This is a genomic window from Nesterenkonia cremea, from assembly GCF_014642675.1.
Lineage (GTDB): Bacteria > Actinomycetota > Actinomycetes > Actinomycetales > Micrococcaceae > Nesterenkonia > Nesterenkonia cremea.
Window position 1 is genome coordinate 170,909 of record NZ_BMIS01000004.1, and the last position, 55,438, is coordinate 226,346.

Sequence of the window (55,438 nt, forward strand, 5' to 3'; positions counted from 1 at the left end):
CGGCTTCTTGCGGGAGGGCTCGAAGAGGCCCTCGGCGCTGAGCTGGCGCTTGAGCTGCTCCACCCGGGCGAGCAGATCGCCCAGGCCCACCGGGCGCATCTGCTGGGTCACCAGTGAGAGCCGCCCGGTCTTCTCATACAGATTGGGCTTGACCTGGGCCACCACGCGGGCGCCGGGCTGGACCACGCCGTCGAGCCCGGAGGCCACATGCCGCCAGGCCACACAGGAGAAGGAGACCTCCTGTTCGAGGTCGCGAAGGGTCATCCAGGCGTTGCCGTTGCGCAGGTTGAACTCCACCAGCTGCCCCTCCACCCAGGTGGGGGCCACCCGGTCGATATGGGCTTTGAGCTTTCCGGAGAAATGAGACAGAGGCCACGGAGTTTCCGCCGAGGTCTCTTGGCTGGAGCCGGGTAGGGTTGCCATGGTTACAGCCTATTGCAGGTCAGAGACATGGGCCTGCGCCCTGTGGACAACACTGGAGGTCCTACGCCGATGCGAAATGTCCTCGCCGCCCTGTGTCTGATCCTCAGCGGTGTCCTGGCGACCGGGGCGATGGGGGCCCACCAGATCGACCAGCTGCTCCGCGACGACGAGCCGCTGCGTGAGATCGCCGGGGACCTTCCCCATGATGAGCAGTTCGGTGAGGCCGTCACCCAGATGATGGTCTCCGAGATCACCGACCAGGTGCCCGAGCAGGCCAGCAGCTTCATCGGTGGGGGAGTCGAAGACTTCGTCAGCGGTGCCGTGGAGGACCTGCTCGACGATGAGCGCATGCACGAGGCCTGGGAAGAGACGCTGCAGACCACCCGCGCCGACTATGTCGAGCGGCTGGAGGCTCTCTTCGAGGAGGGCAGCAGCGGAGACACCTCCGAGCTGGACATCCGGGTGGATATGGAGCCGCTGGCCGGGGCCGCGATCAGTTCCATCGTGGACAGCATCCCGATGGTCGACGCCGACAGCTTCGACATCCCCACCCCGCAGGTGGAGGTGGACATCGCCGCGGCAGCCACCGACAGCGATGCGGACCCCTACACCTGGGCCACCGCCGTGGTGGTCAGCCAGTACTGGGTGTGGATCGGTGTCGCCTCCGGTGTGATGCTGCTGCTGGGGCTGGCGCTCGGACAGGGCCGCGGCCGCGGAGTCGCCCTGGCCCTGGGTGGCATCACCGCCGCGCTGGGCGGGCTCTGGGTGGCGCTGAACGTGGTGGCCCCGGACTTCGACATGCCCGATGAGCTGCCCCAGGAGAACGCGGCCATCCTCGACTTCGTCCAGACCCAGTTCACCGACTGGGCCCAGCCGGTCTGGTGGTTCTTCGTGGCCGGCGCGGTCGGCGTCGTGGTGCTCGGGATCCTGGGCGCGCTGGTGGCCCGGCCTGTACAGCGCCGGTAGACTTTGACCATGACCACCACCGCAGCGCCTGACCATGCCAAGCGCGAGCACATCTCGGTCCCCACTCCGATGGTTCCGCGGAAGCGTCGCAGCCCGGAGGAGGTCGCGGCGGCATCGAGCTTCGACGGCCCCCGCAAGATTCTGCTCGCCGCCCCGCGCGGCTACTGCGCCGGTGTGGACCGTGCCGTCATCGCCGTGGAGAAGGCACTGGAGACCCACGGCGCACCGGTCTACGTGCGCAAGGAGATCGTGCACAACCGTCACGTGGTGGACACGCTCACGGAGAAGGGCGTCATCTTCGTCGAGGAGGCCAGCGAGGTTCCCGAGGGCGAGCTGTTGGTCTTCTCCGCCCACGGCGTCTCCCCGGCGGTGAAGCAGGCTGCCGCGGACCGCAACCTGGAGACCATCGACGCCACCTGCCCGCTGGTGACCAAGGTCCACCGCGAGGCTGTGCGCTTCACCACCAAGGACGACTTCCACATCCTGCTCATCGGACATGACGGCCATGAGGAGGTCGAGGGGACCTTCGGCCACGCACCGGAGGCCACCACCATCGTCAACGGCCCGTGGGAGGTGGACCAGATCGAGGTCCCGGACCCGGACCGGCTGATCTGGCTGAGCCAGACCACGCTCTCGGTGGACGAGACCATGGAGACCGTGGCCAAGCTGCGTGAGCGGTTCCCCAACCTGCAGGACCCGCCGAGCGACGACATCTGCTACGCCACCTCCAACCGCCAGGCCGCGATCAAGAAGGTCTCTCCGGAGGTGGACCTGGTGATCGTGGTCGGCTCCGCCAACTCCTCGAACTCTGTGCGCCTGAAGGAGGTCGCCAAGGAGTACGGCGCCAAGCGTGCCGAGCGGGTGGACTTCGCCAACCAGGTGGACGAGGCCTGGTTCGAGGACGCCCAGACCATCGGCGTGACCTCGGGTGCTTCCGTGCCGGAGGTGCTGGTCCAGGAGGTCCTGCGCCTGCTGGAGGAGTACGGCTACGACGACGTCGAAGAGGTCGTCACCGCGGAGGAGGACATCATCTTCTCCCTGCCCAAGGAGGTCCGGAAGGCCCTCAAGGAGGCAGGAGCCGACGACGTCGGACGCGGCGGTCGGCGCCGTAACGCATGCAGCGAGAACTAGTCCGGGCAGGTGCCTCCTGCGCTCGCCTTTCGGCGGGCGCGGCGTTGATCGTCACGCCTGACGTCAGTTCCCGACCTCGCTGACCTGGGGCGTAAGGTGTGCGTGTGGGAGAAGACACGTACGGTGGCCGAAGCCCGGGGCATGAGCCTGGATCCTCGGCCTATCGTCGGCTCCTGGTGGCCCTGTTCTTCATCGGGATGGCGACCTTTGCCCAGCTCTATTCGCCCCAGGGCCTGCTGCCCCTGATCGCCACTGATCAGGGCGTGAGCGCCGACCGGGCCGCCCTCATGGTCTCTGCGGCCACGCTGGGCCTGGCGCTGGGCGTGATCCCCTGGTCCTATATCGGCGATGCTGTGGGCCGGAAGCCCGCCATGCTTTGGGCCATCAGCCTGGCCTGCCTCTTTGCCGTGCTGTCCGCGGTGACCCCTATGCTCTTCGACGCCTGGGGCTTCCCGCTGGCGCTGATCATGCGACTGATCGAGGGCTTCATGCTCGGGGGAGTGCCGGCCCTGGCCGTGGCCTACCTCAACGAGGAGGTCAGCAGCCGTGCCGCCGCAGTGGCCGCCGGGACCTACGTCTCCGGAACCACTCTGGGTGGGCTCTCCGGGCGCATCATCGCCGCACCGGTGGGCGAGCAGATCGGCTGGAAGCTGGGCATGCTCACTGTCACCGCGGTGGCGGTGGCCTGCGTGGTGATCTTCCTGAAGTTGGCGCCCGCCGCACAGAACTTCACCCCGCGGAGGACCCGCGTGGGGGAGGCGGTGCGCGCGCTGACGGGAAACCTGCGCTCCGGGGCGCTGTGGGTGATCTACCTGCAGGGCTTCCTGACCATGGGCGGCTTCGTGGCCATGTACAACTACCTCGGCTTCCAGCTGACCGGGCCGGAGTTCGGGATGCCGCTGTGGCTGAGCTCCTTCATCTTCCTGGCCTACCTGGCCGGCACCTTCTCCTCGCCGCGGGCGGGGCAGCTGGCCTCTCGGTTCTCCCGCAAGCAGGTGCTGATCTGGGGCAATGTGATCATGATGGCCGGCGTCGGGCTCACTTTGATCGGCAGCATCTGGGTGATCATCCTGGGCATGGTGGTGCTCACCGGCGGGTTCTTCGCCTCCCACGCAGTGGCCTCCGGCTGGGCCGGATCCTCGGCGGTGGCAGGGCGGGCGCAGTCGGCCTCGCTGTACAACCTGGGCTACTACGCCGGCTCCTCCGTGCTGGGCTTCCTGGGCGGCACCTTCCTGCACCTGGCCGGCTGGCCCGGGACGGTGGGGATGGTGCTGGGCCTGGCCGCGCTGGCCACAGTGCTGGTGGCCACGGTGCTGCCGCGCAACTGAGGCGGGCAGGGCTCCGCTCCCAGGACCTCTCCACCGGCGCCAGCTACGGCAACACCATCATCTTCCTGTTCATGGGCGGGTTCACGCTCGCCCTGGCCATGCAGCGCTGGAACCTGCGAGCCTGCTGATGAGGAGGAGGCCGCTGAGGAGAAGAAGGAGGCCATCCGCTCCACCTTCGGCACGGCGGCCAAGCTTCCCTGGGGAGTGCTGCTGCTCTTCGGCGGCGGCTTGGCCCTCTCCGGCCAGTTCGGTGCCTCGGGTCTCTCCGACTGGCTGGGCACTCAGATGGAGGGCCTGGCCGGCATCCCGGTCTGGGTGTTGGTGCTCATCGCTGCAGGCGGCGTGCTCTTCCTGACCGAGATGACCTTGAACACTGCGACGGCGGCCACCTTCCTCCCCGTGGCCGCCGGTGTGGCCATGGGCACCGGCGTGGACCCGCTGGTGCTGGCGGCTCCGGTGGCCACCCCGCCCCATGCCATCGCCTACGGCTCGGGCTATGTGGCGATCGGCCAGATGGTGAAGGGCGGGTTCTGGCTGAGCATCCTGTCCCTGGTGACCATCACCCTGGTCAGCATGAGGGTGCTGGTGTGGGTCTTCGGGCTCTCGATGTCAGCCGTCAGAGCAGGCGGTCCGTCTCAGCGGACTGCTCAGCCGACAGGCGGGGGCCGGGGTGATTCACCTCGGCCTCCACCGGTTTCACCCGCAGAGTCTCGCCGAGGTCGTCCAGCTGGGCCTCTGAGGCGCCGTTGTGCTCCTCCTGGCCGCTGAGCTGTAGGCGGCTGATGCTCTCCACCTTGGGCATGACCTGGCGCTCAATGTTGCCCAGCAGCCCGTTATAGGCGTGGACCGCCTGACGCAGCCGGTCTCCGGTGCGGCCGAGGTGCTCACTCATCTTCTCCAGCCGGCGGTACAGCTCGCGGGAATGGGTGATGATCTCGTTCATATTGCTGGCCAGGCGCTCCTGGCGCCAGGCCGTCTCCACTGCCTTCAAGCTGGCCAGCAGGGAGGCGGGGGAGACCAGGGTGACTCCGCGGCTCAGCGCATAGTCCAGCAGTGTGTAGTCAGCCTCCAGGGCGGCCGAGAGCAGGGACTCTGCGGGCAGGAAGCAGAAGACCACATCGGCGGAATGCTCCACGGCGTCGGAGTAGCTCTTCGACGAGAGCGCGTTGATGTGCTGGCGCAGAGCTTTGGACTGGGCGGCTGAGTCGGAGGCGTCCAGAGGTGCCTTGGCATCGATGATCAGATGCCGCTGACCCGGCAGGTGGACCACCATATCGGGGCGCAGTGCGGCGCCGTCGGCGTCGGTGACCGAGTGCTGCTCGGTGTAGTCCACATGCGGGAGCATGCCCGAGGCCTCCACGATCCGGCGCAGCTGGACCTCACCCCAGTGGCCGCGGGCCGTGGTGGAGTGCAGGCTGCCCAGCAGGGCCTGGGTGGATTCGATGATCTTCTGATCCGACTGTGCGGCGGTCTGCAGCTGCTCGCTGAGCTTGGACTGCTGGGCGGCACGCTCGGTCTCCAGCTCCTGGATGCGGCGCTGCATCTCGGTCACGCCCTGGCGCACCGGATGCAGCATCTCCACCAGGGATTCCCGCTCACGGGAGTCGGCGGCGTCCTCGGCACGTTGGCGCTCCATCTCCTGGAGCCTTCCCTGGGTGGCGGCGAGCTCCTGGCCGACCACCCCCAGCCTCTCCTGGGCGGAGTCCAGGGCGGCGCGCAGCTCATCACGCTCCCGGGCCAGCTCGGCAGTGCGGCCAGCCTCCTCTGAGTTCTCGGCGTTCAGCCGGCGCAGCAGGGTGAGGCCCAGGGCTGCGCCCAGGATGACTCCGGCCAGCAGGCCGATCAGCAGTGACATCGGATCCATGGCACCAGCATCTCAGCACCCGGTGACATGAACCGGTGACATTCGCCCCCGGGGCTAGGTTGTGTCGCTAGCTAGTAAGGCATACTATCTAGTCATGGATGTTCACCAGGAGTGGCCGGCGGAATGGCTGCGCGGAGTCTTGGAGCTGTGCGTGCTGCGAGCGGTCGCCGACGGACCGACCTACGGCTATCAGATCTCCGCCCGCCTGGAGCAGGGCGGACTGGGCAAGGTCAAAGGTGGAACCCTCTACCCACTGCTGAAGCGGTTCGAGGCCAAGGAATGGGTGGATGTCGACTGGCGCCCCGGCGAGGGCGGGCCGGGCCGTAAGTACTACGTGCTGACAGCCCGGGGCAGTCAGCGGTTGCAGCAGATGAGCGCACTGTGGACGGAATTCACCGCCACCACCGCCGCACTGCTGCAGGATGCAGGGCCTGCACAGGTTGGTCCTGATGAGATCGAGGCCGAACCCGTGGAGGAGCCACAGACATGAGCAAGCGGGAGCAGAAACGATACGCGCTGGTCCGGGAGCTGGCCCCGGGCATCAGCCCCGAATGGGCAGAAGAGTTTGTCGGCGAGCTGGGGACGCGTGGAGTCTCCGGCGAGACCGTCGGAGCCTCCCTGGCCGAGGTGGAGTCCCACTGCGCGGAATCCGGAGAGCCGGTGGAGGAGGCCTTCGGGCCGGCGGATGAGTATGCACGGAGCCTGGAGCTGCCGGTCTCCGCGCAGCAGTCCACCGGTGGGCTGCTGAGAGTCGTGGTGCCACAGGCCATCCAGGTGATCGGCCTCTTCGCCCTCATCTCCTCGGCCGTTCCGCTCAGCGACGGCGAACCGATGGGTGTGACGCTGGGGGTCGGGCTCAACGCCGCGATCGTGGTGCTGCTGATCCTGCTGCTGGCGTGGAAGGCCGGGGCGGCCGTGCGGACCGTCGCGCGGAAGCCCGCGGTCGGCGTCGCGGTGGGTGTCGGCTTCTTCGCTGTGATGGTGGCCTCCGCCGTCGCGCTGCGGGAGGAGGTCCTCACAGTGAGCCCTTGGTGGGGGCTGGTGCTCGGCGTCGGGTGCCTGGTGCTGGGCACTGTGCTGAGCGTGCTGCGGGTGCGCGGCAGCAGGGAGTCTGAGGCTGTGCTGACGGTGCCTTTCGAAGAACAGCAGAGGCAGAGGGAGCGGCGTCGTCAGATGCGCCGGGCCGAAATGTTGCCTGTGGTGCTGATCCCGGCCTTCGCCGTGCTGAACTTTCTGGTGCTCTTCCTGCTGACATGAGGGATGGACGCGGTGTCTGTGTCACTGCGATGGCATAGGCTGAGGGCTGATCTCATCCGAAGGACACTATGAGGAGTATGCATGATTCGGGTTCTGCTGGTGCGCCACGGGGAGACCGAGTGGAACAAGGACCACCGACTGCAGGGGCACTCGGACATCTGGCTGGCCGAATCCGGTCAGAAGCAGGCGGCCACGACCGGTGCATTCGTCCGGGCGCAGAACCCTCGGCAGGCCCATGTCTCCTCACTGGTGCGAACCCAGCAGACCTTCGAGCAGTTTGGGCTGGACCTGCAGCCGAGCATCTGGGATGACCTGCGCGAGCAGAACTTGGGGGAGTGGGAAGGCGCCTACGCCGCAGAGATCCGCGACAGCTTCCCCGAGGAGTTCCAGGGCTGGCGTGCCGGCACCTACACCCCGGCCGGAGGGGAGTCCTATGAGGCGCTGGTCTCCCGGATGAAGGGTGCCTTCTTCGACATCATTCGGGCCACGGCTCAGATCGCCCCCACACCTTCTGCCGACCTGAGCTTCGAGCTGCGTACGGCCGTGATGGTCTCCCACGGTGCGGCCCTGCGGGTGCTCCTCGAAGGGTTGGGGCTGCTCGACCGGGCCCAGTTCATCCCGCTGACTCCGGCCTCGACGACGGTGATCGACATCCCGCTGCACCACGGGCCGGTCTCCAGCTCCCTGCCACAGGGCGGGCTGGAGGATGAGACCGGTGAGGAGGCCGAGCGCCGGCGCATCGCAGCGCTCACCGACGCCGAGATCGAAGATCTGTGCCGGCTGCGCCTGATCAACCTCTCGCCAGAGCTCCTGAACCCTGCTGCCACAGAGTCCGCCGCGATCTGAGAGCGCAGCGATGGACTACGTGCTGATCATCGCCGCGGTCTCGACGCTGCACGGTGCAGTCATCATGGTGGCGGTCTGTGTGGGCGCACGCGGCGGCGGGATGGAGCGTAACCACACCATCGGCATTCGGATCTGGTCCACCATGTCCTCCCATCGCGCGTGGGCGGCCGGGCATGGAGCGGCTGCGCCCTGGTGCTGGGCCGGCGTCGTGCTCTCAGTGCTCTTCCTGATCACAGCCGTTGTGCTTCACCAAGACGATGAGCGCCTCAGCGAGGGACTCCAGAATTCTGTCCTCGGGGCCGGCATCGGCTCCGTGATCTTGGTCCTTCTGCTGGCGATCTGGGCTGCGGACCGAGCGGCCAAGCGAGTCCTGGTGGAGGAGCACCTGGAGGAGGAGTACGGCGCCGACGCCGAACTGCGCTGACCCCACCCAAAGGTGCCGATCGACGTGGGTCCCAGCCGCCCCATGACAGTTGTCATGCGGGATTCGTGACAGCTGCTCTACGTGCTCCGGCCTCCACCGGCGAAGACTGGAGGCATGAGCACAGCACAGGAACCCATCATCGGCATCCGCCACCTGCGGCGCAGCTATCCCGACGGCGCCGGCGGGACCTTCGACGCCGTGGACGGCGTCAGCCTGGACTTCGCAGCGGGCGAGGTCACCGCAGTCCTGGGCCCCAACGGCGCAGGCAAGACCACCCTCATGGACATGATCCTGGGGCTCAACACTCCCAGCGGCGGTGACATCCGGGTCTTCGGCGGCTCCCCGCGCCAGGCCGTGCGCGACGGGCGCATCGGAGCGCTGCTGCAGACCGGCGGCCTGCTGCCCGACCTCACGGTCAAGGAGACCGTCCAGATCATCGCCGCCCTGCACGAACAGGCCCTCCCCGTGGATGAGGTCCTGCAGACTGCCGGCATCAGCGAGATCGCTGGCCGGGCGGTCGGGAAATGCTCCGGAGGACAGCAGCAGCGGCTGAAATTTGCCCTGGCTCTGCTGCCGCGCCCAGACCTGATCATCCTGGACGAACCCACTGCCGGCATGGACCCCAGCGCTCGGCACGAGTTCTGGAGTCGGATGCGCACTCAGGCCGCCGCGGGCAGCACGGTCCTCTTCGCCACCCATTACCTCGAGGAAGCCGAGCAGTTCGCACGCCGCACGGTGCTGATGCACCAGGGGCGTGTCATCGCCGACGGCCCCACCGCAGAAGTTCAGCGGCGCGCCGGTGCTGCCCATGTGGCGGTGACCTGGTCGGCCTCGGAGGCCGACCTGGCGGCGCTGCCGCATCTGCTCTCCCACAGCAGCCACGGCGAGCGCATCACTTTCCGCACCGACGACGCCGATCGCTTGGCCCGGCACCTGCTCACCGCGACGCCGGCGGCTCACCTGACCGTCCGCCCGGCAAGCCTGGAGGAAGCCTTCGTGCTGCTGACCGGGGACCAGGAGACCGACCCGAAGGAGGGCGCCCGATGAGTCTGACCACCTACATCCTCATGGACTTCTGGAGGAACCTTCGGAACTTCGCGAACTCCTTCTTCATCATCGTGCTCCCCACGGTGCTGTTCCTGATCTTCGGCGTCAGCGCCGACTGGAACGACTTCATGCTCCCCAGCGGCGCCGGCAACGTCAGCGCCTACACGCTGGTCGGCATCGCCGTCTACGGCGCAGCGATGGCGACCACCTCCCTGGCCGGCTCGGCCGCCGTCGAACTCCAACAGGGGTGGGGCCGCCAGCTGGCGCTGACTGGGATGCCGCACGGGCTGTTCGTCCTCGCCAAGTCCATCATCGCTCTGGTGATGGCTGTCTTCCCCGTGCTGCTGATCAACGTGGTCGGCTACTTCACCGCCACACAGATGGACACCGGCCGCTGGTTCGCCACAGCCGCACTCACAGTCATCGCCTCGCTGCCCTTCGCGCTCTACGGTCTGTTGGCCGGCCTCGCCTTCCGCTCCGATGCGGCTGTAGGGGCGGCGTCGGGCTTGCTGGTGGTCCTCGGTTTCCTGGGCAACAACTTCTTCCCGCTGGACGGGGTCCTGCTGGACATCGGCCGGTTCACCCCGATGTACGGGGTGACGGCTCTTGCCCGCTATCCCCTCACCGATGGGGAGATCATGGGGGCCGGTGAGGCAGGGTTGGGCACTGACCCGCTGTGGGGGATCCTGCTGAGCATCGCCGCCTGGAGCGTGGTCTTCGCCCTCGGCTGCCTGCTGCTGCAGCGCCGCAGCACCGCCCGCCGGTAGAGCGTCGAGTCGGCGCCGGGGCACGGTCTCAGGCTCGCCCAGCTGCTGAGACGAGGTCTCCCAGCGTGCGCATAAGTGGGAGAGGATAGGACTATGAGCAGCACCACGATGCCGCGGAGTTCGACGCCGAGCACGCTGCCGGGCCCGGCCCAGCGTGTCGAGCGCATCGGAGGCGAGCAGCTGGCCGGCTTCATCTACGCCGCGGTCTGGCTGGTCTTCCTCGCTGTCCCTGTGCTGGGGGTGTTGGCCAGCGATGCCGGGCTCGTCGGCCAGGTCTATGTCTGCGCCGTCGTCGTCGTCTTCGCCGGCATCTACTGCTGGCTGGGGTGGAGCTGGTTCACCTGTGCTGAGGAGGATCGGCCCGGCTGGGCTGCCCTGGCCTCAGCCGTCGGCTCCCTGGGGCTGATCGGCCTGAGCACGGTGCCGTTCATCAGTGCTTGGGCGGTGGCGTTCGCTCCCTATATGACGGCGCTGGTGGTCTTTGTCCGCAGGCCTTCCCAAGGCATCCCTCTGGGGATTCTGATCTGGGCGCTGCCTGCGGCCGTCGGCGCTCTCTTCACAGACCTGGAGAGCCCATGGGTGGTGCTGGGCCCGGGGATCGGCACAGTGTTCATCATCGCCATACGAATCTCTGAGTTCTACGAGGACCGGGGCCGTCGCTATGCCGAGCAGCTGCGGGCCGCCGAGGAACGCAGCAGCATCGCCCGCGATGTCCACGACGTCCTGGGCCATTCGCTCACGGTTCTGCATGTGAAGGCCCAGGTGGCCCGCCGCATGATGCATGCGGACCCGGAGCGAGCCCGGGCCGAGCTGGACCAGATCGAATCCCTCTCCCGGGAGGCCCTGAGCGAGGTCCGCACCACGGTCACCCGGCTGCGCGCCCCGGAGCTGCCCGGCGAGCTGGAGGTCTCTCGCACCACGCTGGAGTCGGCCGGGATCGCCACCCGGATCAGCGACCAGCTGAGGGAGGGGAACACCGCCCCTGCCGCCTTGGCCTGGGCGTTGCGCGAGGGGATCACCAATGTGGTCCGTCACTCCGGGGCATCCCGCTGTGACATCGAGATCAGCCCGCAGCATCTGCGCATCGCCGACGACGGCGCCGGCCTGGGCTCCTCCGCCGAGGGAAACGGGCTGCGCGGCCTGCGCGAGCGGGCCGCCGCGGAGGGGGCGGACGTCGTCGTCGGGCGTGCCTATCCCGAGCTGGAGGGCACCCAGCCGGAGCGTCCCGGCACTGTGCTGGAGGTGAGCCTGCGATGACCCATCCACCGAGGTCAGAGGCGCCCATCCGCCTGCTGCTCGCCGATGATCAGGACCTGGTCCGCGGCGGACTCTCCGCACTGCTGAACCTGGAGCCGGACCTGGAGGTGGTGGCCGAGGTCGGCCGAGGGGATCAGATCCTCGACGCTGTCCGCGAGCATTGTCCTCAGGTGGCCCTGGTGGACATCGAGATGCCCGGCGGCCCAGAGACCGCTGACGGGATCGAGGCGGTGCGTCAGGTGGTCGCCGCCCAGCTGGAGGTGCGCTGCCTGATCGTCACCACCTTCGGACGTCCCGGCTATCTGCGTCGCGCCATGGACGCCGGTGCCGCGGGGTTCGTGGTCAAGGACACCCCGGCCGATCAGCTGGCCCAGATGGTCCGCAAAGTTGCCGCAGGTCAGCGCGTGGTGGACCCAGCGCTGGCCGCCGATTCGCTGGCCGGTGCCGCCAATCCGCTCACCCTCCGCGAGCAGGAGGTGCTCCGCGCCGCCGCAGAGGGAGGGGCCGTGCGGGCAGTGGCCGCCGCACTGCACCTCTCACAGGGCACCGTGCGCAATCACCTGTCCTCAGCCATCGGCAAGACCCAGGCCCAGAACCGGCACGACGCCGTCCGGATCGCCCGCGCCCAGGGATGGATCTAGCGACTCGGACCGCCGCGCTGGGAACCTGCATCACTGCAGAGTCAGCGCTTCTGTGGTTAGTATGTGTGACCGTGCCTATGAATGATCAGCCCCAGCGACCCATGTGCGGGGAGACCTCCCGCCCACATGGTGTGCTGCGCGCTGTCTTCGGACTGGACACGCCCACCGCTGCACCCCGGCGCACCGCCGGCTACGCCAACGACTCCTGGGAAGGTGCAGCGATCGGATGGTGCGGCCGTGAGCCGTAGCGCCTCCCTCTTCCACCACTGCTGAACCATGAAGAGGATCGGTGGATCCCCTGTATGACGCCGCGCCCACGTGATGGGTGCGGCATGTCCTGCGGGATCCCCACAACTGAACTGAGGTGCACACACGTATGGCTGATGATCAGCCGCAGTCCCGCAGCAAGATCACCGAAGAGGCGCGGAAGAAGAGCCGCCAGGCCGGGCGCACGCTCCGGGCCCTGGATTACCGCCGGCCCGACTACCCGCACAACATCCACCCGGCCCTGGTGCCGGGCATCGGCATCGACGAGCAGCGCCGCCGCTACAGCATCGACAAGTTCGTGCTGGCCGTGGCCGGTCTGCTGACCGTCGGCTTCGTCATCTGGGGCCTGACCGCCCCCGCACAGGTCGCCTCCGTGGCCGACCAGGCCTTCACCTGGGTGACCTTCAACATCTCCTGGCTGTTCAACATCACCGCGGCCGTCATCCTGGTGGTCATGCTGGTGCTGGCCTTCTCCTCCTACGGGCAGATCCCGCTGGGCAAGGACGACGAGGGCCCCGAGTTCTCCACCTTCGCCTGGATCTCCATGCTCTTCGCGGCAGGCCTGGGCATCGGTGTGCTGTTCTTCGGCCCCTCGGAGCCGCTGGACTACTACACCTCCCCGCCGCCGATGACCACTGAGGCGGAGACCACGGAGGCCCTGCACTACTCGCTGGGCCAGACCTTCTACCACTGGGGCTTCCACGCCTGGGCGATCTACGCCCTGGTGGGCGGCGCCGTGGCCTATGCGGCCTACCGCCGCGGCCGCGTGCTGCTGATGTCCTCGATCTTCCGGACCCTGTTCGGCAAGCGTCACTCCGAGGGCTTCGCCGGCCAGATGGTGGACATCTTCGCGATCATCGCCACCCTCTTCGGCACTGCGGCCACTGTGGGCATCGCCGCCATGCAGGTCCAGCAGGGCGTCACGATCGTCTCCGGCTGGAGCGACACCGGCAACACCCTGCTGATCGCGATCATCGCGGTGCTGACCATCGGCTTCATCCTCTCAGCGGTCTCCGGCGTCTCCCGCGGCATCCGCTACCTGTCCAACATCAACATCGTGATGACCCTGGGTGTGGTGGGACTGGTGTTCATCGCCGGGCCCACCCTGTTCCTGGCCAACCTGCTGCCCTCGGGCCTGGTGGCCTACCTGGGCAACATGTTCGACATGATGAGCCGCTCGGCCTCCTGGGGAGAGGACACTCAGGAGTTCCAGTCCTGGTGGACCGTCTACTACTGGGCCTGGTGGATCTCCTGGTCCCCGTTCGTGGGCATCTTCATCGCCCGCATCTCCCGCGGCCGGACCATCCGCCAGTTCATCTTGGGCGTCATCACCATCCCGACTCTGCTGCTGGTGCTCTCCTACGGCGTGCTCGGCGGTACGGCCATGTGGATGCGCAGCGAGGGCTACCCGGGCTTCGAGGATGACGCGGACGGCAACCTGGCCCTGGCTCCGCCGGAGGTCTTCTACACCGTCATCGACAACCTGCCCTGGCTCTCCACCTGGGTCCCGGTGGTCAGCATCGCCGTGCTGCTGGTCTTCGCGATCACCGCACTGGACTCGGCCTCCACGGTCATGGGCATGCTCTCCTCCCGCGGCAGTCAGAACCCCCGTCCCACGGTGGTGGTCTTCTGGGGCCTGGTGATGACCGGCATCGCGCTGGTCATGCTGCTGCTGGGCGATGAGATGGCGCTGGAGGGTCTCCAGCAGCTGGTGATCATCACCGCTGTGCCCTTCGCGATCGTCATTCTGCTGATCATCCTGGCCTGGTTCCGCGAGCTGCAGACCGACCCGCGAGCCATCCGTCTGCGCTACGCGGACCGTGCGATGCGCAATGCCGTCATCGACGGGGTGAATCGCTACGGCGATGACTTCGCCCTCGAAGTCGGGCCCACCGATCCGGGCCAAGGCGCCGGCGCGATCATCGACTCGGTGCACTCGGACTACACCGAGTGGTACCGGCGCACCGATGAGAACGGCGACCCGGTCGGCTACAACTATGAGACCGGGGAGTGGGCCGACGGCTATGACCCGGAGACCGGCGAGATCACCACAGTGCCCGCCGCGGAGGAGGAGCTCGACGCTGACCAGACCGGTGCGGACCAGTCCAGTACCGAGCAGTCCAGCACTGAGCCGCCCGACGCCGACCAACCCAGGGCCTGATCCGCACCGGCCGGCGGTCAGGACCTTCAGGTGTTGACCGCCAGCCGGAACCCGGCATGGCCCAGTGAAGTGTCCGCCGTCGAGGCGCTGCGAGCCGAGGTCCTGTACCGCCTGCAGTAGGAGGCGTGGCACATATAGGACCCTCCGCGCAGCACCGGACGCGGATCCTCAGCGGAGAAGACCCCAGTGGTCCACTCCCACACATTGCCCGTCATGTTGTGGAACCCGTACCCGTTGGGCGGGAACGCGGTGACCGCCACGGTCCCCACCGGACCGTCGGGGGCATCGGGGAACTCCCCGCCGAAGGTGTTCATCCGGGGGACCCCCTCCGGCTCACGGACACCGCCCCACGGGTAGGGAAGCTGCACCAGACCGCCGCGGGCAGCGAACTCCCATTCGGCCTCCGAGGGCAGCCGGCCCTCCACCCACTGCGCATAGGCCCCGGCATCGCGCTGGGAGATATGGGTGACCGGGTGATCCTCTCGGCCGATGACCTGGGAGCCGGGCCCCTCGGGACGGTGCCAGCTGGCTCCGGACACCTGGCGCCACCACGGGGTCTCGGCCACGGACCGGGAGATCTCCCGGATCTCCTCGGAGACCAGGCCGGAGAACACCATGGAGTCTCCATGGATCTCTGCATCGGTCCTGTACCCGGTGGCCTGGACGAACGCCGCGAACTGCGCCACTGTGACAGTGGTGGCGGCCAGGGCGAAGGGCTCCACAGCGACCTCCCGGACCGGAGCCTCCTCCTGGAGGTAGGCCAGCGGGGACTCATCGCCCATCAGGAAGGTTCCTCCGGCCAGCCCGATCATCCGCAGATCCTCCGGAGCCCGGGCGGCCAGGGAACGGAGCAGCTCGGCGGAGGCGTCGGAGCCGGCGTCGTGATCGGTCCCGGACTCCGGGGCCGGCTCAGCGGGGGAAGGACCGCGGGCGGGGCCGCAGCAGGCACTCATGGATACAGCTCCTCAAAGTTTTCGCAGACCAAGAACCCGACAGCTTTCTGAAAGGTACTCTCATGAAACCACCGAACATCGTCGTCATCCAGGCGGACCAGATGGCAGCCCAGGCTCTGGGCGCCTACGGAGATGAGGCCGCTCAGACTCCCACCATGGATGAGCTGGCCCAGGAGGGCGCGGTCTTCGACCGGGCCTACTGCAACACTCCGCTGTGCTCGCCCTCCCGCGCCTCCATGATGACCGGCCAGATGCCCTCCGAGCTGGGCTGCTACGACAACGGGGACGACTTCCCGTCCTCGGTGCCGACCTTCGCCCACCACCTGCGCAACGCCGGATATCACACGGCGCTGATCGGCCGGATGCACTTCATCGGCCCCGATCAGCACCACGGCTTCGAGGAGCGGCTGACCACAGACGTCTACCCGGCTGACCTGGACATGGTCCCGGACTGGCACCTGCCGCTGGATCAGAAGCTGCAGTGGTACCACGAGGCCGGCTCCGTCTTCGAGGCAGGCGTCTCCAAGGCCACTGTGCAGCAGGACTTCGACGACGAGGTGGGCTTCCGCACTCTGCGCCACCTCAACGATCGCAAGCGCGCCGCCCAGGCCGCGGAGGCCCGCGGGGAGCAGGAGCAGCCCTTCCTGATGGTCACCAGCTTCATCCACCCGCATGACCCCTACGAGCCGCCGCGCGAGCACTGGGACCGCTTCGCTGATGTGGAGATCCCGGCCCCCACGCACCCGGAGATCCCGAGCATCGAGCAGGACCCGCACAGTCACCGGCTGCGCCAGATGAGCGGCTTCGACGTCAACGTTCCCTCCGAGGACGACGTGCGCCGGGCCCGCCGGGCCTACTATGCGGCCGTCAGCTATATCGATGACCACATCGGTGCGGTCCGACGCCGGCTCGAGGAGCTGGACATGGCCGAGAACACGGTCATCGTGGTCACCTCCGACCACGGCGACATGCTGGGCGAGAAGGGCCTCTGGTACAAGATGTCGCCCTACGAGCAGTCCGCCCGGGTGCCGCTGATCGTCTCCGGTCCGGAGCACCTGGTGCCCAAGGGCCGCTACGCCAACCCGGTGTCCCTGCTGGACCTGCTGCCCACGCTGCTGGAGCTGGGCGGCGCCCCGGAGACCGAGGTCTCCGGTCAGTCGGTGCTGGAGATCGCCCGTCAGGAGGCCGACGGCCGGATGGGCCCGCAGGACCGCGATGTGATCATCGAGTACCTGGCCGAGGGCACCCATAAGCCGCAGCTGACCCTGGTGCGCGGCCGGTACAAGTACATCGTCTGCCCGGGCGACCCGGACCAGCTCTTCGACCTGGACACCGACCCGGAGGAGCTTCACAACATCGCCGCTCAGCCCGAGCACGCTGAGACGGTGGCGCTGCTGCGCAAGGAGCTGGACTCCCGCTACGACCTCACCCAGCTGGAGGAGGACGTGCTGAAGTCCCAGGCCACCCGGCGCCTGGTGGCCGAGTCCCTGCAGCAGGGCACGGTGCGCCACTGGGACTTCAACCCGGAGCCCGAGCAGCGCTACGTCCGCGGCGACTTCTGGTCCGCCCTGGAGCACGGAAAGATCAAGGACACCAGCCGATGAGTGAGACACAGAGCTCACCCGGGTCCGGCCCGGGGAGCCGCGACGCCGCCTGGCGCCGGAAGGTCCTGGGTGGGGGAGAGGAGCCGGATCCCCGGTTCACCCTGGCCAATGAGCGGACCTTCCTCTCCTGGATCCGCACCTCACTCGCCCTGCTGGCCGGCGGGGTGGCGGTGGAGGCGCTCACCCAGGACCTCTTCGAGCCGACAGTGCGCACGCTGCTCTCTGTGCTGCTGCTGGTCCTGGGTGTGGCGCTCAGCGCCGGAGCCTTCTGGCGCTGGCTGAAGGTGGAGCGCAGCCTGCGCCGGCAGTCGGCGCTGCCGCTGCCGCTGATCGCCCCGCTGCTGGGCGCCGGCGTCGCGGTGATCTCTGCGCTGTTGATCTGGGCGATGCTGGCATGAGGTGCGCCCGATGAGCAGAACCCATGCGGATCCCGGCCTGCAGCCCGAGCGCACGCTGCTGTCCTGGACCCGGACGCTGATGCTCATGCTTGTGGTGGGAGGGTTCTTCATCCGATGGGCCCCCTACTACGGTGCGGTGGTGCTGGGGCTCTTCGGAGCCGCAGCACTGGTGGCCGCCGGCGTCTGGGCGGGCCAGCGGCGTCGCTATGCGCTCGCCGACGCCGGCATCGCCGCTGAGCAGTACCCGCCGGCCGTGGGAGGGGCGCTGTCTCTCTCCCTGGCCGTGATGGGACTGGGCGGCGTCGCGCTGGTGCTGGTCCTTCTCTGAAGGTCTCAGACACGAAGAGAGGGCCCCGGCAGGAATTCCTGCCGGGGCCCTCTCTCTGTCTGGAGGATCAGCCGATCAGCTGTTGTCCTCCTTGATCAGGTCAGCGGCACGCTCACCGATCATCATGGTGGTGATGTTGGGGTTGACCGTCACCAGCTCCGGCATGACCGAGGCATCGGCCACACGCAGGCCCTTGACGCCCTTGACCCGCAGACGTGCGTCCAGCGGGGACATGGTGTCGTCGTCGGCGCCCATCCGGACCGAGCCGGCCGGGTGGTAGACGGTGTTGTGGGTGCGGCGGCAGTAGTCGGCGATCTCTTCGTCGGTCTGCACGTCCTTGCCCGGATAGAGCTCCTCACCGGCCCACTCAGCCATCGCCGGCTGGGAGACGATCTCGCGGGCCAGTTTGATGCCGGCCACGGCCACGCGCATGTCGTGGCCCTCCTCATCGGTGAAGTAGCGCGGGTCCACCATCGGCTTGTCCCGGTAGTCCTTGGAGCGCAGACGCACCGTGCCGCGGGACTTGGAGTGGGTGATGTTGGGGGTCAGCACGAAGGAGTTCTCGGAGGTCGGGTAGCCCTGACGCAGAGTGTGCATGTCGAAGGGCACCGAGCCGTAGTGCATCATCAGATCCGGGCGGCCGGACTTGTCCTGCTGGCCGGTTCCCTCGAGGGTGTCGGCGAAGATGCCGATCTCCCAGAACTGGTAGCCCTCCTCGACCATCGGCTTCTTCGCGTCCCACCCGATGACGACCTCGGGGTGGTCCTGCAGGTGCTCACCCACACCGGGGGAGTCCACGCGGGCCTCGATGCCGTGCTCGGCCAGGTGGGCCTTCGGGCCGATGCCGGAGAGCATCAGCAGCTTGGGGGAGTCGATGGCGCCCGCGGAGAGGATGATCTCCTTGTTCGCGGTGACGGTGTGAGCTCTGCCGAAGGCGTTGGCCACCACGGAGACTCCGGTGGCGCGGTCGCCGTCGAAGATCACCTCGCGCACCCAGGTGTCGGTGAGGACGCTCAGGTTCTCCCGCTCCATGATCGGGTGCAGGTAGGACACCGAGGAGGAGGAGCGGGTGCCGTCCTGCTTCCGGTTGACCTGGAAGAAGTTCGCGCCCTTGACCACGGTCTCGCCGGAGTTGAACTCCACGCGCGGGATGCCGGCCTGCTCGGCGGCGTCCAGGATGGCCACACCGCAGGGATCGTGCGGCGGGATGTTCATCAGCTCCACGGGGCCTTCCTTGCCGTGGTGCTCGCCGTCGTTCTCATTGGTCTCCAGGCGCTTGAGCAGCGGCCAGGCGTTCTCGGCGTTCCAACCGGTGGCGCCCATCTGCTCCCAGTCGTCCATGTCCTCCTTGGGAGGCCAGAAGGCGATGCAGGAGTTGTGGGAGGAGCAGCCGCCCAGGACCTTCGCACGCGCGTGGCGCATGAAAGAGTTGCCCTTCTCCTGGGGCTCCACGGGATAGTCCCAGTCGTAGCCGGACTCCAGCAGCTCCATCCAGCGGTTCAGCTGCAGGATGACGTCCTTGTCCTGATCGGTGGGGCCGGCCTCCAGCAGGGCCACGGTGACGCTGGGGTCCTCGGACAGGCGGGCGGCCGCAGCCGCACCGGCGGAGCCGCCGCCGACGATGACGTAGTCGTAGGTGTTCTCAGCCAAGGTTCAGATCTCCTCTGTCAGATGCTCGAAGATGCGGGTCTCAGTTGTCGGCGAACCAGCCGGAGACGGCGGGCTCAGTGTTCTCGTAGACGTGCTTGGCCTCGCGGTACTCCTCGAAGCCGATGTGGCCCAGCTCGCGGCCGAAGCCGGACTGCTTGAAGCCGCCCCACTCAGCCTGCGGCAGGTAGGGGTGGTAGTCGTTGATCCAGATGGTGCCGTGGCGCAGCTTGGAGCTGACGCGGTGGGCGGTGCCGCGGTTGGAGGTCCAGACCGCGCCGGCCAAGCCGTAGTTGGTGTCGTTGGCGGTTTCGACGGCCTCCTCCTCAGTGGTGAAGGTCTCCACGGTGATGACCGGGCCGAAGCCCTCCTCCACCACCACGTGCTGGCCGCGCTCGACGTTGTCCAGCACGGTGGGGGCGTAGAAGAAGCCGTCCTTGTGCTCATCGCCGCCGAAGTGGTGGCCGGTGCGCAGCACTGCGCCCTCGTCGATGCCTTTCTGGGTGTAGTTGTACACCTTCTCGCGGTGTTCTGCGGAGATCAGGGGGCCGGTCTCGGCGTTCTCGTCGAAGGGTCCGCCCATGCGGATCTTCTCAGCGCGGCGGACCAGCTCGTCCACGAACTTCTCCTTGATGGACTCCTCGACGATCAGGCGGGTGCCTGCGGAGCAGACCAGGCCGGAGTCCAGGAAGCCGGCGTTGAGCGCGTTGTCCACCGCGGCGTCGAAGTCGGCGTCGGCGAAGACCACGTTGGGGTTCTTGCCGCCGAGCTCCAGGGCGACCTTCTTGATGGTCTGGGCGGCGGAGGCTGCGATCTTCCGGCCGGTGATCAGCCCACCGGTGAAGGAGACCATGTCAACGTCCTCGTGGGAGGACAGCGGGGCGCCGGCGGTGGCGCCGGGGCCGGTGATCAGGTTGGCCACACCTGCGGGCAGGCCGGCCTTCTCGAAGACGTCCATGATCAGCATGCCGGTGTGCGGGGTCAGCTCGGCGGGCTTCAGGATCAGGGAGTTGCCTGCGGCAAGTGCCGGGGCGAGCTTCCAGGCGGCCTGCAGCAGTGGGAAGTTCCAGGGGGTGATCAGACCGCAGACGCCGACGGGTTCGTAGACGATCTTGGAGATGACGGTGGGATCGCCGGCGTCGACGATGCGGCCGGCGTCGGAGTCGGCCAGCTTCCCGAAGTGCTTGAAGCAGCCGATGATGTCGTCCATGTCGATCTGGGCCTCGACGAACCGCTTGCCGGTGTCCAGAGCCTCGGCGCGGGCGAACTCGTCCTTGCGGTCCTCGATGGCCTTGGCCACGCGCAGCAGGAACTCGCCGCGCTCGGCGGCGGGGGTGCCGGCCCAGACGCGGGAGTCGAAGGCCTTGCGGGCGGCGGCGATGGCGTTCAGAGTGTCCTGCTCGCCGGCCTCAGAGACCACAGCGACCTCGGTGCCGTCGGCGGGGCAGATGATGGTGCGGGTCTCGCCGCTGGCGGCAGGGACCCACTGGCCGTCGATGTAGAGCGTGGCAGTCATGAGAACTCCTTGACGTCTGATGTGAGGTGAGGCGGTGCCGGATCCAGCCTAGTCAGCGGGACCCGGCACCGTAACGGCCCGCAGGCCGGGATCTGTGCGGGGCGGGTTCCTACTCGTGGTTCCCGCGGGTCCGGACGTGGTCCCAGTCGTTCGGGATCGCGCCGGTGTTCAGGGTGACGGAGCCGCCGCCGTCGGCGTCGCTCATGGTCAGCACTGCGAGGTGGCGCTCATAGGCGTCCAGCACATCGGAGATGACCTGCTCCTTGGTGTAGCCGAAGATGTCGTGGCCGGAGGATCCCGTGGCGGAGAAGACCTCCACCTGGTAGTAGGTCTCCTCGGCCGCATGCATCCGCAGAGCGAAGTTCGGCACCGAGTACTCGATCGGGTAGGCCTGATACTTGAACATGCCCTGCTCGCCGAAGTCGACATGCAGATCGATCTGCGGGATGTCGGTCTCCGGGACCAGGCCGCGTTCGCAGTACACCGAGGCGCCCTGCTTGGCCAGCTCGGCGGCGACCTCCTCCACCGCAGGCATGGCGGTGGACTCCATGTAGTCCGAGATCTCCTCGGCGGTGGGGTAGTGCATATGCCGGGCCAGACGACGCCGCCAACGGCCCGGTGCACCGGCGCCGGCCTCACCGATGCGCTCGGAGAGGGCGGAGGGCAGCGTGGCCTCCAGGGATTCGGCGTTGTACTTCTCCTGCCGCAGGGCTCGCCAGACGCTGACCATGAGCAGGTAGAGCACCAAGGAGAGCGGCAGTCCGATGATGACTGCAGCCATCTGCAGGGAGTAGATGCCGTCCAGGGCCAGCATGACCAGGGTCAGGGCACCGATGATGACCGACCAGGTGATGCGCAGCCAGCTGGGGCCGTCGGAGGTGGTGTCCTTGGCCTTGGAGGTGAAGTTGGCCAGCACCAGGGAGCCGGAGTCGGCGGAGGTCACATAGAAGAGCATGCCCACCACGACGGATACACCGATCACAAAGGTGGCTCCCGGGTACTCGGCGATCAGGGCGAAGAAGCCGGCGCCGTCGCCGTCCATGGCGTCATCCAGGCTGAGCCCACCGTCCATGATCTGACTGACGGTGGCATTGCCGAAGAAGGAGATCCACAGCGCGTTGAAGGCGAAGGGCACCAGCAGCACGCCGATGATGAACTGGCGCAGCGTGCGGCCGCGGGAGATGCGGGCCAGGAAGAGGCCCACGAAGAGTGCCCAGGCCATCCACCAGGTCCAGAAGAAGATGGTCCACCATTCCAGCCAGCCTTCGTCCACGATGGGCCCCTCGGCCTCATAGGCGAAGGTCTCCATGAGCATGCCGGGGAAGCGGGAGAAGAAGTCGCCCACGTTCTTGACCAGTGCGTTGAGCAGCTGGACAGTGTTGCCGGAGATCAGCACGTAGAGCATCAGCAGAATCGCAGCGAGGACGTTGAGCTCGGCCAAGCGGCGGATGCCCTTCTCCACACCGGAGACCGTAGAGATGGTCACCACGACCACGGCCAGGACGATCAGTGCGGCCTGGACGGCGAGTCCCACGGTCCAACCGAACATGATGTTCAGGCCGTAGGAGAGGAAGACCACGCCGATGCCGAGGCTGGTGGCGATGCCGAAGATGGTGCCCAGCACGGCGGCGATCTCGATGGTGTCGCCCGTGGCTCCGCGGGCTCGCTTGCCGATGATCGGGTAGAGAGCGCTGCGGATGCTCAGGGGCAGGTGGTAGCGGTAGGCGAAGAGGCCGAAGGCCATGCCGGTCAGGGCGTACATGGCCCAGCCGGGGATGCCGTAGTGGAACATCGTCCACAGGGCGGCCTCCTCGGCGGCGGCCAGGGACTCAGGCTCGATGTCCACGCCGGGGCCGACGAAGTAGTTGGTGGCCGGGCCGATCACGGAGAAGAACATCAGGTCCACGCCGATGCCGGCGGCGAAGAGCATGGAGGCCCAGGTGAAGAGGCTGAACTTCGGCTTGGAGTGATCGGGGCCGAGCTTGGTCTTGCCCACACGGGTGCAGGCCACCACCAGGACGAAGACAACGATGATCGCGGCGGTGAGGATGAAGTACCAGCCCAGGCGGGTGCTGAGCCAGTCGAAGGTGGTCTCAAGGGTGTTGTACGCGGTCTCCGGCTGGAGGGCCGCCCAGAGGGTGAACAGGACGATGGCCGCGGCAGAGACGATGAAGACCGGCCAGTTGACCTTGGAGACGCCTGGGGCGCTCCGGCGGTTCGTCACCTGGGGAGTGTCTCCCTCAGGCGACTGCGAGTGATCCGTGGCGGATGCCATGAAGTCGTGTTTCCTTCCTCAGTGTCATGACCTAGCGATGTGATGCAAGCCCTTAATGTTTCGAACCTGCATGAGCATAGTCAGAAAAAGACAAAAAGGGGAGTCTTGGTTGATCGGGGCAGGTCAGGGACGTCTGAGGGGCGGTGGGCTCGCTTCCCCTGCGCTGAGCGCGATAGGTTAGGTGACCGTGGCACTGACTATCGGAATCGTAGGACTCCCCAATGTGGGCAAGTCCACACTCTTCAATGCACTGACCCGCCAGACGATCCTGGCCGCGAACTACCCGTTCGCCACGATTGAGCCCAATGTGGGCGTGGTGAATCTTCCGGACGAGCGGCTGGGCCGACTGGCTGAGATCTTCAGCTCCGAGCGCATCCTGCCGGCCACGGTGTCCTTCGTGGACATCGCTGGCATTGTCAAGGGCGCTTCCGAGGGCGAGGGTCTGGGCAACCAGTTCCTGGCGAATATCCGTGAGGCCCACGCGATCGCCCAGGTGGTGCGCGTCTTCGAGGACGACAATGTCATCCATGTGGACGGCAAGGTGGATCCGACCAGTGACATGGACACGATCGACACTGAGCTGATCCTGGCGGATATGCAGACCCTGGAGAATGCGATCCCCAAGCTGGAGAAGCAGGTCAAGGGCAAGAAGGCTGAGCAGTCCACGCTGGACGCGTACCTGGAGGCCCAGAAGGTCCTTGAGGACGGCCGGACGATCTTCTCGGCCAAGGCCTCTCTGGACATGGATGAGCTCAAGCAGCTTTCCCTGCTGACGGCCAAGCCCTTCATCTACGTGTTCAATGCTGATGAGGGCGTGCTGGGCTCGGAGGAGAAGCAGGCCGAGCTGGCGGCGTCGGTGGCTCCCGCTCAGGCGGTGTTCCTGGACGCGAAGTTCGAGTCCGAGCTGGTCGACATGTCCGAGGAGGAGGCTGCCGAAATGCTCGAGATGAACGGGCAGGAGGAGTCCGGCCTGGATCAGCTGGCCCGAGTGGGCTTCGAGACCCTCGGGCTGCAGACTTACCTCACAGCGGGTCCCAAGGAGGCCCGCGCCTGGACCATCAACCAGGGCGACACTGCCCCCGAGGCTGCCGGAGTCATCCACACTGACTTCCAGAAGGGATTCATCAAGGCTGAGATCGTCAGCTTCGATGACCTCATCTCCGCCGGAACCATGGCTGAGGCTAAGGCCGCCGGCAGGGTCCGCATGGAGGGCAAGGAATACATCATGAAGGACGGCGACGTGGTGGAGTTCCGGTTCAACGTGTGAGGCCTCCGTGCAGTTAGAGCCCCGTCGATCCGCGTGATCGGCGGGGCTCTCTGCTGTCTGGAGTGGCTTTCGCAGGGACCTTATCTGAGGGGCCGGGAGCCGTCGACGAGGAAAGCTTGACCCTGACATTGTGTGAGCCTGTGAGGTGAGGGTGTCATGTTGAGAATCGGGGACTTCGCGAGGCTGGTCGGGGTGTCAGTGCGCATGCTGCGCCACTATGACCAGCTCGGACTGTTGACGCCGGCTTGCACCGATGAGTTCACCGGATATCGCTACTATGAGGTGTCCCAGCTCGATCGGGCCAACCAACTGTTGGCGACGAAGGAACTGGGTTTCTCGCTCGATGAGGTGAGTCAGATGCTGGACGGGGAGCTCGGCGAGGACCGGCTGATTGAGATGCTCAGAGAGCGTGAGGCTGCGCTGGTGGAGCAGATCGACGCCGATCAGCAGCGGCTGAGACGGGTCCGGGTGAGGCTCCTGACGATGGAGAAAGGCACCACCATGTCCACAAGAACATTCACTGAGACGAACCTGCCGGCTGTGCAGCTTGTTCAGCTGTCGGCATCCGTGCCGTCGATGGAAGAGATCGAACCTCAGATCGGCCCGATGTTCGGACGGGTCAATCAGGCGATCGACGAGGCCGCCCTGGCCCGCATCGGACCCGGAGTTGCGCACTACACCGTGACCCACACCGGCATGATCGCCGCCGCGGGGGAGCAGGTGGGCGACGCCGCAGTGCCTGACGGGCTGGAGCCCGGAAGTCTCGATTTCGTGCCGCGTGCGCTCACGACGACGTACGAGGGAAGCGGGATCGACGGAATCCAATCAGCGTGGCAAGGCCTTGTGACCGAGGTCGAAGCTCGTGGTCTCACCCCGACGGGGGTATGTCGCGAGGTGTATCGCGAGACGCCGCTCGCTCCGGGCGGCGAGAAATGGGTGGTCGATCTGCAGCAGCCGGTCGAATGACGAAGACGGAGATCATCGACGGTTATGAGATCAGATATCACGCGAACGGTGCGATGCGATAGTCCAAGGGCAAGGACGATCAGCCGGTCGGCTCCTGGGAGTGGTACCGCGTGGACGAGACACTGAAGCGTTCGGGACACGTCGACGTCGGCGAGCCCGTGGGGGAGTGGATCGCCTACGACACGGCGGGCGAGCCGTATAAGGTCACAGACCGTGGATCCCGCAGCAGCTGATCACGAGTCCCAATGGAGAGTTATCGGTCCAGGAGGCCGGCGGCGGCGAAGGCGCGTTGGTAGATCTGGCGCAGCACCTCGGTTTTCCGCTCGTTGTATGCGCTGATCGCCTCCCCGTGAGAGTTCGATGCTTCTGCCGCGGTCAGCTTGATGTCACGGTATAGCTCCCTGTCCTCGTCGGAATCACGGAGCCAGTCCCGGAACAGGCGGTGTCGGTACGCCTCTGGGCAGCCTGGCGACCAGACGTGCAGATTGCATCGCGGGGTCTCCACAGTGAGGCACCGGTGTTCATACCACCACGGTTCTCGGACGGTGAGCGTGAACCCGGCGCGTTGCAGCTGCGGGAGCCAGACGCTCTCCCGGTTCGAATCTGCCACCGTCAGATCGATGTCGATGACTGGTTTGGCATGAAGGCCCGGGACTGAGGTTGAGCCGACATGCTCGATGCTCAGAGCGCGCATCCCTAATGCGCTGCGGATGCGTTCCGCGATCTCACGGTAGCGGTCCGGCCAGATCGGGTCATAGGGGACCACCGCGATGCTCTCAGGGATAGGTTCTGCGCCGTCGGCGAAAGGCGACGTCCCAGGCGGCGGAGGAGTGTCCCGGAAGGTGACGATCTCGTCGGGGTCCAGCACGTTCTTCACTCCGTCCAGGGGTCATCTGATGACGCGGCGGCTCAACCACCGCACCAGCTTATCGAGCGACTTCAGGATTGATACGGCTGGTGTGGTCAGCCAGGGCTCTCTGAACCCGAGCGTCAGTCCAGCCGGGCCAGCCCCATCCCGGGCTGCCCGTTGCGTGTCCGAGCGAGGGAGCAGCCGTGCTTGCGGTCGAATGAGCCTGCGCGATGCGTTCAGCGTCGGCGACTGACGGCTTCCGGATCACGAGGTTCTCCTGCATCAGACTAGGGTATCTATTCGCCCCCGTCAGCTGGCCCTCCGGCGCTGCAGGTCCTCGGCTCGCTTCGGCGAGCACAGACGCTCGGTAAGGTCGACACATGAGTCTCCCCGCGCCTCAGATCAGCTTCGTCCATCTTCGCCCGCAGGAGGCTGAGGATGCCTCGGCACTTGCTGAGTTCATCGCTGGCCAGCATTACCCCTTCCACGTGCGCAATCGCCCGACTGCCGAGCAGGTGCGAGAGGGCATCGCATCCGGCACTTACGGCTTCGCGCCTGAGCACTATTCGACCGAGCAGGCCGCTGAGACTGATCACCGCGGGTGGTGGATCTATGCGGGGCAGGTGCGGCTCGGCGTCGTCGTCTTGGAAGACCTCACCGATGACGCGCCGCTGTTCGATCTGAGGCTGGCCGATGAGCACCGAGGACAGGGGTGGGGTGTTCCGGTTCTGTGTGCTCTGACCTCCTTGGTGTTCGAGACCTATCCTGAGGTCGACCGTTTCGAAGGCCAGACCCGCGAGGACAACATCCCGATGCGAAAGGTGTTCCTGCGCAGCGGGTTCATCAAAGAGGCCCACTATCGGCGCGGATGGCCGGTGGAGGGAGGCGAACCTGTGGCCTCACTGGCCTACGGGATGCTCCGGCAGGACTGGCAGAGCGGAACGACCACAACGTTCGAATGGAACGATCTCGTCGCCTGACTTCCCGATACCCGGAATCCGGATCCGGAGGCCGTGCGGCTGATTGCTGCGGACCGGGAACTGAGCGAGAACCAGGTCCAAGCTGCTCCGGCCTGACCCGATCACGCCAGCCAGCGGTTGTTCGATAGGGGACTACTGTGGGGCTCTGCTGCAACGTGTAGAGATCTGAAGGAAGAGGCACCCAGGATGATGGACGTTCGCAGGCCGCTGCCGGGCGGCTACGAGGTCGACACTGACACGAGTCGGCTGGACCTGTCGCTCGTCCATGCGTGGCTGTCCACGGATGCTTTCTGGGCTCTCGGCCGGTCTTACGACGCCGTCGAGAAAGCTGCCGATGCCTCGGTGAACTTCGGGGTGTACGACGCCGACGGCGGACAGGCCGGGTATGCGCGGGTCGTCACTGACGGCGTCACGTTCGGTTGGCTGTGCGATGTCTACATCGCGCCCGCGGCCCGTGGTCAGGGCCTCGGCACTTCCTTGGCTCAGGTGATCGTCGATGCCGTTCGTCCTCTGGAGCTGAAGCGCTTTATGCTGTCTACCGTCGACGCCCACGAGGTCTACTCCAAAGTCGGTTTCGAACCTTTCCCGAACCCGCAGAAGCTGATGGTCCTGGAACGTGAAGACAACGCCGGCGTAGTCGAAACCGAATGATCGTCGCGGACGTGGACACCATGAAGGAGCAGAACAGTGAGCGAGCCGGTGCAGATCAGAGAAAGCGCCGACGGCGCCCTCGCCATGCTCTTCGTCCACTCCGATCGGTGGGGGAGCGGCATCGGGTCAGCCCTGCTCCGGCACGTGATCCAGGAGCACGGAGTCACCACCGTGGACGTCAACGAGCGGAACGAACAGGCTGTGGCCTTCTACCGGCACTCCGGCTTCGAGATCACCGGCCGCAGTCCGGTGGACTCTTGCGGCCTGCCGTATCCACTGCTGCATATGCGGCTGTCGAGCGTACTCAGCTCAGAGTGATGATGGGACGCATGATCCGGATCCGTGGTGCTGAGCAAGACGAATTCCTTCGGATTCAGGAGATCGAGCGTGCCGCGGGGGAAGCGTTCCGCGATATCGGAATGCCGGAGATCGCCGACGACGCCCCGCCGAGTCTGGAGGAGCTGGCGGGATACGCCAGCGCTGGGCTGGCATGGGTGGCGGTCGATGCTCAGGGCACGCCAGTTGCGTCTCTGCTCGCCGAGCCGGTGGAGGAAGCCCTTCACATCGAGCAGGTCTCCGTGCACCCAGACGCTGCCCGGCAGGGCATCGGCAGGCGCCTGATCGACCATGCTGGAACGCATGCAGCGGCGCTGGGTCTCAACGCTCTGACGCTCACGACCTTTGTCGACGTCGTCTGGAACGCTCGCTACTACCGTCGAATCGGCTTCATCGACCTGGCCGCGGATCAGCTCACACCCGGCCTGGTCGACGTTCGCCGACGCGAGGCGGAGCTGGGACTCGATCGCTGGCCGAGAGTCTGCATGGTGAGGCCTCTCGACGATCAGCTTCCGGCCGACGGCTGAACGTGAGGGCGTAGGCCTCCGGGTAGAGCGCTTCCAACGCTCCCACATACTCCGGTGACGTGTTCGGGTCACCTCTGGCCAACCGGAAGGTTCACGCTGCCTCCTCAAGGGGACGCGGCAGCTGTGCTGCGAGGGGCTTCCTGAACTTCCACCGCGAGACGTTCCGGTGGAAGAGCTCAGGCCTGGATGAGGCTGCCCTGCAGGGGCGCCGGCCCCGAGGGAGATGACACTCGGCTCCATGCTCAAACACCTGGCGCTGGTCGAGGACTACTGATTCTTCTCTGTCCTGATGGGCAACGCCCGGGCCGCGGCATTCGCCCACGGTGACCGGGAGTGCGCCCGCCACAACAGTCATGCCGACCTGCTCAGGGAGAGCATCGACGGTCTGACCGGTGAGTAGTCGGCTATCGCAGGATCATCCACGACAAGGAGAATGTCATGGAAGCACCAGAGGAGCATCCTGGGATCGACCTCCCACGTGCTATCGGCCGACCGGCCACCGGGGGACTGTTGGAGGCTGAGATCGAGGCTCTGCAGAAGGTGAGCGGCCACTCGGAGAAGGAGCTGCTGGCTCTGCACGGAGTGGGTCCCAAAGCCATCCGGATCCTTCGGGACGCACTCGATGAGCAGGGACTCAGGTTCCGGACCTCAGGTAGATGGTGATGCGGCTCGCCCAATGACTGGTGGAGTGCGGAGCAGTAATTATGCGCGAAATTTGAGTCGTTGTTGAGGTGGCGACAAGAAAGGCGAAATAGCGTGGCGCACGTCCAGCCCATTTCAAGTTTCTATTAAGGAGTGACTTACTCATGCCAACGATGATGAGGACTACTAAGGCGCTGTCTGCTATTACGCTCTCAGGAGCGCTTGTGGTGTCGACGGCCGCGGCATCAACTGCGCAGGCTGAGCTTCCCAATGTTAACGCGGAAACTGTTCCGCAGGAGGAGGTCGGTGAAGGTGCGCTGACTGCGGCCGAAGAGGATGCCCTGATTGAAGAATTCGAAGACGTTATCGAAGCTGCTTCCGCGGCTGGTGATATTACAGCGGAGGAGGCCGAGCAGCTTCAGGCGGAGCTCGACGGAGCCGAGGGTGACGTTGAGAATCGCGCGGCCCCGGTAATTGGTCTTCCTGTTATTCTCGCCTGTGTGGGAACAGTTGGGCTCTCCACTTACCAGGCATACAATGGGGGCGACCCTGTTGAGTACATCGCCCAATCGATCATTGGTTGCATTCCCTTCGGAGCTGCGGCACGGCCTGCTGTGGTCAGCATGATTCAGAATAACCGTGGAGCGGTTGCGAACGCGCTGAAGGCGGTTGGTGCTTCTAGCCTTGCCCTGGCTCTTACGGGCGACAGCGCTCAGTAACAACTGGTGAAAGATGACATGAAGCGTTCAGATCTAGCAGTTGGCGCACTAGCAGTCGTTGCCTACATTCTGACGGTCGTCGGCCTGTTTTCATCCTTCGATGCGAGCGTCATCGTTATTCCGATGATTTGTCTTGCAGCGATTCCCGTGTCACTCTGCGTCAAAGTGATGTTTGAGGGGGCTTCTTCTGCTTCGCGTATTCCGGTGGCGATAATTTCCGTTTTGATTATTGCCCTTTATCTGGTTTCTCTGTTTATTGGTCAGGGTCAGATGTATGCCGTCGTGATCCAGATGATTGCGTGGGCCTTTGTTGGATTCCTGGTAATGAGCAGAGATTCAGGGAGGGCTGAAGCAGCTTAGCGCTGTAGAGGTTCAGCGAAGCGGCTAGATTGTGTTGCAGTGGATGTTGGCCTGTTGTGCTTGTTTGTATGTCTGGTATTGCTAACTTGGTGTTTTATGATGTGCAATAGCGTTGCACCTCAGTGGTGCAGCGCTATTGTGTGTATAGTGGCAAACTCCGGCTTTGGCTATCCCCGCGACGTTGCTCACTTCCCGCGGATCTCGCGGCGGGCCTGGCCGATGATGCGGTCTCGGCGGAACAGCTGCTCCAGGTGTGCCATCTGGGCATCCACCTGACCTGTGCCGTTGGAGAAGGCCTCGAGAGTCTCTTGGTACTGCTTCTCGAAGGCTGTCCAGTCCTTCTTCTTCAGGTGTGGCGCCAGGGCCCGGAGCTCTTCGATGGCGCGCTGTGCCTCGGCACCTTGGGAATGTGCCTCAGCAGTGACTTCGGCCAGAAGCAGCAGCTGACCCCTCCGATCGAGGCCCTTGTCCGAGGAGTCGAACTTATCCATCAGCCCGAAACCGCCGACCAGTACGAGCAGTGCCAGCACGCAGCCGAACACCAGCATCACGATCTCCAGGGCGCTGAAACCCTGATCCATAGTCTCCTCCTCTGAGAGACGCTGTCTTCCGCCAGTCTAGTTGTTGCGGGGCCTGGCGTTGTTCGCAGCACCGCGGGGCTGGGCATAGAAGAGGAGCAGGCCTTGATCGCGGAATCCTGCCGTCCTGCACCTAGCAGGAGAAACGAGCGCAGCGGCTGCGGTTCGAGAACTAAGTGAAGGGACGGCGGCGACTGTGCCCACCACCAGCCTGATGCACGTTGGCCGATTCGTCGAAGCCAGTGCACTCCTCGACTTCTACGTATCTCCTGTTCCCGAATTCTCCTCTGTGGTCCCGGATCACGCTGAAGTTGTCGCTATGAGCGGGCATGCCTCAACGCGGTTGAGCAGCGGCTAGCGATGGGTGAGATGGCCGATCCTTGGGCTGCCCGGCTGGAAGCGCTATGGGCGGCGCTCGAGAAGACATGTGATTCTATTGCCAGTGAATAACTTTCCCCTGGTCACGGCGATTTCCGGCAGCGCAATTGGTTGACAGAGGCGCTGCAGCTCTTCGATGCGATAATGAACGGGATGTGGGAACCGGAGAGCGTAGAAGAGTTCTGGGCGCGGTGCCGGAGCGACCTTGACCATCTTCCGGAGGAAATGCCGGAAGCGTGGGCGTTCGGTGCGACGCGAGAGCATGCCGATGCACTGCTCGAACTCGTTCTCGATGGAGTCAAGACCGGGACTGCGGCGTCGCTCTGGGACCACGAAACCACGGGTGAGGCCGTGCCTGAACCCGGGATGCTGAGCATCATTCTCGACGGCAGGGGTGTGCCACGGGCGCTGCTCGAGACCACGGAGGTGCAGATCGTTCCGTTCGGCGAAGTGAGCGTCGAGCATGCGTTCACAGAGGGCGAGGGTGACCGCACCCTGGAGTATTGGCGACGGGTGCACGAGTGGTTCTGGCGCGAGTACTCGGAGAACCCCCGCGGTTTCGAGCCTGACATGCCGGTGGTATGCGAGCGATTCCGGCTGCTTCGTGTTGAAAGCGTGACTTGATCTTGGTTGCACGATGTCGTGAAGTTCCAGTTCGACCTCTGGTGGCAGTGATCGCTCCATCTGCGGCCCAGGGCCCGTAGTCGCGCAAAGACGGAGGGTCCGCGACGGCACATCGTGCCGTCGCGGACCCTGCCTCCCTGAATTATGGAGGGTTGTCAGCCTTCTCGGATCGTCATCTTGGCGAGTCTGTCGCCGTCGATGTCGAAGGTGAATTCCGATCGGCCGTTGGCGTGGTTCGAGCGCCAGTCCCCGACGACGGTGACTGTGCTGCTGCTGACCTCTACCTCTTCGACAGACAGTACGCCGCGGGAGCCGATGAATTCCTTGTCGCTCCATTTCTTGATGGCGTCGCGACCTGTGAAGATTCGTCCCCAATCGTCGACTGCACCGTCAGTGGTGAAGGCCTCCAGGAAAGCCTGCTCATCATGGGCGTTGACGCTCTCGATGAAAGAGGCCACAGGTTCGGGAATCGTCGGTGTCGTCATAAGTTCGTTCTCCTTGTCGCAGTTGCTCGACCTTTTTGGTCAGCGAGTGGTGTAACCGCCGTTGGCGAAGATGGTCTGCCCGGTGATCCACCAGCCCTCGGAGGCCAGGAACCGGACGATGGGGGCGATGTCCTCGATCTGGGTGAGCTGGTTGCCCATGCCCTGGGACTTGTGGAACTCGACCCGTTCCGGGGTCTCCTGTCCGTAGAAGAACGGGGTGTCCATCGGCCCCGGTGCGACGGCGGTGACGGAGATGCCGCGATCGGCGAACTCTTTGGCTGCGGCCCGTGTGAAGTGTTCGACGGGACTCTTGCCGCCGGCATAGGTGGAATAGCCGTCGGTGAAGGCTGCCAGCAGGGCAGTGACGATCGTGATGATCTTGCCGCCGTCGGCAAGCTGCTGACCGGCCTCCTTGATGAAGAAGTAGGCGGACTTCGCGTTGATGTCGAACATCGAGTCGTACTCATCCTCAGTGGTCTCCACGATCGGCTTGCGCAACACCTTGCCGACGGTGTTCACCGCGATATCGATCTTCCCGATCGCCGCCTCAGCATCTGCGAACAGGCGGGTGACGTTCGCAGGCACTGTGAGGTCGCCCTGGAAGACCGCACCCTTGCCGCCCGCAGCCTCGACGGCTGCGAGGGTCTGCTGGGCGTCAGCCTTGCTCGCATCGGAATTGAAGTGGATCGCTACGTTCGCGCCGGCCTCAGCCGCCTGGCGAGCGACCAGCCCGCCGAGGTTCTTCGCACCACCTGCGACCAGCACGTTCTTGCCTTCGAGAGTGTGAGCTGTCACGTCGCTACCTCCATGTCATTGATATGAATATATGTATCAGTGATACATCTAGTACTGTAGCACTATGACAGAGAGGGTGGGAAGTGATACAAGAGAGCGGCTGATCACGGCGGCTGCCGACCTCATTGCGGCTAGCCCGGGTGAGGACTTCTCTCTGCGTGCGGTGTGCGACGCGGTCGGAGTGAAGATGCCGACGCTGTATCACTTCTTCGGCTCTAAGCAGGGCCTCATCGACGCTGTCATAGAGCACGGCTTCGATCTCTACCTGGGTGAGAAGGCGTCGATGGAGAATTCCGGCGATCCGATACAGGACATCCGTGCTGGATGGGACGCACATGTGGCGTTCGGGCTGGAGAATCCCGGTTTCTACACGTTGATGTATGGCAAGGTCCGGCCAGGCTATTCTCCGGCTGCTCAGTCGCGGCCCAGCGAGATCCTCCGCGGCCTGACTGCTGAGGCGGCCAAGCAGGGGCGCCTCGTGGTTCCTTCGGAGCAGGCGGCCGCGCATATACTTGCGGCCAACATCGGAGTGACCCTGCGTCAGATCATTTTGGCTCAGGCGGATCAGGAGCTGTCCCGGGCCATGCGGGAGGCGACGATCGCCGCGATCACCGGCACAGGGACCTCAAGGGGCGGCCCGCTGGCCGCAGCGATTGAGGTCGCGGCTGCGAACGCAGATGTGCTCGGGCCAAGTGAGACTCAGCTGCTGATCGAATGGCTCAGCCGGCTGAATAGGAGCAGCTCAATTTCTTAGGCACGAGGGAGTGCCCGGGAAAAGGCCTATGCTATCTGGTTCACAGTCCGCCACATTCCTTACGCGGGCATCTCCAGCTCGGCGTCCCAGGCCATCTCGGTGCGTCGCCATCGGGTCCGCTGAGAATCAGAACCTGCTGAGCTCACCAGCTGTTCCACCTGCTGATCCAGCCAACCACGCCACTGCAGAATCCTTTCGTTGGCCGAAAGGGCCAGCAGAGGCTGGGCATAGACATCCAGGACTCCACCCAGGTCCCCTTCGGTCAGGAGCTGCTCAAGCCTTCCCACATCAGAGTCAACTGTGAGGCCTTCAGCAAAGCGGTACGGCTGGGACAGCAGGAGATCCCCCAGGTGCCTCCGCAGTCGATGCATCTCCGTCCGCACGGTTCCGGTCAGCCCGAAATCTCCGTAGAGCTCACTGGTCAGCTCCGCAGCGGACCATCCGCGCCGGCGTGATGCCAACATCGCGAGCATCTCTGCACTGCGCAGCGGAATCTCTGCCCAAGGTCCTCCTGCTGTCGAGACGGCAGGCTGGGAACCGAGCAGCCTGACACGAAGGTGGGCACCCTCCGAGTGATCCTTCGGCTGAGCCCGCAGCAGTCCTGCGGTCAACCGCGCGCTGAACTGCACCATGGAGATGATCTCTTCGCCTATGGTTGCCCGTGGCCCGGAGATGTCGAGAATGCCCAGGAGCGATCCTGACGCTGGGCAGGTGATGGGGGCCGCCATGCAGGTGAAGCGCTGGTGGCTGTGCGCGAAGTGCTGCTCGCCAGACATCAGAGACGCCGTTTCGGTTCTCAGAACCTGAGAGATCGCATTGGTCCCTACGCTGGACTCAGCCCAGGCAGCACCCTCGACGAAGCCGATCCCATCCGCGTCCTTCAGCGCATTCTGAGTGCCGAACCTCCACAGCACATCCCCGAAGGGGTCCGTCAGAATCATCACCTGCTCCTTGGAGCTGGATGCGGAGAAAGCTTCCCACACCGGACCGATGATCTCAGCCAGGCCGCTGCGACGGCGTCGTTGCTCAATGTCATTGTCGCTGTGCACCTGGGATGGTTCCTCCAGCTCGCGGGAGAGGCCCATTCTCTCGCACCTCGCCCAGGCTTCGGCGTCCGCTGCCAGGGCCGAAGGTGCCACTGCGTGCGTCATGGGCGTGGTTCCAGACTCTGCAACCGGCATGTAACCCCCTGAAGCCTAAGGTCGATCTGTAGGTGTGATGCAGATCACTGTTCAGTCTGCGGGATGTCGTGAGCTGCGTCCACCGCGGACCAGTTTTCGACCACGAATGTGAGGAGCAACGATGACACGGCACAACACCTCTCAGGCATTCAGCCCAGCCGAGGATTCGGCGAACACCATCGCCGAGGAGTGGCTGCAGAGCTTCTCTGAAGCGTTGGACTCCCGTGACGCACAGCGGGTCGCAGATTCCTTCGAGCCCGGCGGATTCTGGCGAGACTTCGTCTCCTTCACCTGGAATCTGCACACTGCAGAGGGCCGCGAGCAGATCGAGAAGGTCGCCGCCGAGACCTTGGGTCATGTCTCGCCGCGCAACTGGTGCATCACCGAAGAGCAGGTCACCGACGGTGGCGTCACCACTGCCTGGCTGGATTTTGAGACCAACGCGGGCAAGGGGCAGGCGGTCGTTCGGATCCGCGACGGCGTCGCCTGGACGCTGCTGACCGTTCTGGAGGAGCTGCGGGGATTCGAGGAGCCGGTGGGTCGCCGTCGTCCTCTGGGCGTCAGCCATCGCATCACCAAAGGACGCAAGACATGGCTCGAGGCTCGGCAGGAGCGCGAGGCAGCGCTGGGGACGAGTGAACAGCCGTACGCTCTGATCGTCGGAGGCGGACAGGGTGGTATCGGGCTGGCATCACGTTTGGAGAATCTCGGTGTTCCGACCCTCGTGGTGGACCGCTATGAAGCTCCGGGGGATGCCTGGCGCAACCGATACAAATCTCTGCATCTGCACGATCCGGTGTGGTACGACCATCTTCCGTATCTGAAGTTCCCCGACAACTGGCCGGTCTTCCCTGCCAAGGACAAGATCGCAGATTGGCTCAAGCACTACGTGGATCTCATGGAGCTGAACTACTGGTCCCGCACCACGTGCACGAGTGCACAGTGGGAGGAAGAGGCTCAGCGGTGGGAAGTCGTGGTGGACCGCGACGGCGAAGAGGTCACCTTGTATCCCACACAACTCGTCTTCGCTCTGGGGGTCTCCGGCTACCCGCATACTCCGGTGTTACCCGGCCAGGACGATTTTGCGGGCGACCAGCATCATTCCTCCCGACATCCCGGCGGTGACACCTACGCGGGAAAGCGCGCGGTGGTGATCGGCTCCAACAACTCCGCCCATGACATCTGTGCCAGCCTCTGGGAGCACGGCGCAGATGTCACCATGGTTCAGCGATCCTCCACGCACATCGCGCCCAGTCACTCGCTCATGGAGCTTGTGCTGGGGCCGCTGTACTCTGAAGATGCGGTGGAGGCAGGCATCGATACGGACCGGGCCGACAGGCTCTTCGCCTCCTGGCCCTACCGCATCCTGCCTGATGTCCAACGGCCAGCCTTCGAGCAGATGCGAGAGGACAATGCTGAGTTCTACCAAGCGCTGGAGGATGTCGGCTTTGCGCTTGATTTCGGGGAGGACGGTTCGGGTCTCTTCCTGAAGTACCTGCGTCGCGGTTCCGGCTACTACATCGACGTCGGTGCTTCACAGCTCTTGATCGACGGTGAGGTGGGGTTGCGCTCCGGGCAGGTGGATCACCTGACCGAGAACTCCGTCGTACTCGCCGACGGCACGGAGCTGCCCGCGGATCTCGTGGTCTATGCCACCGGTTTCGGGTCCATGAACCAATGGCTGGCGGACCTCATCTCCCCGGAGGTCGCCGATGCTGTGGGTAAATGTTGGGGCTACGGGTCGGACACCACGCGAGACCCCGGCCCTTGGGAAGGAGAGCTGCGCAATATGTGGAAGCCCACCAACGTGGACAACCTCTGGTTCCACGGCGGGAACCTGCATCAGTCCAGGCATTATTCCAAGTATCTGGCGCTTCAGCTCAAGGCTCGCTATGAGGGCCTGGATACTCCTGTCTTCGCACTTCAGCCCTCACACCACAAGTCGTGAGGTCATATGGAGAGTCGGTGCGGAAGAGTCACCGGCTGAGCGAGCTCTGCCAGCTGGTCGGTGATGTTGCGCGGCTCCCGTCCGAGCAGCTGAGCGAGAGCGGGATCGGAGTGTGTGAAATAGCCGCTGCGCGTGGCCTGGAGCATCGACAGGGTGAAGCGAGCAGCCGGTTCGGGCACGCCGTGCGCCACCGCGACGGCGACCCAGGTCTCGTCCACGACGAGCTGGGTGAGCAGGGGCACGACGCCGGTGTCCTGGTCCGGGAGTGCACATCGGGCGATTTCCACGCGTTGAGCACCGACACCGCTCTCGTGCTCGAGCATGGCGGCAGGCCGCCCTGGCATGGTCACGATCGCCGCACCGAGTTCATCCTGGGTGGGATCTGCCGAACGCCGTGAGCCTCGGGAGCGGGGTCCGGGGCGGGCACTCAGCTGCTTCGATTGGTGGTGGTCCTGGCCTTGTGTCACGATGAAGCCGCACCTCCATCTGCTCCCCACGGGCAAGAGAGCCTCCACCCCTCATCAATGGACACATCCAGTTCGGACAGAATCTCACCGGGCCCGCCGCCGCGAAGCCTCGGAGACACTTCTGCGCCGGTGAGCGGACCACTCGGACGCCGTGGTCTGCTGGGCCTGTTCGCCGCAGGTGCGGTGACTGCGGTGGCCTCCGGCTGCTCTGAGCGGACCGTGGACGGTCCGGAGGGCAATCCCAGCACCGGCCCGGCGAGTCCCGGCGCTGGGACCTCCAGCCCTTCTGACTCCACGGGCGGCACCGGCGGTGAGTCAGATGCCGGTTCACCGCCGTCCAAAGATGAGATCGTCAGCCAGTATGCCGATGCGCACCCGGGGGAGTTCGGCCTGGAGGTCTCAGGGGTGCGCCTTGCTCTGCCGGAGGGATGTTCTGCAGCGGCCCTGACCTTCGACGCCTGTGATGATGAGTCCGGCGTCGATGAGCAGCTGCTGCAGGGCCTGATCCGACGCGAGATTCCCGCGACGCTCTTCGTCAATCGGCGGTGGGCACAGGCGCACCCAGACACGATGGAGATGATCGTCGATGAGGAGCTCTTCGCGGTGCAGAACCACGGAGACGAGCATCGGCCTCTGTCTGTCAGCGGTGCGGCCGCCTACGGGGTGGCGGGGACGGCGTCGCCTGCTGAGGTCTTTGACGAGATCATGGGGAACCAGAACTTCCTCCGTGAGGAATACGGCGTCGAGTGCGACTTCTTCCGGTCTGGAACAGCTCACCTGGATGAGACATCCGCGCAGATATGCCGGGACCTGGGGCTGACTCCCGTGAACTTCACCGTCAATCTCGACGACGGAGGGACGTTGCCCCCCGAAGCTGTGGCAGCACGCGTTGGTGAGATCTCGTCCAGGGACATCGCGCTGGGACACTTCAATCAACCTGGCTCCGGCACTCACGCGGGCCTGCAGGAGGCGTTGCCGCAGCTTCTCGAACAGGGCCTTCGGTTCGTGACCCTCCAGCAGGCCTGCTGAAGGTCCGAGTACGGGACGAGGCGAACGCCTCGTCCCACAGCTGCAGACCTGGCCGACGGGTATAGTGAGCCAGCTGCAGAACCCGAGACTCTCGCGGGAGGAGGTCGCCCGAACGGCGCTTCATATCCTCGACGAGCTTGGACTGCCAGATCTGACGATGCGGCGGCCGGTGGGTGGGAGAATCAGCTGCGGCTTGTGGCGCTGGCCCACCGTGACGCGCTTCTGTCGTATCGGGACAGCGCAGAGATCGTGTCGAGCTCTTTGGCGCTCGGGCTCGGGAGGAATCCTGCATTCTCCAGACTCTGCGGCGGTTCGGAGTGGACACCATCATCGCTGGACTGCGGCAGCAGTCCCTCACGAGCCCTGGCTGAGTCTGGCAGATCGAGTGCTGCTGTGTCCGGCCGCAGAGAGTCACCGCACCACCTCCACGACGGCGGCTATGCCCAGCCCGCCGCCCACAGAGACTGCGGCGGCCCCGAGTGTTCCGGCCGGCGCACCGGAGGTGACCAGTCGGCTGAACAGCCGAACTGCGGCGACCGCGCCGCTGGCTCCCCAGGGATGGCCCAGCGCCAGCGCCCCTCCATCGGCACAGACGCGGGGGTCATCGTCGTCGATGCCCAGTCTGGCCAACACCGCCACAGTCTGCGAGGCGAATGCTTCCACGATCTCCAGTGCGTTCACGTCGCTGGTCTCTGCTCCCAGCCGTGCCAACGCATGCTGCAGCGCCGGTGCTGCGCCGAGCCCCGGCAGAGAGGGGTCGCATCCGACCATCGCATGTGAGCGAAGCGCCAGACCTGGCAGGTTCTGCTGCCGCGCAGCCGAGGCTGGAGCGAGCAGGACTGCAGCTGCGCCGTCGTTGATCCGGGTGGAGTTGCCGGCAGTGACAGTTCCCTGCCGAGTCAGCGGCGGAAGCCGGGGGATCACCCCGGAGCGTCGTCCGATCCCTTCGTCCGCATGCAGCCCCCCCAAGGGAACCAACTCGGAGCTGAACCGCCCTGCGGTCAGAGCCTCAGCAGCCCGGTGGTGGCTCAGTTGGGCGTAGCGGTCCTGGCGCAGGCGGGAGATGCCGGAAGCGGTGGCCAGATCTTCGGCTGCCTGCGGCATATCCGGATCAGGGAAACCCTGTGGGGTGAACCGTGCCCGCGAATAGGCAGTCCCGCCGATCGATCTGATGGGCGCGGTTGAGGGGCTCTCTGCTCCCCCGCCCAGTCGCAGTCCCGAATCACCTGCCCGGATCGGTGCTGCAGCATCGAGGATCGCAGCCAGACCGCTGCCGCATTGTCTGTCGACGGAACCTCCCGGAACATGGTCGCCCAACCCTGCGGCGAGAGCGGCTGCGCGAGCGGGATTTCCTCCCGGACCCATACAGTTGCCGAGTACGACGTCGCTGATCCCTCCTGCGGCTGTCACGAGTTCGTCGGCGTCCTCGCAGAGTGCACGCAGCACCGGGGAAGTCAGTTCGACCAGGCCGAACTGTGCCAGTCGGCGGGCTTTGGAAGCGATGGGTGTCCGGCGGGCGGCGACGATGACCGGAGTCGAGGCAGGCAGATCACTCAAGCCGTGGCACCTGTCCGGATTCGGCCCGGTTCTGAAGGGTGCCGCGAGCCGGTTTGCCCGAGACTGTCCGTGGGATCTCGGTGCAGAACCAGAGCCGCGGCCGGTGGGTGGGAGGCAGGGCGTCCGCCGCCGCCTGCTTCAGACTCTCAGCACGCGGCGGTACGCCTCCGGTCGGCTCCACCGCTGCGGCCACCAAAGCTCCGACCCGCGGGCGCCGCAGGCCGAAGACAACAGCATCACCCACACCCTCCACGCCGCGCAGGACGCCTTCGACCTCATCAGGGACGATCGTCGCGGAGGCGCTGAGGATGGCGCTGTCGGTACGTCCCAGGAGGCGCAGTCGGCCGGCCCCGCTCCGGTGGTCCCCGTCCCACTGAGCCCGATCACCTACGGTGGCCCACGAACCGCTGCGCCTCAGCGGCCCATCAGCGCTCTGCCCTGGTCCAGGGAGGTACCCCTCGGCGAGATAGGGAGACCGCACCCAGAGCTCATGATCATCCACCGCGACCTCCACCCCGGGGAAGGGTGTCAAGCCTGCCCCTGAGTCCGTCGCCACCAGGGAGAGCTCGGCGGCGCCGTAGTAGGCGATGACCCTGATCCCCAGGTGTTCCGCCTGCTGACGCAGCCGCAGGTCGAGATGTGATCCGCCGACCAGAGCTGTGCGTAGCCGTGAGGGCGCTCCGGCCTCGATCAGTGCACGGAACGTCTGCGGAGTGCCGTGGAAGCAGGTGGCCTCCGCGAAGTCCCGGGCCTGAGGGGTGCGGCCGCTGGCGAACAGCGGGACGGGGCCTCCGGCCAGTCGGTGGCCCAGGGAGAAGAGGGTGAGCGACGACGACGCCGGGCTGGGGAGTGCCACCCGGTCCTCCGGACCGATGCCCAGTTCCTCCTCCAGTCTTGGGTAGGAGAGCTCCCAAGAGGCTGCGGTGCGCAGTACGATGCGGGCAGTCCCACTGCTGCCGGAGGTCAGTGCGGCCCAGCCGACTCCGGGAGGACAGGCGTGTGCGGCGGCCCGCGCCGCGATCCGGCGCCATTGCGATTCCGGCCACCTGTCATCGCCCACCAGCGGGACATCTCCGGCGGCTCTGATGCTGCGCAGTCGCGCCATCAGGGCCTGAGGGGCGAGACCTCTGAGCGGCACGAGTCGGGGATGCCGACTCATCCCACGACCTGCTCGATGCTGGGAGCCCCACTCATGCGCCGAGTCACATGAGGTCGGTCGGTCAGGTCACGGTCAGCTGTGATGCCTGCCGGGCTCATCGGCCCCGGACCAGCCCAGAGGGCGAGGGCGGAAGGCGAAACCCTCATTGAACGTTGCTCAGCCGGCATGCGGGCCAGTGTAGAGCGATGTTGAACGACGTTCAATAATGGGGTGGACCAGCACCGGTTCGTCACAGGTCAGGCACAGTGGGAACGGCCTTCGGGCCCGGTTTAGGAGAGACGCAGCCGGGGTGGGAGTGGACGCGGTGGCGCCAGGGGACCCCGGCATCGGCATGTGAGCGTGATGACCATGCCGGTGACGGAGGTCTCCACGTGCCGTCATCGGATCAGCTCTGCAGCCAGGCCGTGGCTTCGCCGGGGAGCTCACCGTCCGTCGTGAGAGGGGAAGAGCTCAGCAGCAGCTCACCCGAGGGGAGCGTGGCAGGAACCTCGCCGAAATTGGTGACGCAGATCCAGCCGTTGGGTCGGCGGAAGGCCAGCACGGTGTCGTGGTGCGTCGACAGCCACTCCAGAGCTTCCCGCGACTGCAGCTCCCGGCGCAGCCTGAGGGCGCTGCGGTAGAGATTCAGGGTCGACTCCGGGTCCTGTTCCTGGGCCTCTACGCTGTAGCGAGAGAACCACTCCGGCTGAGGCAGATGGGCCTGCCCCGGGCCGAAGCCGTAGGAGCCGCCCTGCCGTGACCACGGCAGCGGAACCCGGCATCCGTCGCGGCCGACGCTGACGCCGGGACTGTTGAAGAACGTCGGGTCCTGCCGGTCTGCATCGGGGATCTCTGCCACCTCATGCAGCCCCAGCTCTTCACCCTGGTACAGATAGGCGCTACCCGGCAGTGCAAGTTCGAAGAGCGTAGCTGCCCGCGCCCGGCGCAGTCCGCCCTCGGCGTCGAGCCGCGGCTCACTTCCCCGAGAGAGGAGCCAGGAGGTGCCGGCCTTCTCATCCGCCGGAGCCTGTGGGTCCTCGGCCGGGGTGGGAAGACCATAGCGAGTGGCATGCCGGACGACGTCATGGTTGGAGAACACCCAGGTGGAGGATGAACCCGAGGCCTCAGAGAGTCCGAGGTTGAACGAGACGATGTCACGGAACTGGGCGGCGTCGAAGTCTGCTTCGAGCAGGTCGAAGTTGAACGCCTGACCCAATCCTTCGGCAGAAGCATACAGAGGGCGTCGCTCGGAGGAGACCCAAGCTTCGGCCACACCGATCCTGGGCGGGCTGTACTCCTCGAAGACCTGCCTCCATTCCCGGTAGATCTCATGGACGTCGTCGCGGTCCCAGATGGGATGGCTGCCGTCCTGGGGCATGGTGTCCATCTCCGCTTGGGTGGGCAGGTTCTCGGGCAGGTCTTTGGTCAGCCCATGGGCGACGTCGATGCGGAATCCGTCGACTCCGCGGTCGGACCAGAAGCGGAGGGTCTTCTTGAAATCCTCTCGAACCTCCGGGTTCTTCCAGTTCAGGTCCGGCTGCTCTTGAGCGAAGTTGTGCAGGTACCACTGGCCGGGGGATCCGTCCGGCTCGGTGATGCGAGTCCAAGCGGGGCCTCCGAAGATCGATTCCCAGTCCGAGGGAGCCTGCGCGCCGTCGGGGCCGAGGCCGTCACGGAAGATGTAGCGATCGCGGGCAGGCGAACCCTTGGGGGAGCGCCGCGCTTCTTGGAACCATGCGTGCTGGTCGGAGGTGTGGTTGGGGACGATGTCCACGATGAGCCTGATGCCGGCCTCGGTCAGGGCGGCGCTCATCTCTTCGAAATCGTGGAGAGTGCCGATCTTCGGGTCCACGTCACGGTAATCATCGACGTCGTAGCCGCCGTCGGCCAGCGCGGAGGGGTAGAAGGGGCTGAGCCAGACGGCGTCGACTCCGAGGTCCTTCAGGTACGGAATGCGTGAGGTGATGCCGCGCAGATCGCCGATGCTGTTGCCGTCAGCATCGGCGAAGGACCGGGGGTAGATCTGATAGACGGCCGCCTGGCGCCACCAGTCCGCATCGGCAGAGAGGGCACCGGTCTGAGCAGTGGTGTCGGCAGCAGAGCCGACGGACGAATCGATGGACACGATGTCGTTCCTTTCGGGGTGGGTGTTCTTCTGGTCGTCATGCGGCGACCTTCAGGACGCCGGCGGAAGGGTATCGGCACAGGCGCTGGGTTCAGGGGAAGACCCCTCAGATTCCGCTATTTCACCGCGCCTTGGGTGAGTCCGGACATCACCCACCGTTGGGCGATCACGTAGGCGATGACAGCCGGTGCCATGGCCATCAGGTAGGAGGCGAAGGAGACGTGGTAGTTGTTGCTGAACTCGTCCTGGAAGATCTCCTGGATCACAGGAAGAGTCTGCAGGGACGGGTCAGCGATGATCATCGAGGGCATCATGAAGTCGTTCCATGATTTCAGGAAGGCGAAGATGCCCACTGTGGCACTCATCGGCGCCATCAGAGGGAAGACGATCTTCCAGAAGATGCTCCAGGTCGAGGCGCCGTCCATCCTGGCCGACTCCTCAAGCTCTTCGGGGAGCGAGCGTAGGAAGGCCGTGAAGAGAAGGGTGCTGAAGGAGAGCTGGAACATGATGTGCAGCAGGATCACACCGGCCGGATTGTCCAGTCCGGCCAAGCCGGTCAGCCGCACCTGGGAGAGAGCCAGGACGGGGAATGGGAGGAACATCGCCGCCAGCAGGTAGAAGAACGACCAGCGGAACATCCTTTTGTCCCAGTTCCGTGAGATGGCGAAGGAAGCCATGGCACTGAGCAGGATCGTGCCGACGACCGTGGCCAATGTGATCACGATGGAGACCAAGAAGGCGCGGGGAAAATCCGTCAGTTCCCAAGCAAGGGCGAATCCTTCGAAGCTGATCGGCGAGGGCAGGGCGAAGGCTTCGCCCTCGACTGCCTGATCACCTGACTTCAGAGCCATGGAGATGGTGACGAAGAACGGCAGGACCACGATGAGGGTGCACAGCACCAGCAGAAGGGTGAGACCCCAGCGAGACCTGCCGCCGTCGCCGACGGTGGGTCTCTGGGTGGCCCGGTTCGCAGCGCCGCCTGGGGCCGGGGTGGTGGGCAGAGTCATCAGAACCTCGCGTTTCCTCGGGTCAGGCGCAGCTGGATGAGTGCGATGGCCAGGGTGATCAGGAAGAAGATGGTCGAGTTGGCCATCTGGTAGGCGTAGTCACCTTCCTCGAAGCCGGAGAAGATCGCCATCGCCACCGACCGGGTGGCGGTTCCCGGTCCGCCATCGGTCAGGCCGACGATGATCTCGTAGGTCGCCAGAAAGTCTTTGAAACCGATGATCACATTGATCAGCACGAAGCCGGAGATCAGCGGCAGGGTGATGCTGCGCAGCTGTTTCCAAGGGGAGGCTCCGTCGATGGCCGAGGCCTCGTAGACATCCTGCGGCACGGTCATCAGGGCGGCGATGTAGATCAGCATGGCCTGAGGCGTGGCCTGCCAGGCGGTGACCAGCACGATGGAGATCCACGCCAGGGAGGGATCGGCAAGGATGGACTCCTCCAGGGCGCCGATGCCGATCGCTCGGGCGGCGGCGGGCACAGTGTTGGAGAAGATGAACTGGAAGACGAAGGCGATGATGATCCCGGAGACCACCATCGGCATCACGAAGACCGTTCGCAAGGCGGTCTTGGCTCTGATTCTGCCGGTCAGGCCGATGGCAAGACCCAGAGCTGCCACATTGACCAACACCACAGTGGACAGCGCCACCCCGATGGTGAAGCCGTAGGCCGAGAGGATGGCCGGATCGCTGAACATGACGATGTAGTTGTTGAGCCCGACAAAGCTGAACTCCCCGAACCCGATGGAGTCGGTGAAGCTGAAGAAGATGCCCATCACCGCCGGCAGGGTGATGCACAGCGTGAACAGTGCTACGACCGGGATGAGGAACACGAAGTGGGTGCGGTCCACCCGCCGGGGCCGGTGAACAGGCGCGGACCCTGGGCGTCCATCTGCCCGTGGAGGTGTTGTCGGCTCAACAGTGGTCGTCATCAGTTCTCCTAGCTTTTCGTGGCTGCTCTGGCGGGGCAGGTTCATCGGCGAGCGAGCCGTGCCCAGTCCTCGTCCAGAGTCCGCAGCGTGGCTTCGAGACTCTGGCCGGTCACGAGGCCCTGGGCGTAGTTCTCGAAGGGAATGGTGCGTGGGATGGAGACAGAGACGCCCTGGTAGAAGGCCGCACGGTCCACATAGGCCTGGAGGTCTTGCAGCCGATTGTCGGAGACATCAGGGGCGTCCGCCCGCACCCCGAAGGCCAGATTCTGCTCGTTGTAGGGGTCTGCGACCTCTGGGTCGATGAGGAACCTGAGGAGATCGCGTGACTGCTCCTGATGAGGTGAGTCTTCAGGGATCCAGAGGGCGAGGTCGAGGTTGACCCGGACCCGGAGGTCATCGGGGTCCTCGGTCATCGGCAGCGGGAAGACGCCGATGGGAGCATCTGGATTGGTCACAGCGATGTCGGTGAGTGCCCAGGGTCCTTGGAAATACATTGCGGCCTCGCCTCGGGCGAAGGCCAGGTTGCCGTCGCCGTAGTTGCGACTGGCGGCTCCAGCTTGGGAGAACGCCGCGATCTGGAGCATCTTTTCCAGCGGTTCGCGCATATCTCTGGAGAAGGAGACCTCTGCCTCCGGGCCGGCGTCCGGCCCCAGTTCGTGAAGCTGTTCGAAGAATCCGGCGACGTCCATCGCTCCGCCGACGCTGTAGTCGACCAGGCCTTGAGCGACCGTCCACGGGTCGCCGTAGGTTGAGTAGAGCGGTGCGACCCCGGCATCCTCAAGCGTCTCGCAGACTTCGATGAAGGCGCTGAAGGTAGTGGGCACTTCGAGATTGTGCTCGGCGAAGATCTCTTCGTTGTAGAGCACCGCCGCCGCCATCATCGAGTACGGAATCACACTGGTGCGTCCCGGGTAGGTCGGATATTCATCGACCAGATCTTCGACAGAAGGGTCGATATTCGCCTCATCGAGGAGGTCGGAGAGATCGGAGAAGGCGCCGCGTTCTTGGAAGCGGACGATCTCATAGTTGTAGTTCAGGCACCCCAGGTCTGGCGGATTGCCCCGTACGAAACCCGCAGAGAGGTTGGACGAGGAGTCATGGACTGCACGGATCTGTCCGCTGTGCTGATTGTTGAAGTCCTGCAGGAGATCCCGGAAGTAAGGGATCGCCTCAGGCTTCGATTGGTGGAACGAGATCGTGCGTGTTCGGTTGCCGTCACCGCATCCGCTCAGCCCTGTCGCCAGTGCTGACCCACCCACACCTGCGAGGAATGCACGTCGTGAGGGACGGCTCCTCTGGAGGAGTCTCGGCATCGCACTGGCAGGATCAGAGGGATCGCTTCTTCTGCGCGGTTCTCGGTCATGGCTTGCGGCCACCAATCTCCCCTCCCTGTGACATGCATCACTTTATTTTATGTTGGGGGTAAATCTACTGACTAAATCTAGGTGGTGCAATACTGGAAGCTGAGAATTTTGACGCCTAAGGATAGGAGCGGCATGAGAGGACGTACTCAGGACGCCTCAGTGGGTTCGTCGCAGCTGATCCGCCGCTTGAATGCTCAACGAGTTCTCCAGCAGATGTGGCACAGTGAGCCCACCACGGCAAGCGAGTTGATGGAGGTCACCGGCCTGACCCGGGCAACTGTGTTGGCGCTGTGCCGAGAGCTCGCCGATCACGGGTGGCTGCAGGTCTTGGAGAATGCGCGGCAGGCGGGTACGTACACCAAGGGACGCCCCGCACTCCGCTACGCATTCCGTCAGAATGCCTGCTATGTGGTGGGCGTCGATGCCGGCCAGCACCGAATTTCAGCTTCCGTTGCCGACCTGCGAGGTTGCGAGGTCGGTTATGCACAGCGGGCCCTGCAATCCCGTCTTCATGACCCGGATCAGCACACCGGCGCCGAAAGGCAGCAGGAAATACTTGCGATCGTGGATGCCGCCCTCGAGCAAGCGGCAGTGGCTGCTGCAGACGTCGGTTCCATGGTGATCGGTGTCCCCGCACCTGTCGATGTCGAGGGACGTTCTCCGGAAGGGCTGAATCGCTTCTGGGGCCGGATGAATCCCGGCCTCGTATCGATGGGTGCGGAGTACGGCTGGGACTGCGCAGTGGAGAACGACGCCAACCTTGCCGCCCTAGCGGAGTTGAATTCTGGTCCAGCGGCCGAAGACTCGTCGTTTGCGGCACTGCTCTCCGGAGAGAGGCTCGGCTCCGGCATCGTCGTCTCAGGCGCGCTGTGGCGCCAGCCGCGAGGCAGTGCTGGTGAGTTGGGAATGCTTGAGCTGGTCAACGGGGTGGAGTCCACCATGGGGTTGGGCTGGTGGGCACGTCACCTCGCGCAGGACGCCATCCGGGCAGGAGCGGCCGAAGGCTCTCTGTCAGGTCTCCGCGCGGACGAGGTGCAAGCGGAGCAAGTCTTTGCGGCGGCTAGTCGCGGTGAGGCTGTTGCTCTAGAGATTATCGATGAGCTGGCTGACCGTTTGGCGAGAATCTGTGTGGTGCTGACTGGACTGCTCGACCTTGATCGGATCGTAGTCTCTGGGGCCGTGGCCCCTGCTCTCGCCGGGGTCGTCGCCTCAGCTAAGGAGAAGCTCTCCGCATACATGTATGCTCCCTGGCTTGATATAGCCACGTCCAGCTTAGGTGAGGATGCTGTACGTATCGGCGCTGTCGCTTCCGCAGTGGAACGAGTCCAAGAGCGCGCTCTCGACGGCGAACCTGCCGAACGAAAAATGGGACAGGGGAGTAGGGCAACATCGTGAGTCGGTGACGGCGCGTCACTCGCCAAGGTGCAGCCGCCGGCCTTGTTTCTCTGCTTCTTCGCCGCGTCCTCGGCTCGGCCCGCGGCCCGGGCTGCTGCGAAATCTTATCCGTGAGCGAACCAGCCGCCACCGTCGGCGATGCGTCCGACTTTCTTCACGTCGATATGGACCGTGGCCCCGGGCTCTTTGGCCATGATTCTGCCGGGCTACCGGTTCGAGGAACCTTCCGGGTTGAGGTGGCGGCGCCGATTGATGCCCAAGTGCTTGAACCACCGGCCCACTGTGCGCGGGTGAATGATGAAGTCGTAGTCCCGGCCCAGTCTCAGCGCGATCCGGGCAGCGGTCAACTTCTGCTCGTGAGGCCAGGTGTTGATCAGCTCGACCACCCGTTCCGCGGTCGCGAACTCTACGTCAGCAAGCTTCTGGGAGGGGCCTTCGTGGAAGGCCTCTGCCGTAGAGGCATGCGCATCGGCAGATCCGCCAGCTCAGTCTGGAAGTCCTAGCCAAGTACATCGCCCGGAGATTCTTGCATCCAGTTTATTTACTGGATAGATTTATGCCTGTTGTGACGTGGTGTACATCACACTTGAATTTCGTCGAGCCCCTGCATCGTCCAGCCCAGTGTCCACGATTCCAATCCACGGAAAGGGTCAATGGTGAGCTCAGCAGTAGGCCGGAGTGTCTTCGCCGGCCGGGATGGAGTCAGTCGCCGAACTGCGGTGGCCGGGTTGGGCATGGGGTCAAAGTTCCCGGCAAGTTATGCACCGCGAAGGTCTTTGCCGAGTATGACTCTCGAGGCGCCCACCACGTTCAGCGAGTTGATCGGGGCTCGCGGGGCCCCCGAAGAGGTCGAGATATGCGCCCTACTCGACATGTTCCGCCCCTTCGGTCGTGCCACAGCGCGCTGCTGGCCGTCGATGTGGTCGGTTCCCGCACCCGCTTGGGAGATATGGGCGTCGAGACGGAAGTCGACGCGTCAGCCCTCTTTTCTCAAGCCGTGTGTGAATCATGGGAGCAGGTGTGTCCGGTCGGGCCCTTCTCGTAGTAGGGGGCCGCCAGCAGACCCTCAGCATACTATTTATATATTCGATCATCACTTTGGTCAATGTGCGGCATATAGTCTATTGAGCGCCAGCAGACACAAAACAAGATAGAGGTATTTATAAGTATGACCATGAGATTCACAAGAAGTTATCGTGAAGACCTGAAGAGAGGTTCTGGCGGAGTTCGTATGAGACATGCGTTGACTGGAGCAGTAGTGGGTTCCAGTTTGCTCGCGGTGTCTTGCGTCGGTGATACACAAGATTCCGATTCTTCCTCCACACTGAGGTCTAATGGCGACGCTATTGTTCATCTCTTTCAGTGGAACTGGGATTCTGTAGCTGAAGAGTGTGACGACTTTCTCGGTCCTAACGGATTCGGGGGTGTTCAGGTCTCTCCGCCTCAGGAGCACGTCGTCGTTCCCTATGCTGAGGGTGGAAACTATCCATGGTGGCAGGATTACCAGCCAGTTTCGTATCAGATTGAGAATACCCGCCGCGGCACCGGGGAAGATTTCGAGAGGATGGTTGAAACCTGCGCCGAGAACGGAGTGCGAATCTACGTCGACGCTGTCATCAACCACATGACGGGTCCTGGTGAGGGCACAGGCAGCGCAGGAACTGAATGGACTCAGTATGAGTACCCCGACCTATTCGGAGACGGGGATGCTGCTTATAGTCGGGACAACTTCGGCCCCTGCTACGAAGAGATTGAAGACTGGGAAGATAAAGAAGAGGTGCAGGACTGCCAACTTTTGGGGCTTTCCGACCTCGACACAGGTGACCCCGACGTTCAGGACCAACTTGTCCGCTACATGAACGAGCTGGTCGACCTTGGTGTCGCTGGATTCCGAGTGGATGCCTCAAAACACATCCCCGAGGGTGACATGGGCGAGATTGTCGACCGGCTTAATGAAGTCCCCGGCTTCGGCGGAACTCCGCACCTCTATCACGAGGTCTATGGGGATGACACTATTCCTTACACCGCTTACACACCTTACGGGCAGGTCACCAACTTTGACTATATGCGGGATGTAGCGGCAAGCTTCGCGGACGGCGATATCGTCGACTTGACCTCGATATCCGATCATGGAGACCTCAGTAGTGACGAGGCCGTGGTGTTCATCGACAATCATGATACCCAGCGTTACGAGCCGACGCTGACTTATCTCGACGAAGATAGATACTATCTTGCGACAGCCTTTATGCTCGCCCATCCTTACGGGACGCCGGTAGTGATGTCCAGCTACGACTTCGATGGAAACGAAGCTGAGGGGCCGCCCAGCCTCGGCGAAGTCGATGGTAACCCAGCGGGATCGATTACCGAAGACACCGATTGTTCTAGTGCAGACTGGGTTTGCGAGCATCGAGATGAACGTGTGACCGGCATGATTTCATTCCGGAATGCCGTGGAAGGCACCGATCTCGTCGAACGCGCTGAGCAAGGTGCCTCTCGGGTGGCCTTCGATCGGGGTGAGGAGGGTTTCGCGGCCTTCAACGCCTCCGACGACGAGTGGGAACTGAGCGCCGAAACGTCTTTGCCCGACGGAACTTATGTCAACGTCGCCGGTTCCGGCAACGTCATCGTGTCCGACGGTAAGATCGAGGCCACACTTCCTGAGGACGGTGTTATTGCGTTGTATGTCGGCGGTGAGGCGGAATAGCTAGGTGTACTTGGCCACGAGGTTGGTGACACTGCGATCGGGTCATTGACGCAGAAGAGACCTCCGGGTGCGGTGGGCGATGTCTAGGTCGTCTACCGTCCGGAGGTCTCCGTGTCCCACCGTAACGCCCGACTCAGTGCCCGCGGTCGGCAACTGCTCGTTGAGCGTGTCTGCGAACAAGGCTGGGCAGCCGCCCACGCGGCCAAAGCCCAAGGCATCCCCCGCCAGTGCGCCCACCGGTGGATCAAACGATTCCGCCAGGAAGGCTGGTCCGGTCTCCACGATCGCTCATCTATGCCTCGCCACTGTCCACGACAGACCCCGATCAAGACCGAGGAAGCCATCCTGGCCCTGCGTGCCCAGCAACGCCGCGGCCAGGACTGGCTCGGCCCCGAGCTGGGCATCCCGGCCCGCACCCTCTCACGGGTGCTGCGCCGGCATCGGGCGCCCTATCTGCACGACTGCGACCCACTCACCGGTGAGGTGATCCGGTCCTCGAAGGCCACCGCGGTCCGCTACGAGTGTGACCGGCCCGGGGAACTGATCCATGTCGATGTGAAGAAGAACGGCAGGATCCCCGATGGCGGAGGGTGGAAAGCCCACGGCCGCCACATGGGGCCAACTTGGGCGAAGAAGCGGACCCGGATCGGCTACGACTACGTGCACTCGATGGTCGATGACCACTCCCGACTAGCCTACTCCGAGATCCTGCCCGATGAGAAGGGCACCACCTGCGCGGGATTCATCTTTCGTGCAGCCGGCTACTTCGCGGGACATGGCATCACCCGGACCGAGCGAGTCATCACCGATAACCATTTCTACTACCGGCGTTCGGCAGACGTGGCGGCAGTGATCAGGGCATTTGATGCCAGGGGCAAGTTCATCAAGCCTCACTGCCCGTGGTAAAACGGCAAAGTCGAGTGGTTCAACCGCACCCTGCAGACTGAACGGGCCTACCGGCAGGACTTCCTGGATAACGCTGAACGTGCCGCTGCTCTTGCACTATGGCTTGAGGTCTCCAACAATCAGCGACGCCACACCGCGCTCGGCGGTCTGTTACCGACCAGTCGACTGTCACCAACCTGACGGCCGAGTACACCTAGGAGGCTCACCCTCATCCTCCCGCTTCAGGGGCGGGAACACTGGCCAGCCGGCGCGATTGATCTGCGCGGTCGCCGCTGATGACCGTCAGCAGCTAAGCCTCCTCGACATGCACCGAAATTCCTGTCTCGCCGGGACGGATGTGCGGCTGGAGCTCCCAATCGTCCGTGTAGTGCCCGGTGAACTGAGGCCGGTAGGGGATGGGCTTTTCCTGGAACAGCCGGTCCAAGCGGGTCAGCAGACTGTACCGTGCGGCGTCGTAGTCCTCCGTGAAGTCTGCGCTGGGCAACGCCCAGGGCTTCAGCGCGCTCATGCCGGTGTAGGCGAAGGTCCCGTGGAGGAGCCCGAAGAGCAGCTCTTCGAGCTGCCCGCTCTTGCCCCGCGGGCCGATCGACGCCGGACGGTCACCGAGCGTGACAGCGGCCAGCGCACGCTTCCCGGTGAAGGGCCCCTGCTCGAAGCGCAGCCGCCGGCCGGTCGCAGGTTCCTTGCCGAAGGCGAAGCCGCTGACGAACACACGGTCGAACCAGCCCTTCAGGATGGCCGGCATCCCGTACCACCACAGCGGGAACTGAACGACCACAGCATCAGCAGCACGCAGCTTCTCCTGCTCCGCCGCCACGTCCTGCGGAAGGCGTCCATGGAGGTAGGTGCTCCGGACGTCGGCGCTGACGTAGAACCGGTCCTGCTCCTTCAGCCCGGCGTCCTGACGCGTCACCACAGGATTCCAATTCATCGCATAGAGATCCGACTCTGTCACCTCGAAGCCTCCGGCGCGGAGATGGGAGATGCCGTCGCGGCGCAGGCTGCCGGAGAGGGACTGGGGTTCAGGGTGGGCGCTCAGCCACAGCACATGTCCTCGGGTCATGCGGCTATCCTCATCCAATGAGGACAGTTGTGGAAGTACGGACATTTTTGTCCCCAGGGAGGTCATGATGCGGCTGCCGGTTCAGAGGGCCATGGAGGTCTGCCCGGTGGAGGTGGCGGTCTCCGTGGTCGGTGGGACGTGGAAGCTCACAGTCATCAAGCACCTGATGGAGGGCAGGCAGCGCTTCGGGGAGCTGAGCCGGCTGGTTCCCCTGGCCAACCGCAAGACTCTGACCCGGCAGCTGCGCGAGTTGGAGGAGGACGGGGTGGTGCACCGGGAGGCCTATCCCCAGGTGCCGCCCAAAGTGGAATACTCCCTGACGGCACTCGGCCAGGAGCTGGTCCCCGTGATCGAGGCGATGAACAGCTGGGGTGGTCACTACAGCAGTCATCAGGGCTCAGCAGCAGGAGGTTCGCAGTAAGCTGGCCACTATGGCAGTCCAACTGAGAGGAACGGAGCCCCGTTGAAGCGTGTGCTGCTGTCAGGGTTTGAGCCATTCGGCGGAATGTCCCACAACTCCTCCTGGGATGTGGTCGAACAGACCGCGGCGACCATCACCGGTGCTGAGGTCCATACGGTTCTCCTCCCGGTGGAGTTTCGCCGAGCCGCCGAGCTGCTCGTCCAGCGGATCGGTGAGGTGGAACCGGACGTGGTCATCGCCGTCGGGCTGGCCGCCGGAACGGGAACTCTGCGCTTGGAGCGAGTGGGCATCAACCTGTGCGATGCACGCATCCCCGACAACTCCGGGGCCCAGCCGGTGGATGAGCCTATCGACGCCGAGGGCCAAGGCGCGCTGTTCTCCACGCTGCGGCTCAAGGCCGCCTACGCGCGCATCGTCGAGGAGCAGATCCCGGTGCAGCTCTCACTGAGCGCAGGCACCTTCGTCTGTAACGACGTCCTCTACTCGCTGCTCGCCGCAGCCGCGTACGCCGACAGCCCGACGCCGGCCGGCTTTGTGCACCTGCCGGACCTTCGGACGGAGGACGCCCCGCTCGCCGAAGACCAGGCTGTCCGCGCGCTGGACATCCTCATCGAGGAGTCTCTGAGTTCAGCTCCCGACGCCGCCCTCGCCGACGGTGCGCTCCACTGACCTCCCAGCTCCACCGCCGCCTCAGCCGACACTGCACCCCAGGAGAGCCCTATGCCCGAGACCCTGCAGATCCGAACGCCGCTGCCCTCCGATGAGGAGCAGGTCCGCGCGGCGCAGAAGGAACTGGCGGCAGAGGACTTCGACTTCTTCTTCTGGACGTCCGAGCAGAGCTGGGCGGACTATCTGGGGATCCTCCGCGGGGAGCAGGAGGGCAGCGGCCTGGCACCGGGGCGCGTCCCCGCCACGATGTTCCTCGGCGCCGTCGGGGACGAGGTGGTCGGCCGCGTCCACATCAGGCATGAACTCACCCCTGTGCTCAGGGAGGTGGGCGGTCACATCGGCTACGCCGTACGCCCGGAGCACCGCCGCCGCGGCTACGCCACCGGGATGCTGCGCCTGGGACTGCAGAAGCTGCGTGAGCTCGGCGTCGAGCAGGCCCTGGTCAGCTGCGACGACTCCAACACCGCTTCCATCCGCACCATCGAGGCCTGCGGCGGGGTGCTGGAGGACGTGACCCAGCAACCCGGAGCAGAGCCGAAGCGGCGGTACTGGATCGATCTGACCGACTGAACCGGCCGGCGCGAGGCCACCGCGATCCGTTCAGTACACAGACGCCCCACATGGGTCAGGGCAGAGGCGTCTCCCGGCGCACCATGCGCAGTTCCAAGCCCACTACAGGGTCTGTCTTGGTCGACCCGTCCAGCTCGAAGCCGTGGCGCTGGTAGAAGGTGATGGCCCGTTGATTGCCGTCCAGCACCCAGAGGAAGGCAGGCTCTTCACCGATGGTGGCGGTGAGCATGTCATGACCCAGGCCGGTGCCGTAGGCCTGGGCCCGGACATAGAGCGCCGTCAGCTGCAGGGTGGGGACATCCGGTCCCGGGTCCTCGCGGGTGGTGCTGCAGCCGGAGAAGCCCAGGAGGCGGCCGGCGTCGTCCTGGGCCACCAGGTGCTCCTCCTCGGGGCCTTCGATGATCTGGCGCCAGGTCCCGATGCGCGCCTCACGCCGACTCCGGCGGTCCTGCAGGATCTCCTCGGAGATCAGGCCCGCGTAGGCCTCATCCCACACGTCTAAGTGCAGGTCGGTCAGCGCCTCATCATCTTCCGGGACAGCAGGACGGATACGCATGTCCAGAGCCTACTGGATGGCCTCCGCAGGCTTCTGGGCGGCCACCGGTGTGACGGTGAGGCGGATCACGATGACGAACGCGGCCAGTGCAGCGGCCACGGCCACCCAGCCCAGGGTGATGCTGCCGGTCAGCGCCAGCGTCACATAGCCCAAGACTGCTGCGCCGGCGGCGGAGGTCACATAGGGCAGCTGGGTCACCACATGGGTGATGACGTTGCAGGCCGAGCCGGTGGAGGACAGGATCGTGGTGTCCGAGATGGGGGAGGCATGGTCGCCGGCCACCGAGCCGGCCAATACTGCACCCAGCACCGGCAGCAGCAGATCCGGCTGGTCCAGGTTGTTGACGATCCCGCCGGCGATGGGCAGCAGCAGGGCGAAGGAGCCCCAGGAGGTGCCG

Annotated in this window: 58 protein-coding genes and 2 pseudogenes (2 of these 60 cut by a window edge); 38 read left to right on the top strand and 22 right to left on the bottom strand. The window is 65.0% G+C overall.

What is annotated here, in order from left to right:
• Positions 1-423 carry the beginning of an exodeoxyribonuclease VII large subunit gene (gene xseA, locus IEW85_RS06210; RefSeq protein WP_188683790.1) on the bottom strand. It extends 819 nt beyond the left edge of the window, so the window shows 423 of its 1,242 coding nt (coding positions 1-423); the start codon lies at positions 421-423; its stop codon lies beyond the left edge, outside the window.
• 69 nt (positions 424-492) lie between these two features.
• Between xseA and IEW85_RS06215 the strand changes: the two genes are divergently transcribed.
• From IEW85_RS06215 to IEW85_RS06230, 4 genes and pseudogenes are all read left to right on the top strand, one after another.
• Positions 493-1,389 (top strand): hypothetical protein, encoded by an 897-nt coding sequence (locus IEW85_RS06215; protein WP_188683792.1) that lies wholly within the window; start codon positions 493-495, stop codon positions 1,387-1,389.
• Positions 1,390-1,398: 9 nt separating this feature from the next.
• A complete protein-coding gene (locus IEW85_RS06220) occupies positions 1,399-2,520 on the top strand; it encodes a 4-hydroxy-3-methylbut-2-enyl diphosphate reductase (protein ID WP_229658846.1) in 1,122 nt (373 codons plus the stop codon).
• Between the two features lie 104 nt (positions 2,521-2,624).
• Positions 2,625-3,848: an MFS transporter gene (locus IEW85_RS06225; protein WP_229658847.1), complete on the top strand. Its 1,224-nt coding sequence runs from the start codon at positions 2,625-2,627 to the stop codon at positions 3,846-3,848.
• A 180-nt stretch (positions 3,849-4,028) separates the two neighbouring features.
• Positions 4,029-4,451: pseudogene (locus IEW85_RS06230) on the top strand (SLC13 family permease); the annotation flags it as partial.
• Between the two features lie 13 nt (positions 4,452-4,464).
• Here the strand turns inward: IEW85_RS06230 and IEW85_RS14325 are convergent.
• Positions 4,465-5,712 carry a DNA recombination protein RmuC gene (locus IEW85_RS14325; RefSeq protein ID WP_229658848.1) on the bottom strand — a complete coding sequence of 416 codons (1,248 nt, stop codon included), beginning with the start codon at positions 5,710-5,712 and terminating at the stop codon, positions 4,465-4,467.
• 94 nt (positions 5,713-5,806) lie between these two features.
• Between IEW85_RS14325 and IEW85_RS06235 the strand changes: the two genes are divergently transcribed.
• The 10 genes from IEW85_RS06235 (at position 5,807) to IEW85_RS06280 (ending at position 14,379) form a co-directional block, all read left to right on the top strand.
• Complete coding sequence (locus tag IEW85_RS06235) at positions 5,807-6,202, top strand: PadR family transcriptional regulator (protein ID WP_188683794.1); 396 nt, start codon at positions 5,807-5,809, stop codon at positions 6,200-6,202.
• Positions 6,199-6,969 carry a hypothetical protein gene (locus tag IEW85_RS06240; protein ID WP_188683796.1) on the top strand — a complete coding sequence of 257 codons (771 nt, stop codon included), beginning with the start codon at positions 6,199-6,201 and terminating at the stop codon, positions 6,967-6,969. The genes IEW85_RS06235 and IEW85_RS06240 overlap by 4 nt, the downstream gene beginning before the upstream one ends.
• Positions 6,970-7,050: 81 nt before the next feature.
• Positions 7,051-7,815, top strand: a complete 765-nt coding sequence (locus IEW85_RS06245) for a histidine phosphatase family protein (protein WP_188683798.1) — start codon at positions 7,051-7,053, stop codon at positions 7,813-7,815.
• A 10-nt stretch (positions 7,816-7,825) separates the two neighbouring features.
• Positions 7,826-8,239, top strand: a complete 414-nt coding sequence (locus IEW85_RS06250) for an SdpI family protein (RefSeq protein WP_188683799.1) — start codon at positions 7,826-7,828, stop codon at positions 8,237-8,239.
• A 114-nt stretch (positions 8,240-8,353) separates the two neighbouring features.
• Positions 8,354-9,286 carry an ABC transporter ATP-binding protein gene (locus tag IEW85_RS06255; protein WP_188683801.1) on the top strand — a complete coding sequence of 311 codons (933 nt, stop codon included), beginning with the start codon at positions 8,354-8,356 and terminating at the stop codon, positions 9,284-9,286.
• On the top strand, positions 9,283-10,053 hold the full coding sequence (locus IEW85_RS06260; RefSeq protein ID WP_188683803.1) for an ABC transporter permease: 771 nt from the start codon (positions 9,283-9,285) through the stop codon (positions 10,051-10,053). The genes IEW85_RS06255 and IEW85_RS06260 overlap by 4 nt, the downstream gene beginning before the upstream one ends.
• A 93-nt stretch (positions 10,054-10,146) precedes the next feature.
• Positions 10,147-11,310, top strand: a complete 1,164-nt coding sequence (locus tag IEW85_RS06265; protein ID WP_188683805.1) for a sensor histidine kinase — start codon at positions 10,147-10,149, stop codon at positions 11,308-11,310.
• Positions 11,307-11,951 (top strand): response regulator transcription factor, encoded by a 645-nt coding sequence (locus IEW85_RS06270; protein WP_188683807.1) that lies wholly within the window; start codon positions 11,307-11,309, stop codon positions 11,949-11,951. The genes IEW85_RS06265 and IEW85_RS06270 overlap by 4 nt, the downstream gene beginning before the upstream one ends.
• A 77-nt stretch (positions 11,952-12,028) precedes the next feature.
• Positions 12,029-12,199: a hypothetical protein gene (locus IEW85_RS06275; RefSeq protein WP_188683809.1), complete on the top strand. Its 171-nt coding sequence runs from the start codon at positions 12,029-12,031 to the stop codon at positions 12,197-12,199.
• A 128-nt stretch (positions 12,200-12,327) separates the two neighbouring features.
• Complete coding sequence (locus IEW85_RS06280; protein WP_188683811.1) at positions 12,328-14,379, top strand: BCCT family transporter; 2,052 nt, start codon at positions 12,328-12,330, stop codon at positions 14,377-14,379.
• A gap of 26 nt (positions 14,380-14,405) precedes the next feature.
• Here IEW85_RS06280 and IEW85_RS06285 read toward each other — a convergent pair whose 3' ends face one another.
• A complete protein-coding gene (locus tag IEW85_RS06285) occupies positions 14,406-15,332 on the bottom strand; it encodes a formylglycine-generating enzyme family protein (RefSeq protein ID WP_229658849.1) in 927 nt (308 codons plus the stop codon).
• A gap of 62 nt (positions 15,333-15,394) precedes the next feature.
• On the opposite strand from IEW85_RS06285, the gene betC reads away from it, so the two are divergent.
• From betC to IEW85_RS06300, 3 genes are read left to right on the top strand one after another with little or no spacing between them, the layout of a single operon-like run.
• The gene (betC, locus tag IEW85_RS06290; RefSeq protein WP_188683813.1) at positions 15,395-16,936 is read left to right on the top strand and encodes a choline-sulfatase; all 1,542 of its coding nucleotides are present in this window, start codon (positions 15,395-15,397) and stop codon (positions 16,934-16,936) included.
• Positions 16,933-17,334, top strand: a complete 402-nt coding sequence (locus IEW85_RS06295) for a YidH family protein (RefSeq protein WP_188683815.1) — start codon at positions 16,933-16,935, stop codon at positions 17,332-17,334. Before betC ends, IEW85_RS06295 begins: the two co-directional genes overlap by 4 nt.
• Positions 17,335-17,344: 10 nt before the next feature.
• Positions 17,345-17,662 carry a DUF202 domain-containing protein gene (locus IEW85_RS06300; RefSeq protein WP_188683817.1) on the top strand — a complete coding sequence of 106 codons (318 nt, stop codon included), beginning with the start codon at positions 17,345-17,347 and terminating at the stop codon, positions 17,660-17,662.
• 75 nt (positions 17,663-17,737) lie between these two features.
• Here IEW85_RS06300 and IEW85_RS06305 read toward each other — a convergent pair whose 3' ends face one another.
• From IEW85_RS06305 to betT, 3 genes are all read right to left on the bottom strand, one after another.
• Positions 17,738-19,312, bottom strand: coding sequence for a GMC family oxidoreductase (locus IEW85_RS06305; protein WP_188683819.1), 1,575 nt, complete (start codon positions 19,310-19,312; stop codon positions 17,738-17,740).
• Positions 19,313-19,352: 40 nt separating this feature from the next.
• A complete protein-coding gene (locus IEW85_RS06310; RefSeq protein WP_188683821.1) occupies positions 19,353-20,825 on the bottom strand; it encodes an aldehyde dehydrogenase family protein in 1,473 nt (490 codons plus the stop codon).
• Positions 20,826-20,934: 109 nt separating this feature from the next.
• Positions 20,935-23,100 carry a choline BCCT transporter BetT gene (gene betT, locus IEW85_RS06315; protein ID WP_188683823.1) on the bottom strand — a complete coding sequence of 722 codons (2,166 nt, stop codon included), beginning with the start codon at positions 23,098-23,100 and terminating at the stop codon, positions 20,935-20,937.
• Between the two features lie 187 nt (positions 23,101-23,287).
• On the opposite strand from betT, the gene ychF reads away from it, so the two are divergent.
• The 3 genes from ychF (at position 23,288) to IEW85_RS14560 (ending at position 25,566) form a co-directional block, all read left to right on the top strand.
• Positions 23,288-24,367, top strand: a complete 1,080-nt coding sequence (ychF, locus tag IEW85_RS06320; RefSeq protein WP_188683825.1) for a redox-regulated ATPase YchF — start codon at positions 23,288-23,290, stop codon at positions 24,365-24,367.
• A gap of 156 nt (positions 24,368-24,523) precedes the next feature.
• Entirely contained in the window at positions 24,524-25,333 is an 810-nt protein-coding gene (locus IEW85_RS06325; RefSeq protein WP_188683827.1) for a MerR family transcriptional regulator, read from the top strand.
• Between the two features lie 110 nt (positions 25,334-25,443).
• Positions 25,444-25,566, top strand: a complete 123-nt coding sequence (locus IEW85_RS14560; RefSeq protein WP_268234657.1) for a hypothetical protein — start codon at positions 25,444-25,446, stop codon at positions 25,564-25,566.
• A 20-nt stretch (positions 25,567-25,586) separates the two neighbouring features.
• On the opposite strand, the gene IEW85_RS06335 is transcribed toward IEW85_RS14560, so the two are convergent.
• On the bottom strand, positions 25,587-26,210 hold the full coding sequence (locus IEW85_RS06335) for a GrpB family protein (RefSeq protein ID WP_229658851.1): 624 nt from the start codon (positions 26,208-26,210) through the stop codon (positions 25,587-25,589).
• A 353-nt stretch (positions 26,211-26,563) separates the two neighbouring features.
• Between IEW85_RS06335 and IEW85_RS06340 the strand changes: the two genes are divergently transcribed.
• The 8 genes from IEW85_RS06340 to IEW85_RS06375 all read left to right on the top strand — a co-directional run bounded on the left by IEW85_RS06340 (position 26,564) and on the right by IEW85_RS06375 (position 30,398).
• Positions 26,564-27,163: a GNAT family N-acetyltransferase gene (locus tag IEW85_RS06340; RefSeq protein ID WP_188683831.1), complete on the top strand. Its 600-nt coding sequence runs from the start codon at positions 26,564-26,566 to the stop codon at positions 27,161-27,163.
• Positions 27,164-27,349: 186 nt separating this feature from the next.
• Positions 27,350-27,814 carry a GNAT family N-acetyltransferase gene (locus IEW85_RS06345; RefSeq protein WP_308420869.1) on the top strand — a complete coding sequence of 155 codons (465 nt, stop codon included), beginning with the start codon at positions 27,350-27,352 and terminating at the stop codon, positions 27,812-27,814.
• Between the two features lie 36 nt (positions 27,815-27,850).
• Positions 27,851-28,132, top strand: a complete 282-nt coding sequence (locus IEW85_RS06350; protein WP_229658852.1) for a GNAT family N-acetyltransferase — start codon at positions 27,851-27,853, stop codon at positions 28,130-28,132.
• Positions 28,133-28,143: 11 nt separating this feature from the next.
• Complete coding sequence (locus tag IEW85_RS06355; protein WP_188683970.1) at positions 28,144-28,677, top strand: GNAT family N-acetyltransferase; 534 nt, start codon at positions 28,144-28,146, stop codon at positions 28,675-28,677.
• A gap of 289 nt (positions 28,678-28,966) precedes the next feature.
• Positions 28,967-29,077 (top strand): DUF664 domain-containing protein, encoded by a 111-nt coding sequence (locus tag IEW85_RS14695; protein ID WP_229658853.1) that lies wholly within the window; start codon positions 28,967-28,969, stop codon positions 29,075-29,077.
• A gap of 38 nt (positions 29,078-29,115) precedes the next feature.
• The gene (locus IEW85_RS06365) at positions 29,116-29,340 is read left to right on the top strand and encodes a helix-hairpin-helix domain-containing protein (protein WP_188683833.1); all 225 of its coding nucleotides are present in this window, start codon (positions 29,116-29,118) and stop codon (positions 29,338-29,340) included.
• A gap of 143 nt (positions 29,341-29,483) precedes the next feature.
• Positions 29,484-30,038, top strand: coding sequence for a hypothetical protein (locus tag IEW85_RS06370; protein WP_188683835.1), 555 nt, complete (start codon positions 29,484-29,486; stop codon positions 30,036-30,038).
• A gap of 18 nt (positions 30,039-30,056) precedes the next feature.
• On the top strand, positions 30,057-30,398 hold the full coding sequence (locus IEW85_RS06375) for a hypothetical protein (RefSeq protein WP_188683837.1): 342 nt from the start codon (positions 30,057-30,059) through the stop codon (positions 30,396-30,398).
• 185 nt (positions 30,399-30,583) lie between these two features.
• Here IEW85_RS06375 and IEW85_RS06380 read toward each other — a convergent pair whose 3' ends face one another.
• The gene (locus IEW85_RS06380) at positions 30,584-30,979 is read right to left on the bottom strand and encodes a hypothetical protein (protein WP_188683839.1); all 396 of its coding nucleotides are present in this window, start codon (positions 30,977-30,979) and stop codon (positions 30,584-30,586) included.
• Between the two features lie 528 nt (positions 30,980-31,507).
• Between IEW85_RS06380 and IEW85_RS06385 the strand changes: the two genes are divergently transcribed.
• Complete coding sequence (locus IEW85_RS06385; protein WP_188683972.1) at positions 31,508-31,978, top strand: ASCH domain-containing protein; 471 nt, start codon at positions 31,508-31,510, stop codon at positions 31,976-31,978.
• 155 nt (positions 31,979-32,133) lie between these two features.
• On the opposite strand, the gene IEW85_RS06390 is transcribed toward IEW85_RS06385, so the two are convergent.
• Positions 32,134-32,463: a nuclear transport factor 2 family protein gene (locus tag IEW85_RS06390; RefSeq protein ID WP_188683841.1), complete on the bottom strand. Its 330-nt coding sequence runs from the start codon at positions 32,461-32,463 to the stop codon at positions 32,134-32,136.
• Positions 32,464-32,502: 39 nt separating this feature from the next.
• Positions 32,503-33,258, bottom strand: a complete 756-nt coding sequence (locus IEW85_RS06395) for an SDR family oxidoreductase (RefSeq protein WP_188683843.1) — start codon at positions 33,256-33,258, stop codon at positions 32,503-32,505.
• Positions 33,259-33,322: 64 nt separating this feature from the next.
• Between IEW85_RS06395 and IEW85_RS06400 the strand changes: the two genes are divergently transcribed.
• Positions 33,323-34,012, top strand: a complete 690-nt coding sequence (locus tag IEW85_RS06400) for a TetR/AcrR family transcriptional regulator (RefSeq protein ID WP_188683845.1) — start codon at positions 33,323-33,325, stop codon at positions 34,010-34,012.
• Positions 34,013-34,071: 59 nt separating this feature from the next.
• Here the strand turns inward: IEW85_RS06400 and IEW85_RS06405 are convergent, their stop codons facing one another.
• Positions 34,072-35,097 carry a helix-turn-helix domain-containing protein gene (locus IEW85_RS06405; RefSeq protein ID WP_188683847.1) on the bottom strand — a complete coding sequence of 342 codons (1,026 nt, stop codon included), beginning with the start codon at positions 35,095-35,097 and terminating at the stop codon, positions 34,072-34,074.
• A 217-nt stretch (positions 35,098-35,314) separates the two neighbouring features.
• Here IEW85_RS06405 and IEW85_RS06410 point away from each other — a divergent pair, with 217 nt between their 5' ends.
• Positions 35,315-37,141 (top strand): flavin-containing monooxygenase, encoded by a 1,827-nt coding sequence (locus tag IEW85_RS06410; protein ID WP_188683856.1) that lies wholly within the window; start codon positions 35,315-35,317, stop codon positions 37,139-37,141.
• 2 nt (positions 37,142-37,143) lie between these two features.
• Here the strand turns inward: IEW85_RS06410 and IEW85_RS06415 are convergent, their stop codons facing one another.
• Positions 37,144-37,608 carry a hypothetical protein gene (locus IEW85_RS06415; RefSeq protein ID WP_188683859.1) on the bottom strand — a complete coding sequence of 155 codons (465 nt, stop codon included), beginning with the start codon at positions 37,606-37,608 and terminating at the stop codon, positions 37,144-37,146.
• Between the two features lie 129 nt (positions 37,609-37,737).
• Here IEW85_RS06415 and IEW85_RS06420 point away from each other — a divergent pair, with 129 nt between their 5' ends.
• The gene (locus IEW85_RS06420) at positions 37,738-38,637 is read left to right on the top strand and encodes a polysaccharide deacetylase family protein (RefSeq protein ID WP_188683861.1); all 900 of its coding nucleotides are present in this window, start codon (positions 37,738-37,740) and stop codon (positions 38,635-38,637) included.
• Between the two features lie 411 nt (positions 38,638-39,048).
• Here IEW85_RS06420 and IEW85_RS06425 read toward each other — a convergent pair whose 3' ends face one another.
• The 6 genes from IEW85_RS06425 to IEW85_RS06450 all read right to left on the bottom strand — a co-directional run bounded on the left by IEW85_RS06425 (position 39,049) and on the right by IEW85_RS06450 (position 46,706).
• Positions 39,049-40,194 (bottom strand): thiolase family protein, encoded by a 1,146-nt coding sequence (locus tag IEW85_RS06425; protein ID WP_229658854.1) that lies wholly within the window; start codon positions 40,192-40,194, stop codon positions 39,049-39,051.
• Complete coding sequence (locus IEW85_RS06430) at positions 40,187-41,299, bottom strand: class I adenylate-forming enzyme family protein (RefSeq protein WP_229658855.1); 1,113 nt, start codon at positions 41,297-41,299, stop codon at positions 40,187-40,189. The genes IEW85_RS06425 and IEW85_RS06430 overlap by 8 nt, the downstream gene beginning before the upstream one ends.
• Positions 41,300-41,738: 439 nt before the next feature.
• Positions 41,739-43,457 carry a glycoside hydrolase family 13 protein gene (locus tag IEW85_RS06435; protein WP_373286546.1) on the bottom strand — a complete coding sequence of 573 codons (1,719 nt, stop codon included), beginning with the start codon at positions 43,455-43,457 and terminating at the stop codon, positions 41,739-41,741.
• Positions 43,458-43,573: 116 nt separating this feature from the next.
• Positions 43,574-44,464 carry a carbohydrate ABC transporter permease gene (locus IEW85_RS06440; RefSeq protein ID WP_188683865.1) on the bottom strand — a complete coding sequence of 297 codons (891 nt, stop codon included), beginning with the start codon at positions 44,462-44,464 and terminating at the stop codon, positions 43,574-43,576.
• Positions 44,464-45,393, bottom strand: coding sequence for a carbohydrate ABC transporter permease (locus IEW85_RS06445; RefSeq protein ID WP_188683867.1), 930 nt, complete (start codon positions 45,391-45,393; stop codon positions 44,464-44,466). Before IEW85_RS06445 ends, IEW85_RS06440 begins: the two co-directional genes overlap by 1 nt.
• 41 nt (positions 45,394-45,434) lie before the next feature.
• Complete coding sequence (locus IEW85_RS06450; RefSeq protein WP_188683869.1) at positions 45,435-46,706, bottom strand: ABC transporter substrate-binding protein; 1,272 nt, start codon at positions 46,704-46,706, stop codon at positions 45,435-45,437.
• Positions 46,707-46,916: 210 nt separating this feature from the next.
• On the opposite strand from IEW85_RS06450, the gene IEW85_RS06455 reads away from it, so the two are divergent.
• Positions 46,917-48,152 carry an ROK family protein gene (locus IEW85_RS06455; RefSeq protein ID WP_229658856.1) on the top strand — a complete coding sequence of 412 codons (1,236 nt, stop codon included), beginning with the start codon at positions 46,917-46,919 and terminating at the stop codon, positions 48,150-48,152.
• Positions 48,153-48,358: 206 nt separating this feature from the next.
• On the opposite strand, the gene IEW85_RS14700 is transcribed toward IEW85_RS06455, so the two are convergent.
• Entirely contained in the window at positions 48,359-48,538 is a 180-nt protein-coding gene (locus tag IEW85_RS14700) for a hypothetical protein (RefSeq protein ID WP_373286547.1), read from the bottom strand.
• Between the two features lie 782 nt (positions 48,539-49,320).
• Between IEW85_RS14700 and IEW85_RS06465 the strand changes: the two genes are divergently transcribed.
• A complete protein-coding gene (locus tag IEW85_RS06465; protein WP_229658857.1) occupies positions 49,321-50,856 on the top strand; it encodes an alpha-amylase in 1,536 nt (511 codons plus the stop codon).
• A 111-nt stretch (positions 50,857-50,967) separates the two neighbouring features.
• Positions 50,968-51,942: pseudogene (locus tag IEW85_RS06470) on the top strand (IS481 family transposase).
• A 109-nt stretch (positions 51,943-52,051) separates the two neighbouring features.
• Here the strand turns inward: IEW85_RS06470 and IEW85_RS06475 are convergent.
• The gene (locus IEW85_RS06475; protein WP_188683873.1) at positions 52,052-52,825 is read right to left on the bottom strand and encodes an NAD(P)H-dependent oxidoreductase; all 774 of its coding nucleotides are present in this window, start codon (positions 52,823-52,825) and stop codon (positions 52,052-52,054) included.
• A 67-nt stretch (positions 52,826-52,892) separates the two neighbouring features.
• Between IEW85_RS06475 and IEW85_RS06480 the strand changes: the two genes are divergently transcribed.
• Genes IEW85_RS06480 through IEW85_RS06490 form a run of 3 tightly spaced genes read left to right on the top strand, consistent with a single transcriptional unit; the run spans position 52,893 to position 54,485 of the window.
• Complete coding sequence (locus tag IEW85_RS06480; protein ID WP_268234658.1) at positions 52,893-53,246, top strand: winged helix-turn-helix transcriptional regulator; 354 nt, start codon at positions 52,893-52,895, stop codon at positions 53,244-53,246.
• A gap of 51 nt (positions 53,247-53,297) precedes the next feature.
• Complete coding sequence (locus tag IEW85_RS06485) at positions 53,298-53,915, top strand: pyroglutamyl-peptidase I (RefSeq protein ID WP_268234660.1); 618 nt, start codon at positions 53,298-53,300, stop codon at positions 53,913-53,915.
• A 51-nt stretch (positions 53,916-53,966) separates the two neighbouring features.
• Positions 53,967-54,485, top strand: a complete 519-nt coding sequence (locus IEW85_RS06490; protein WP_188683879.1) for a GNAT family N-acetyltransferase — start codon at positions 53,967-53,969, stop codon at positions 54,483-54,485.
• 55 nt (positions 54,486-54,540) lie between these two features.
• On the opposite strand, the gene IEW85_RS06495 is transcribed toward IEW85_RS06490, so the two are convergent.
• Both IEW85_RS06495 and IEW85_RS06500 read right to left on the bottom strand, forming a co-directional pair.
• Entirely contained in the window at positions 54,541-55,041 is a 501-nt protein-coding gene (locus IEW85_RS06495) for a GNAT family N-acetyltransferase (RefSeq protein ID WP_188683881.1), read from the bottom strand.
• Positions 55,042-55,050: 9 nt separating this feature from the next.
• Positions 55,051-55,438 carry the end of a Na+/H+ antiporter NhaC family protein gene (locus tag IEW85_RS06500; protein WP_188683883.1) on the bottom strand. It continues 1,214 nt past the right edge of the window, so only the last 388 of its 1,602 coding nucleotides appear in the window; the start codon falls outside the window, past its right edge; its stop codon occupies positions 55,051-55,053.

Bases quoted from the DNA above. Each gene is read 5' to 3' on its own strand.
- IEW85_RS06215 (WP_188683792.1), top strand. From the start codon at position 493: ATGCGAAATGTCCTCGCCGCCCTGTGTCTGATCCTCAGCGGTGTCCTG.
- IEW85_RS06340 (WP_188683831.1), top strand. From the start codon at position 26,564: ATGAGTCTCCCCGCGCCTCAGATCAGCTTCGTCCATCTTCGCCCGCAG.
- IEW85_RS06375 (WP_188683837.1), top strand. From the start codon at position 30,057: ATGAAGCGTTCAGATCTAGCAGTTGGCGCACTAGCAGTCGTTGCCTAC.
- IEW85_RS06245 (WP_188683798.1), top strand. From the start codon at position 7,051: ATGATTCGGGTTCTGCTGGTGCGCCACGGGGAGACCGAGTGGAACAAG.
- IEW85_RS06260 (WP_188683803.1), top strand. From the start codon at position 9,283: ATGAGTCTGACCACCTACATCCTCATGGACTTCTGGAGGAACCTTCGG.
- IEW85_RS06300 (WP_188683817.1), top strand. From the start codon at position 17,345: ATGAGCAGAACCCATGCGGATCCCGGCCTGCAGCCCGAGCGCACGCTG.
- IEW85_RS06365 (WP_188683833.1), top strand. From the start codon at position 29,116: ATGGAAGCACCAGAGGAGCATCCTGGGATCGACCTCCCACGTGCTATC.
- IEW85_RS06265 (WP_188683805.1), top strand. From the start codon at position 10,147: ATGAGCAGCACCACGATGCCGCGGAGTTCGACGCCGAGCACGCTGCCG.
- betT (WP_188683823.1), bottom strand. From the start codon at position 23,100: ATGGCATCCGCCACGGATCACTCGCAGTCGCCTGAGGGAGACACTCCC.
- IEW85_RS06285 (WP_229658849.1), bottom strand. From the start codon at position 15,332: ATGAGTGCCTGCTGCGGCCCCGCCCGCGGTCCTTCCCCCGCTGAGCCG.
- IEW85_RS06355 (WP_188683970.1), top strand. From the start codon at position 28,144: ATGATCCGGATCCGTGGTGCTGAGCAAGACGAATTCCTTCGGATTCAG.
- IEW85_RS06445 (WP_188683867.1), bottom strand. From the start codon at position 45,393: ATGACGACCACTGTTGAGCCGACAACACCTCCACGGGCAGATGGACGC.
- IEW85_RS06235 (WP_188683794.1), top strand. From the start codon at position 5,807: ATGGATGTTCACCAGGAGTGGCCGGCGGAATGGCTGCGCGGAGTCTTG.
- IEW85_RS06220 (WP_229658846.1), top strand. From the start codon at position 1,399: ATGACCACCACCGCAGCGCCTGACCATGCCAAGCGCGAGCACATCTCG.
- IEW85_RS06345 (WP_308420869.1), top strand. From the start codon at position 27,350: ATGATGGACGTTCGCAGGCCGCTGCCGGGCGGCTACGAGGTCGACACT.
- IEW85_RS06385 (WP_188683972.1), top strand. From the start codon at position 31,508: ATGTGGGAACCGGAGAGCGTAGAAGAGTTCTGGGCGCGGTGCCGGAGC.
- IEW85_RS06490 (WP_188683879.1), top strand. From the start codon at position 53,967: ATGCCCGAGACCCTGCAGATCCGAACGCCGCTGCCCTCCGATGAGGAG.
- IEW85_RS06310 (WP_188683821.1), bottom strand. From the start codon at position 20,825: ATGACTGCCACGCTCTACATCGACGGCCAGTGGGTCCCTGCCGCCAGC.
- IEW85_RS06250 (WP_188683799.1), top strand. From the start codon at position 7,826: ATGGACTACGTGCTGATCATCGCCGCGGTCTCGACGCTGCACGGTGCA.
- IEW85_RS06430 (WP_229658855.1), bottom strand. From the start codon at position 41,299: ATGGCGCGACTGCGCAGCATCAGAGCCGCCGGAGATGTCCCGCTGGTG.
- IEW85_RS06390 (WP_188683841.1), bottom strand. From the start codon at position 32,463: ATGACGACACCGACGATTCCCGAACCTGTGGCCTCTTTCATCGAGAGC.
- IEW85_RS06370 (WP_188683835.1), top strand. From the start codon at position 29,484: ATGCCAACGATGATGAGGACTACTAAGGCGCTGTCTGCTATTACGCTC.
- IEW85_RS14325 (WP_229658848.1), bottom strand. From the start codon at position 5,712: ATGGATCCGATGTCACTGCTGATCGGCCTGCTGGCCGGAGTCATCCTG.
- IEW85_RS06270 (WP_188683807.1), top strand. From the start codon at position 11,307: ATGACCCATCCACCGAGGTCAGAGGCGCCCATCCGCCTGCTGCTCGCC.
- IEW85_RS06240 (WP_188683796.1), top strand. From the start codon at position 6,199: ATGAGCAAGCGGGAGCAGAAACGATACGCGCTGGTCCGGGAGCTGGCC.
- IEW85_RS14695 (WP_229658853.1), top strand. From the start codon at position 28,967: ATGGGCAACGCCCGGGCCGCGGCATTCGCCCACGGTGACCGGGAGTGC.
- IEW85_RS06440 (WP_188683865.1), bottom strand. From the start codon at position 44,464: ATGACTCTGCCCACCACCCCGGCCCCAGGCGGCGCTGCGAACCGGGCC.
- IEW85_RS06255 (WP_188683801.1), top strand. From the start codon at position 8,354: ATGAGCACAGCACAGGAACCCATCATCGGCATCCGCCACCTGCGGCGC.
- betC (WP_188683813.1), top strand. From the start codon at position 15,395: ATGAAACCACCGAACATCGTCGTCATCCAGGCGGACCAGATGGCAGCC.
- IEW85_RS06465 (WP_229658857.1), top strand. From the start codon at position 49,321: ATGACCATGAGATTCACAAGAAGTTATCGTGAAGACCTGAAGAGAGGT.
- IEW85_RS06325 (WP_188683827.1), top strand. From the start codon at position 24,524: ATGTTGAGAATCGGGGACTTCGCGAGGCTGGTCGGGGTGTCAGTGCGC.
- IEW85_RS06405 (WP_188683847.1), bottom strand. From the start codon at position 35,097: ATGGGCCTCTCCCGCGAGCTGGAGGAACCATCCCAGGTGCACAGCGAC.
- IEW85_RS06295 (WP_188683815.1), top strand. From the start codon at position 16,933: ATGAGTGAGACACAGAGCTCACCCGGGTCCGGCCCGGGGAGCCGCGAC.
- IEW85_RS06380 (WP_188683839.1), bottom strand. From the start codon at position 30,979: ATGGATCAGGGTTTCAGCGCCCTGGAGATCGTGATGCTGGTGTTCGGC.
- IEW85_RS06410 (WP_188683856.1), top strand. From the start codon at position 35,315: ATGACACGGCACAACACCTCTCAGGCATTCAGCCCAGCCGAGGATTCG.
- IEW85_RS06275 (WP_188683809.1), top strand. From the start codon at position 12,029: ATGAATGATCAGCCCCAGCGACCCATGTGCGGGGAGACCTCCCGCCCA.
- IEW85_RS06450 (WP_188683869.1), bottom strand. From the start codon at position 46,706: ATGCCGAGACTCCTCCAGAGGAGCCGTCCCTCACGACGTGCATTCCTC.
- IEW85_RS06495 (WP_188683881.1), bottom strand. From the start codon at position 55,041: ATGCGTATCCGTCCTGCTGTCCCGGAAGATGATGAGGCGCTGACCGAC.
- IEW85_RS06280 (WP_188683811.1), top strand. From the start codon at position 12,328: ATGGCTGATGATCAGCCGCAGTCCCGCAGCAAGATCACCGAAGAGGCG.
- IEW85_RS06480 (WP_268234658.1), top strand. From the start codon at position 52,893: ATGCGGCTGCCGGTTCAGAGGGCCATGGAGGTCTGCCCGGTGGAGGTG.
- IEW85_RS06400 (WP_188683845.1), top strand. From the start codon at position 33,323: ATGACAGAGAGGGTGGGAAGTGATACAAGAGAGCGGCTGATCACGGCG.
- IEW85_RS06475 (WP_188683873.1), bottom strand. From the start codon at position 52,825: ATGACCCGAGGACATGTGCTGTGGCTGAGCGCCCACCCTGAACCCCAG.